The organism is Reichenbachiella agarivorans (genome assembly GCF_025502585.1).
GTDB classification, from domain to species: Bacteria; Bacteroidota; Bacteroidia; order Cytophagales; family Cyclobacteriaceae; genus Reichenbachiella; species Reichenbachiella agarivorans.
The window spans coordinates 1,164,728-1,222,398 of the sequence record NZ_CP106679.1; the positions used below are offsets into that span (position 1 = coordinate 1,164,728).

Sequence of the window (57,671 nt, forward strand, 5' to 3'; positions counted from 1 at the left end):
AGTCGAGCTTAATATCCCTGAAGCTCGCTCAATTTGAATTCGTGAAAGATCATCTCAGCATCACGCCAATTTTGCTTTTAGATGATATTTTTGACAAGCTCGACGATCATCGCATCAAAAAAATGCTAGAGATCATTGCATCTGATCGATTCAAACAAATTTTCATAACAGATGCTAGGGAAGAACGCACCAGAAGTCTACTCCAAAATCAATTCGACCCCTTAAAAATTTTCAAGGTAGAAGATGGTACGATTGGCAACTTGGACTGAACTCACATAGGACGGGAAACAGTGACAACCAATCAGCAGGTAATTGAATCTAACACCCTGGTTACAAACACCTTGTTATGCAACATACAGTCAAGCATGCGCTGTGAGGATATTGGGTTGTGAGAAGAATCTCAATATTACGGAGTTAAAGGAAAATTAAATATGCAACACCAAATATTGCCAACAAACTGTCTAACAGGTAGTTTTCTGAACTTTTACCTATAAAATCCTGCATTAAATGCAATTCATTTCTCTCTAAAGGTTGTGTATTATTAAGTATTTGTATTTATTTGTACGTAGTTATACGTAATTTTATTTTGATATGAGAAATGAGCCTTGCAAAACCTGTCAAAACCTGGAATGTATTATCAAGAGAAACAGTCATGTACCAGAAGTCGAGGAATATCTGGCTTTGAAACACACGATTCAGTGCAAAAAGGGGCAACAGTTCATCCTCGAAGGAGCGCCTGTACATGGTCTATACTTTGTCTACAATGGCAAAGTAAAGGTAGCTAAAACAGGTTTTCAAGGACGTGAGCAGATTGTTCGTTTCGCCAAAGACGGGGAGATCATCGGTCACCGAGGCTTTGGAATTGGTCAATCTTATCAAATCAACGCTGTGGCTATTGAGGATACTGTTTTGTGCAATTTCACCAATGACACTTTGCAAGACATGCTTCACAAATTGCCGAATCTCACTTATGATTTCATGATGTTTTATGCAGAAGAACTGAATCGAAGTGAAACCAAAGTAAGGAAATTTGCACAGATGACCGTCAGAGAAAAAGTCATTGATGCATTTTTGTACATTTTTCGCAAGTTTGGTCAAACCAATGATTACCTCAACATTCAATTGTCTAGAAAAGAGATTGCTGATTTTGCAGGGACCACCGACGAACAAGTAATCCGAGTTATTTCTAGCTTGAAAAAGGAGAACCTGCTCAGGGCAAGTGGCAAAAGGCTGGGAATCGTAGATGTACCAAGACTCAAAAAAGAAATATCCGAGCACAACTTCTTTTTGGACAGCTGAAAATAAACAACATCGCGCATTGGTGATGGGTCTGATTGTAGCTGAGTCCGACTAAAAAACATACAGACAAATTTGGAGGGGAACCTGTTTTTACCTGCCAACTACTCGTGTGTGTAGTACTTATGTACTTGCTGTCTTGGGTGGATGATTTCTATCATTTCTATGCATTATGCAGTTTAGGTTTGGGCTGGCAGGCACTAGTTTTGCCATTGGAATTGTATACAGTTCTCTTTGGTTTCCTAAGCACAAACAAGGTACTGTACTAGGAATATTTGGTGCGGGCAATTCGGGTGCTGCAATCACCACACTGGTAGGCCCCAGTATCCTCAACTACCTCACCGATGACAAGACCAACCTAGACAACTGGAGATTGCTACCACAACTGTACGCAGCGGGCTTTGTTCTAATGGCTCTCGTATTCTTCTTGTCGACAGAAAACAAAAAACCAGCAACCAGCACAAAAATTATTATCAACCTACTGAGTCCACTGAAGAGCATCAGGGTATGGAGATTTGGTCTCTACTACTTTTTGGTATTTGGATGCTTCGTCTCTTTTGCTGGATGGCTGGTTCCCTATTACACCAATGTGTATTCATTCGACTTGGCTACTGCAGGTATTCTTGCCTCATGTTTTAGTTTGCCATCAGGTATAGTCAGGGCATTTGGCGGTTGGTTGTCGGACAAGTTTGGTGCGAGAATGATCATGTATCGCGTCTTAGGCGGCACATTGATACTGTCTGCAGCCCTGATTCTTCCTAAAATGGATGTGTTTGCCACTGGAGAAGGTGTCTCTGCCAAAAAAGCTGGCACGGTCACAGTCGTCTCTCCTGACCATATCATAGTAGATGACCTACGGTATGATGTAGCTCAGAAAACGGACAAACTCAGCAATGTAGAGAATGAATTTCACTTTTGGCCAGTCAAAGAAACCTGGCAAGAACCTGCGGTAAACGTAGGTGATCAAATCCAGAAAAAGCAAATCATCGCTGAAGGAAAAACGCACATATATTTTCAAGCCAATGTATGGGTATTTGCTACTTTGGTTATCATTCTAGGTTCTATCTGGGGTATCGGCAAAGCGGCAGTGTACAAGCACATTCCTGATTATTTCCCCAACGAAGTTGGTGTAGTCGGCGGAATGGTAGGCGTGTTGGGTGGATTAGGTGGATTTGTTTGCCCGATAGTATTTGGATACCTGCTAGAAGCAACGGGTCTATGGTCTAGCTGCTGGATACTGATGATTGTCCTTTCAGTCATTTGTCTTGTTTGGATGCATGCTGTAATACAAAAAATGACGGACAAAGCGGCTCCACAGATCAAAGAAAACTTCGAAACTACGTCTAAATAAAATTTGAAAAAAATAGGAGAATTAATGCCCTGAGAGTTTCTCGTATTGCGAAAGCAATTGGTTGATTTTTTGGATGATCAAAACAACCCTTTGGTTCAAGGTATCTATAGGCAATTCACCTAGGTCAGTGCGCAGTTCATCCCAATCAACACCGATACTTTCTATCATCAAACCCTGTTCAGAAATATTGATCCGCGCCAAACGAATTGCCTCCATGTTTTTTTCAAATTGTTGTATAGTTTCTTCCTTCATTTTGGCATCATCCATCAGTACTGAATTCACCAATTTCATCAACAACATGCGTTGACTTCCTGTCACGTTGATGAGCTTTGAGAGCGCTTCGATTTCATCAATCAACTTGTCCAATTCTTCCAGTTTGGTCATCGATCTATCACTCATGTTTTGTATCTCTCTGGCCAATACCTGAAATGGTGCACCTTCCTTTTGAGATAGCTTCCCCGCATGAATCGCGGCATTGATTGCGACCATATTGGTCTGCCTCGAAAAACCCGAGATACTCCCTATTACTGAATTTAGCTTGTCCTTAATGGTCATATTTACTACGTATTACTACTTATTTATACTGCAATTCTAGCAAAACTTTTTTTCAGAGACGATTTTTTCATCTTTTTCACTCCTCAATTCAAAACCCCTTCAAAAAGAAAGAAAACAGACATATTCTTTCTTTACATGTACTTATATCATTTTTCTATGTGTACATAAAATTTATTTTCTTCTGCATTATCACATTTTATAGAAAAAACCCACCACGTAGGTTTGCTGAAATAACTACTGATTTTGATACGTATCACTACGTAGTTTGATGAAAAAGCAAATTTCTAACTAAAACAATAAGATCAACATGAAAACTTTATACCTCGTATTTGTAGCTCTCCTATTGGGATGCTTTGGAGCCCAAGCTCAGTTCACCTTGTCTGGTGAAGTCAACGCCAGAAGCGAGTACAGAAACGGTTTCAAAACACCCATATTAGAATCGCAAGATCCAGCCTTCTTTGTAGAGCAAAGAGTTCGCTTGTATGCCAATTACAAGATGGAAGATTTGGAAGTTCAGGTCGATCTGCAAGACATCAGAATGTGGGGCGCTGACGGAGTTGTCGACAAAGATTATGGTGGATCATTCGGTATCTCTCAAGCATGGGCTAGGTACTACATGACTCCCAAAATATCGATGAAGATGGGACGTCAAATTATCTCCTACGACAACCAAAGAATGTTCGGCGGTCTTGAGTGGGCGATGCAAGGTTTGAGACATGACGCCTTGCTCTTCATGTATGAAGACACCCTCGGTCTCAAGGTACATGTGGGTGCTGCATACAACCAAAACCCAGCGACGGGCAGTGAGCCAGTGAGATTGACCGGAACTTACTATCCTTCATTCACCGCAAATGGTCCCTACCACGCTACTGGCAACTACAAGCACATGGAATATGCCTACCTCAACAAGAAATTCAGTGCGGCAAGCGTCTCAGCCTACCTGATCAACGATGCAAGACAATATGGTTTGGACGATTCGGTAGCCAACAGACAAACTTATGGGTTGATGGGGATGAAAAAATTAGGTGACTTGGCTTTGAATGCAGAAGCATTCTACCAAGGAGGGAAAATTGCACTTAGTGATCTGAGCGCATACATGTTCTCTCTATCTGGAACGATGAAAACTTCCATCACACCCATCACCATCGGCTATGACTACCTATCTGGTCAAGATCCCAATAGCAGCAAAAACACAGTCTTTGCACCATTGTTTGGTACCAATCACGCATTCTATGGTTTCATGGATTACTTCTATGTAGGCAATGGACACAAAGGAGGTCTGCAAGACATCTATTTGAAAACTAGTTTCAAAATAGGAAAGGGATCGCTGCTAGGACATGTCCATTACTTCTTGACTGCCTCTGAAGTACTAGACGGTGCTGGGTCGGACATCGACAATGGACTAGGCACGGAAGTAGACTTGGTCTATGTCAGAAAACTAGGTACCTCTGGCACGTTCAAATTGGGCTACTCACAAATGTTTGCTACAGACTCAATGGACGCCATCAAAAACATCGCTACTGGCTCATCGTCGGTCAACAACTGGGCTTGGGCACAACTGATCTTCACTCCTAAATTTTTATAAACCATCAAAACAGATAATTCTATGAAAAAGGTATACAACCATTTCCTACTCAGACTCAGTGCCTTTGCCGCACTGATGTTCTTGCTCAGCCAATGTGGTAGCAAGAAATCAGAAACAACTGCTGTAGAAGTCTCTGACGCTACGTCACAGACAGTACAGCTAGACATTGAAAAGCCAGAATTGACTTTTGGCTTCATCAAATTGACTGACATGGCTCCTCTCGCTATAGCTAAGGAATTGGGCTATTTCGAGGATGAAGGGCTCTTCGTTACCATCGAAGCTCAATCCAATTGGAAAAACATATTGGATAGAGTAATCGATGGACAACTAGATGGTGCACACATGCTTGCAGGACAGCCTATCGCTGCTGGAGCTGGATTTGGACGGCAAGCAGAGTTGGTGACAGCATTCTCTATGGATCTCAACGGCAATGGAATCACTGTATCCAACGATGTTTGGTCTAAAATGAAGCCAAATGTGCCTGTAGATGCAGATGGAAAATTGATTCACCCCATCAAAGCAGATGCACTAGCACCTGTGATCGACGAATACAAAAAAAGCGGTAAACCATTCAAAATGGGAATGGTATTCCCAGTATCTACGCACAATTACGAAATCAGATATTGGCTAGCAGCGGCAGGAATCAACCCTGGATATTACACTGCAGACAATATCCAAGGTCAAGTAGATGCAGATGTATTGCTATCAGTCACTCCTCCTCCACAAATGCCCGCCACGCTAGAAGCAGGCACCATCTATGGATACTGTGTCGGAGAACCATGGAATCAACAGGCTGTCTTCAAAGGAATTGGTGTGCCAGTGACGACCAACTATGACATTTGGAAAAACAATCCAGAAAAGGTATTTGTGATGACCAAAGACTTTACCGAAAAGTACCCAAATACGGCGATAGCGATCACCAAAGCATTGATCAGGGCAGGCAAATGGTTGGACACACCAGGCAACCGACCTGAGGCTGTCGGTATATTATCTATGCCAGCCTATGTAGGAGCTGATTCAGTAGTAATTGCCAACTCAATGACGGGCACTTTCGAATTCGAAAAAGGTGACAAACGCTCTATGCCAGATTTCAACGTATTCTTCAGGTACCATGCGACCTACCCATTCTACTCAGATGGCACTTGGTTCTTGACACAAATGAGACGATGGGGACAAATCCCAGAGTCGAAACCAGCCGAATGGTACTCAGAGACTATCAAAGATATCTACAGACCTGACATCTGGGAAAAAGCAGCTAAGCTCTTGTTGGCTGAAGGCTATTTGTCTCAAGATGAAATTCCAGTAACAGATGGCTACAAACCCGCTTCTTCGGATTTCATCGATGGTACCAGCTATGATGGCAAAGACCCAATTGGTTACATCAACAGCTTCGAAATAGGCAACAAAGATTAAATATTGAATAAAAACAGGAACCAAGGGAGAAATCACAAATCTAGATTTCTCCCTTACTGCCCCTACCGAGCCAGAAAATACTAGACAAAACGTACACACATAAATATTAACGAAATGAAAGATAAGATTATAAAAGCAATCCGATTTTGTGGACTTGGCTTCTTAGAACCACTCATTCGCCTAATCAATGGTGAAGAACCTAAAAAAAACACTACCGCATTTGTAAAACGTGCATTGTTTCCTTTATTCTCCGTAATACTCTTCTTGGGTATATGGCACAGTGGTGCCACTTATTTGTTCAACAAAGAAGCGGATAGAAAAATAGAAAAAGCATTGACAGATCAGGGAGAAGAAGCCGCAGTAGCGATGAAGACCTGTATCGAATCCGGTAGCGTAAGCTGCCAGCCCAACACCCTGCCATCTCCCAAACAAGTATGGGGAGCATACCTGGCACTCTTGGCAGATCACAAATTGATCGCACAGAAAAAAGAAGACTTTGCCAAGAAAACGGAGAAAGTCAATGCCAAAAGAGCTGAAAATGGACAAGACCCTATCTCATACACGGGTCGCCCTTCATTTGTAGATCAAATCAAAACCAGCATCAAGACTGTATTTGCAGGGTTTTTATTGGCGGCATTCATCGCCATTCCTATCGGTATTATCATCGGATTGAGTTCTACACTACGCACTTCGTTCAACTGGTTGATTCAGATATTCAAGCCTGTGTCACCCGTAGTTTGGTTGCTATTGGTCTTTATGATCATCAAAACCCTGATCACAGACCCCAACATCGACAAGTCATTCATGATCTCCTTCATCAGTGTCGGTCTCTGCGCCATGTGGGCGACACTAATCAACACCAGCATGGGGGTCTCTACCGTGGACAAAGACTTCATGAATGTCTCGAAAGTCTTAAAACTGTCTGTGGGTAAAAACATATTCAAAGTGATCCTTCCAGCTTCTATCCCGCTGATATTCACTGGCTTGAGAATCACCCTCTCTGTGGCTTGGATGGTATTGATTGCGATAGAATTGCTGGCCCAAAGTCCAGGATTAGGTTCATTTGTTTGGGAGGAATTTCAAAATGGTGCCAACGACTCCAATGCCAAAATCATAGTAGCCATGTTCGTCATTGGGTTCATCGGTTTTGCACTGGATAGAATCATGATGACCATCCAGAAATTCATGTCCTTTGACAAAGCCACAGTGGCATAAATCACAGACAAGTTACTATTAACCAATTAACTACCAAATACATGGCATTTCTAGAATTAAATAATGTAAGCAAGTCCTACGGAACGGGAAAGGACAAAGTTGACGTTCTCAAAAACATCAACCTGCACATCGAAGAAGGTGAGTTTGTAGCGATCGTGGGTTTCACAGGCAGTGGCAAAACCACCCTCGTCAACTTAATCAACGGTCTACTATTTCCTGATTCGGGAGAAGTATTGCTTAACGGCAAACCCATCGAAGGACCAGGTCCAGACCGAGGAGTTGTCTTTCAAAATTACTCCCTACTGCCATGGCTTAGTGTCCGAGACAACGTCAAATTGGCCATTGATGAAGTGTATTCAAAATCCAGCAGCAAGGAAAAGAAAGAGATCATTGAAAAATATGTCGCCATGGTCAATCTGTCTCACGCCATAGACAAAAAGCCTGGTGAACTCTCTGGAGGGATGAGACAAAGAGTCTCTGTAGCACGCGCCTTGGCCATGAATCCAGACATGCTGGTCATGGACGAACCACTATCAGCACTAGATGCATTGACCAGAGGTTCCTTGCAAGAAGAAATTGTAAAAATATGGGGAGAAGACAAAAAAACCTGTCTACTCATCACCAACGACGTGGACGAAGGTATCGTCATGGCAGACAGGATCATTCCTCTCAACCCAGGACCCAATGCTACCTTAGGGCCAGAGTTCAAAGTGGGATTTGAAAGACCTCGCGTCATTACAGAAATCAACAAGGATCCCAACTACAAGCTATTGAGAAACAAGGTGATCGAATACCTGATTGAAGTCGGTTCTTCCAGAAAACAAAGCACGACAAAAGAAATATTGTTGCCAGATCTAAAACCCATCATGCCTGGAAGGATACAATGGGGACGGAAAAAACAAAAAGTAAAATATTTCTAAAAAAAGAATCAATCGCATCTAAATCGTCAAACTAAACTCACGTACACATGGAAGTTTTAGAAAAAGAAATCATACAACAGAAAGCCAACAAAACGGGCATAGATACACGACCTGAAATGTTGGTATGCCAAGACATTACCAAAATCTATCCCGCTCCAAAGGGGGATTATACTGTACTCGCAGACCTACAATTATCGATCAAGCAAGGAGAATTTATCTCTATCATCGGACACTCAGGCTGTGGGAAGTCCACTCTGCTATCCATGATCGCAGGGCTCAACGACATCAGTGGTGGCAAAGTACTCTTAGATGAAGAAGAGATCCGAGGAGCCGGACCAGATAGAGCAGTCGTATTCCAGTCACCTAGTCTTTTTCCATGGCTGACCACACTCCAAAATGTAATGATCGGTGTGAAACAGGTATTCCCTCACGCTGACAAAAAGCAAAAAATGGATATCTGCAAATACTATCTAGATAAGGTAGGATTAGCCAATGATCTACACAAAAGAGCCAATGAGCTATCTCAAGGCATGCAACAGCGCGTAGGAATTGCTCGAGCATTTGCACTTAAACCGAAAGTTTTGTTACTTGACGAACCTTTTGGGATGTTGGATTCTTTAACTAGGGGTGAATTGCAAGATGTGCTGTTAGAAGTATGGCAAAAAGAGCAGATCACCGCCCTCATGGTCACCCATGATGTAGATGAATCCATCTTCTTAGCGGATCGTGTGATCATGATGACCAGTGGTCCATTTGCCAAAATTGGCGATGAGCTAAGAATTCCATTCGAAAGGCCTAGAGATAGAGTCCATGTGTTGGAGCATGAAGACTACTATGACTACAGAAGCTATTTGATGAATTTTCTAAACCACTGATTATGAAAAAACTGTCCCTACAGTACTTACTGTTTCTTGCAATCCTGACAGTAGCCATAGTGACAAGCCAAATTTTAGTTCAAAAAACCATCTCTGACAGCAAATCAGACTCCCGTATCATCAACATATCGGGTAGACAACGGATGCTCAGTCAAAAGATAACCAAGGCCGCACTCAAACTACAGGATAGCAAGACTAGGGAAGAGTATTATTCAACCAAACAAGAATTGAGCAATGCCGCTGAACTATGGACTCAGTCGCATAAGGCGCTGCAATTTGGCAATGAAAACATAGATGTCACGGACATGAACAAGTCCGAGCGTCTTTTGGAGCTATTTGTAGAGATACAACCTTACTATGCGGACATCTTGGCTGCCGTCGAAGACATCAAAAAAATTGGTTTCTCTCGTAGCACCCAAGAGACGCAAATGCAACAACTCAATCAAAGTACCCAGATAATTCTGGACAATGAAGCCAGCTTTTTGAAACTGATGAATGATATCACATTCGAGTATGACCGTCTGGCCTCTCGCAAAGTTGAACAACTATCCATATCAGAATACACCTTGTTGGCAGTGGCATTGATCCTCATTCTTTTGGAGGCATTCTTTATTTTCCGTCCCATGATCAAAAGTGCCAAAAAGAAAGAAACCGAAATCTCAGAACTGCACGAATACGTCCAAAAGTCGATTACTTTCCTAGGACAAACCGAACAAGAAAAACATTATGCCTCATCACAAATCAATGAGGCCAATGAAAAAATCAATGAACTCGTAGCGGCCAATTATGAACTCAAAAGGAAGCTGAACGAACTAGAAAATACCAAAGGAGAAAAGAAGGAGAAAGAAACTCCCGTTAAGCGCAAAAAGAAGGATACAACCAAAAAACAATCCTTGTAAAAAGCATTTGTCACCAACCCACCTAACGAAACACAAATCATTGGTAATTTAATATGTGTACGTTACCTCAGCCACCACTTTGCTCAGCAAAGGGTGGCTGTATTTTTATATCCAAATACTGTAGTAAAAACAGTTTTACACTTGTCATGGGACATTTTTTCGCTTCATTAAATGATCTAATATTGGAATTAGAGAAAATCAGCACTCACCGATAAAAGCAGCTTTGGAAAAACATGTATTCGCAGCATGTCGACTAAGGCGGCAAACAACAGCAGCATAGTCCAAAAATGAGATTGAACTCTAATAATCAACTCATTTTATGAACACATTTTTAACAGGCCTGATAACCCTGATCGCATCCCCACCCGACCCCAATGTAGTAGAAAGTCTAAATTTAATTCAGCTCAATCTTGATGACCTATGGGTGCTAGTAGCGGCAGCCTTGGTATTCTTTATGCAAGCAGGATTCAAGGTTTTGGAGACTGGTCTGGTCAAAAAAGAACACCGATCTGGTATTGGTGCCAAAAATTTGCTCGACTGGGTAGCGGGCAGTATTGCCTTCTTTCTCGTCGGCTTTGCCATCATGTTTGGGGACTCAACCAATGGCATCTTTGGATTTCACTATTTCGCTGGCGACTCCATCGACACTGGCAAAATCCTCATTTTCTTCCTTTTTCAACTTGCATTTGCAGGCACCGCGTTGACTATTGTATCTGGTGCTATGTCAGGTAGGACAGGTGTAGTTGCCTACTTTATAGTCTCATTGATCACGGCCACCATTATCTATCCTGTGTTTGGACACTGGGCTTGGGGCAATCTGTGGGTGACAGACAATGAGCCTTGGCTGGCAAGCCTTGGTTTTATGGATTTTGCAGGGTCAACAGTCGTTCACTCCACGGGAGCCTGGGTGGCTGTAATGGGCATCTACATGGTAGGGCCAAGACTCGGTAGATATGACGCCTACGGTCGTATCCAACCTACCAAAGCCTCTGATTATGCCTACAGTATTCTAGGAGTCATGATACTCTGGCTAGGTTGGTGGGGATTCAATGGAGGCAGTACCTTGGCGTTTAACAATGACGTACCACAAATCATCCTCAATACAAATCTGGCAGGAGCAGGAGCATGTTTTTCAGCATTCTTCCATGCCTATCTTTTTCAGAAAAAAACTGACGTGATCGAAAAGATTGCAGGTGGTAGTTTGACTGGTCTGGTGGCCATAACAGCCTGTTGCAATGTAGTGACTCCTATATCCAGCTTGATCATTGGTCTACTCGCTGGTGTGATACACAACATATTCTATGTGATTATAGCTGAAAAATGGAAGCTAGACGATCCTGTAGGTGCCATAGCAGTACACGGTATTGGAGGTGTATTTGGGACACTCTGTGTAGCCCTTTTTGGACAAGAAGAGCTGCTCGTGCACAGCAGGTGGATACAGCTTGGTACACAATTCATCGGCATAGCCACTTGCTTTATATTCACGACTTTTGTCTCCTACATTGTGTTTTCGATCATCAAAAAAACCATCGGTCTCAGGGTATCTCCTGTAGAGGAAAAAATCGGGTCGTTTGTAGGCAACAGTTCTATGGATGTAGAAATCAATGAAATTGATGATCAAAAAGTAGCACAGGTTTCTATCAGAGTCAGTGACAAAGGCTACAACATCTACTCTGTCATCGAGTACCTCTCAATCAATCAGGAAAGAAGGAAAAAAATGATCTCGGAGGATCGTGTCAGATACATGGACGAAATGGGGAGCATTATCCCACCATTAGTTGCTGTGCGACAAATGGGTCTCATGCTGGATAGTATGAAAGAAAAAGCCACTGCCGAGCGCGATGAACTCCGCAACAAGCAGGAAGAGTACGACAATTCTCTACAGCATATGGGGAGCCTCCAAAATGCACTGTTGGAAGACGAGTCTTCGTTGAAGGATCTCTTTGAGGATTCCTTCCTCATCTTCCAACCGCAAAAAAAGGTATCAGGAGATTTCTATTGGTTCAAACAAATCTCAGAGTACAAAATTGTCATTGTATCCAATTGTACAGGCAAGGGGGTATCTGGTGGATTTTTGGGCATGCTGGGTATTTCTTTGGTCAAAGAAATTTTTAGTTCCAACAAACTCCTGTACCCAGACAAAGTACTAAAACTCCTGGATAAGAAATTTGAGCATTCGCTCAAAACCAGAACACTCAGCGTCAAAATGAAAGATGCGATGGATGTTTCGATCATTATTGTCGATGAGTTGAAACAAAAAATATACTTCTCTGGAGCCAACAATAGTGTCATGCACGTAGCAGGAAACACTATCAATGAATACCAGGGTGCAAAATGGCCTATCGGACAATTCCCAGAAGATGAAAAAGGGAAATTTAGCAGAGAGGTGATCTCTTATCTACCGGGCGAGTCCATCTATCTCTACACGAATGGTTATTATCATCAAACTAACATAAATGAAAAACCATTAGGTTTGGACAGTTTCAAATCACAACTCAAGTTGGTACAAAACATGGAGTCAGAAACACAAAAAACCATCTTGATGGATGACTTCAAGGAATGGAAGGGAAGTGAAGAACAAAAAGATGATGTGTTGGTAATTGGAATAAAACTACGATAAACTACGTAGTTTATGTTTCATCATAAATTAATAACTCAAATGAGCTAAAATTAGCCATTTGAGTTATTTTTATGATAAATAGCATGTTTTATATTGTGCATAAACTAGTTTATATATGGTTTTAAGTCATATTAATAACGAATTAAGCAGCATAATTTTGTAACATCTACGTACATCGACAATACTACGTAGTTTCACATTAAGACTTGAAATTATGCAGACAATCAGAACTTCAACCGAAAAAGCCACTAGAATCAACCTCTTAGATTTTAGATCGGTACAAATGCGAACATTTCATCTCAGCTGGATCGCCTTCTTCTTGTGCTTCTTTGGCTGGTTTGCGCATGCACCATTGATGAACTCAACCATCGGACCTGACATGGGATTGAGTCACGCACAAAAAATCACAGCTTTCATTGCATCAGTGGGTATCACCATCATTGCACGACTAGTCATCGGCAACCTCTGTGACAAAATCGGTCCACGAAAAAGCTACACCTATTTATTGGCGTTTGGTGCGATCGTAGTGGCGGGATCATCACTAGCCTACAATTGGGAAACCTATTTGATCTCTAGAATGGCCATTGGCGTGATCGGTGCATCCTTCGTGATCACACAGTACCACACGACCAAGATGTTTGCGCCGAATGTAGTAGGAATTGCTAACGCCACCACCGCAGGTTGGGGGAATCTCGGTGGAGGCGTGACGCAAGCCATGATGCCACTGATTGCCTCAGGCATGTTGGCGATTGGTTTTGCAGAATCAGAACTATCCAAATGGAGACCTGCCATGGTAGTACCAGCCGTCATCATGCTAGTTGTAGCCTATCTGTACTGGAAGTACACAGAAGACACCCCACAGGGCAACTATGACAGCAATCCCTCCATCAAACCCGTGAGCCAACCAGGCGAATCAGGACTCTTCATGTCAGCTGTCAAGGATCGCAGAGTTTGGATATTGTTTGCTATCTATGGCGCTTGTTTCGGGCTAGAGCTTTTCGTCAACGGACGAGCAGCGACCTATTATCAAACCAAGTTTAGCCTCAATGAAACTACCGCAGGAATAATTGCTGCATTGTTTGGGCTGATGAACCTTTTTGCGCGCTCGATGGGCGGGTGGTTAGGCGACAAGTTCTCTACCACTGGCGGCCTATCAGGCAGAGTAAAATGGCTCGTGATGGTGCTCTTTGCAGAGGGATTGGCATTGATCCTGTTCTCAAGAATGGATATGCTTGGACTTGCCATTGGTACCATGATCGTCTTCTCGCTTTTCGTCCAAATGGCCGAAGGAGCTACTTTCTCAGTGGTGCCATTCATCAACAAAAAATCTCTCGGGGCAGTGGCGGGGATCGTGGGTGCAGGCGGTAACGTCGGAGCTGTGATCTATGCACAATTCCTACTTAGAAGTGGTGCCACACTGGAAAACAGTTTTATGTACTTTGGTATCGCAGTAGTAGCAATCAGTCTCTTAGGACTGGGCATCAAATTCTCAGCGGCAGACGAGCAAGCAGCCCGAGACGAACAGAAAAAACTAGAAGAATTTGAAAAGCAATTGGCCAATAGGGAATTGAAGGCTGCTTGATTTTACTCTTGAGTTACAAAAAAGAGGAGGTCGGACATTTAATCCAGCCTCCTCTTTTCACTCAAACTCCCTCCCATGACTCAATCCAATCAATCGGTTCCTCAACCAAGAATTGGACATCAGACCCACGGCCATTTCTGACAAGATGGGACTACCAAATAGCCTCTGAAATTGTCGGCCTGACCAAAGACGTAAAGAAAATTCGTAATCCCATATTTGTTGATAAGCGGCTTCTAAAGCAGATCTGTCAATCTCACCCTTGTTCCACCGATCTATAATCAACCTACTCAGTAAACTTGCCGAACGAATCGCCATGGCCATCCCATTGCCGCAAAGCGGTGTGATCATCCCTGCAGAGTCCCCAGACATCAGGATGTGATTTTCTACGGCCTTCTTTTTTTCGAATGAAATCTCGTTGATCACCAGTGGTTTATCAAACAGGAAATCCGAGTTGGCCCAGATAGCTTTGAGATGAGGGTTGTTGAACAAAACATCCTCCTCCATTTCTTCAACATTGCGACTTTTGAGATTATCTCTGTGACTCAAATAGCAAAGATTGAACACATCACCACCTACACTACTCAGCCCACAATAACCGTCCTTAAAATTGTGAAGGGCAATCACATCTTTGGCAAAATCCGTTTTGATGTGGTATTTAATCCCAATGTATGGCGACCTATTGGCCATAAATGCCCGCTGCAAGCGTGCGTCCAGTTGGCTTCTTTTCCCGAAAGCTCCTATTACCAACTTAGATTGATATTGCTGATTTGCTGCCTGGACTTCAAAATATCCGTCCTGCCAAATGACATCACTGACTTTGGTGTTTTCCATCAAGTCTACGCCTGATTCTTTGGCCTTCCTAGCCAAGAACAAGTCAAAATTATGGCGACTGATGCCAAAACCACCTAAATCCAGATTTGTATGAATCTTTTTTCCACTGATGGCGCTCAACTGAAATTTACTAATTTCACTAGGCGTCAACTCAGCAGGATACAAGTCATGCTTTCGCAAAAAAGGCTTCACTTCATTGGAAATGTACTCACCACATACACGGTGGAAAGGGTAACTGCCCTTTTCCATCAAGCAAACCCTGAGACCCGCTCTGGACAACAAAATCGAATTGATCAAACCTGCCAATCCACCCCCTACGATGATCACATCTAGCATGCCTAAATATCTGAGAAAATAATTAACTATTACAGGACTCTCCCGTAAAATTGCAGCACATTCAATCTCAAATCATGGCGGAGGAATTAAAAATCGATCAAACTAAAAGTAAGAAAGAGCAATACGAGGCCTTGTTGCCACAAATTGCTGCTTTGCTATCTACCGAAACAGATGCCACCGCCAACTTGGCCAATGTAGCTGCTGCGCTCAAGCAAACCTTCGGCTTTCTATGGGTGGGTTTCTATCTGGTCAAAGGAGATCAATTGGTACTTGGTCCATTTCAGGGACCCATCGCCTGTACCCGCATTGCGCTGGGCAAAGGAGTCTGCGGTACAGCTTGGAAAGAAGGACTGACACTTGTCGTAGACAATGTGGACGAATTCCCTGGCCACATAGCCTGTAGCTCTGATTCTAAATCCGAAATCGTAGTGCCTATTTATAAAAACGGAGAAATCATTGGAGTACTTGACGTGGATAGTGAGGCATTGGCTCATTTCGACGAAATCGATCATGACTATTTAGAAAAACTCATGATCGATCTAGCCAATCATATTTAATCCCTACCAAATTTATCCATCACTCTTTCTTTGATTCCATTGAACTCAAAGTGTAACTCTGTACCACTCTTTGGATCCAATCGAAAAGCCTTGCTTTGAGAGTCATACAACACTTCGTAGTACTGGTCTTTCAATTCACCCGCAATCAAAATATCACTCCGAGTCTCCTTATCGTACAGCGTCAAGCGGCTTGGGTATTCTATTGGCAAATCCAGTTGTATGAAATCATTGATGTACAACAAATGTGTGGCACCATTTAACTCAATCCGTATGCGGTCCTTGGTCTTCTGGTATGGGGTTCGGTAGAGATACACCGTGCTTCTGACTGGCTCCTCGGCAGACAAAGACTGCTCAAAATTGCGCAAGTTGTAGTTTTGGACGGCCTGCCGGATGTCTCCAGGTTTGAATCTAAAATCAGAAGAATTGACGTATGAAAAGGTGGTATCATCATCGGCCAACATTAGGCTAAAATCCAAAAAACGCAGATCACGCGCTCGCCTATTGTCGTGCATATCATACACCTCCTTGACAAGACCTTCCTTTTGCATGAACATAGAGTACCCGCGACGTTGATCAACAAAAAGAGCAATCGCACCTGACTCATAGCGCTCCACAAACAGATACTCTCGCTCTCCCTCTTCGTTGAAGTAAAATATAAGATAGTAAGAAGACTCGCTCAACGATTGTGTATAACCCATGATAGAATCAGGCAAAATATCAACCATCTCTCCTTCTTCATAGTCTTTGACCCTCACCACATCACGAAATTCTAACATCCTCATAAAAGGAATCTTCCGACCACTATGCAGTGTCAGGGTATCCTGTGCGCACAACTGGTCGCCAACCACCAGTAGGGCCATTCCCAAAATCAATCTCAACCAATTAGTTTTCAGCACTCGTATTTGATGTTCTCCCTTGTCCAATCTCAAAAATGAACCATTAAGCAATCGATTCCAACCATTTTTCACAAAACGGCTTCTCTTAATCAAACCTTAATATATCATGAGGGAAATTACATCAAATTTGACGACCAAGGGAATTATAAAACGGTGACTCATATAGTCCGTTTGAGAAATTGAATTCCATTCCCATCATACCAAATAACACTCTTCATTGCTCTGAGTCATAATACTGATGGCATGTTTACCATACTTTGGCTTGAAAATGACTATTTTATCTTGATCCCTGAGTTGTCCATAGAATCCAGAAGGCACTTGTATGGTCTTCCATGTAGTACGTATCGTTCTCTTGGTACTCGATCGATTGGAGGTAATGGTAGATTTGTCTTGTACGACAGCAGCAATTCCAAGCTTTATACCAGCACTTTTGTTTCGGGCATAATGAAAAACGGTATGACAGATTTTAAAGAATTGAAATGCTGGTACAATTACCAAAGGGAACATAAAAATAAGCAGAGCAGCCATGTCAGCAGCTACTAGTCCATAGACAATGAATAAAAATGGAATCATCCAAAATAATCTCGCTTTGATTTGTTGCCTCATCATCCTGTTGAGTACAGTCAAATCCTTGTCAGTCATCACTTGCTCTATGGGTTTTTGATTGACGAAATGACTTAAACGCTGCAAAGTATCTCTGGTTTCTTCCTTGGCAAGATCAGAAGAAACCAAATCAAATTTTAGCGTAAAACCAGACTTAGGCGCCTTTTCCATCACGACCTTATCCCCAACTTTCGCCTGATTGTAGTGTCTATAGTCAATGTTGTATTCCTTGCCATTGACAGTGAGATAATAACTTCTCTTGGTACTTGATTGACCTTTGGATCCCGTGTTTGCTGACGTTCTTATGTCAAGTCTCTTGTCTGATATTTCACCTGATATGAGATACTTCACACCTCCTTTGATATCCATGGCTAAAGCCCATATCATGTATGCAATAATCCCAAAAAAGATCACCCCTACTCCGAATAGAAAGTAAAAGCCAAAGTCTCCATCCATATGAGAGAGCACAAAAACATACATCAAACTCATGATTCCCATCACTACAAATGGAAAGATGAAAGCAGGAATCAGTTGTTTTTTCAGTTTCTTGATATCCTCTGCTGTGAGTGCTATAGTTTCCATAATAATCTATTAATCTGCTAAATCAGCTAGGTTAGACATCCTTTCCATTTTTTCTCTCAGTTCAGCGGCATCTTCATAATATCGATTGACAAGCAACTGTGCTCGTACCAATTCATCTGCTGGCACAGGTATCCGATAGTCGTGGTTACTCTCTCTTTCACCCAGTTTAGAAGATACAGTCAGGTGCATGGTAATCGGGCTGGTAGTAGTATCTATTTCAGATTTGGACACGAACCGTTTGAACCCCGTCAATTCAATCAATTGATCATTGATCAAAATGTGATTTTGAGTGAAAATGATACGACCTACCGATTCATTCAGCAGTTGGATTTGAGCTTTGTTGATCATTCCATAGCACAGCCACACAACTCCTCCTATTGGTAGTGCAATAGCCACCCCATACATTATGCTGATTACCCAACTATTAGATTCATGCAACAGCCAACTGGCTACTGCTAGGATCGCGAGCATTACCCCAACTGGAGCAGTTCTTTGTTTTTTGGTCAACTCTCTCCTTGCATAGGTCATATAGCTGCTCCACATTTCTCCTGTGAGCTCCCATTGGGTAATTATTGCTGCCTTGTTTTGTCGAATTTCTGCTGACACTAGAATACGTCTCTGGTTCATGGCTCTCATCAACAAGTATAGAAAAACGGGTACGCCAACTACTCCAATGATGCACACCACAAATAGCAATCTATTTCGTGCTCCAAAACTAATCGCTAGCCCACTGCCTAGCAAAGCTGCACCTGCCAAGCACAGCAGTATGGTATATAAAATAGTGTATGTGGTAGATACTTTATTTCTCATGATAGGGTATTTAATCTGAGTTATACAATTTAGGATTTAGTCAATAGTCAATCATACACAACAGATCTAAAACACACTGGATTCAAATCAAAGGGCCTGTATGGGTTGGTTGCAAAATCAAAATAAAGAAATTTTCATAGCTGAAATTATACCCTCCAGTGGGTATTTTCACGTACCAGACCTAGGTAATCTGATGAAAGAAAACAGCTCTTCTAACGATATGAATCACCTAAACAATATTACTACCTTGCATCATCCATTATAACTTAGCCAAAACAACAAGCATGGACAAAAGAATTGACAAACATCAAACGATCGGAGAGGAAATATCGAATTCGATCTCACACGGGGTAACAGCTCTGACTGCCATAGGAGGCATGATTGTATTGATCGTGTATGGAGCACGAAGTGACCAAGAGTGGAGCTTGTTTAGTGCCTTGTTTTACGGTGGCAGTTTGGTTCTACTCTACACTTTTTCTACCCTATATCACAGCCTCACCCACAAGAAAGCCAAAAAGGTTTTCAACATTTTGGATCATTGTGGCATCTTCTTACTCATCGCAGGCACATATACCCCTGTCATGCTGATCACTATAGGAGGTGTGACGGGTTGGGTATTTTTTGGGGTGCAGTGGACAATGGCCATCATAGGCATCGTGCTCAAAGTATTTTATACTGGCCGATACAATGCCTTGTCTACGGCTCTGTATGCCGTCATGGGTTGGATCATTGTGATCAAATTGGATCTCATCAAATCAGTGATGCCCGAGTCAGCCTTTTGGCTATTGGCCTCAGGAGGTCTTTGCTATACCGTCGGAATCGCCTTTTATATCGTGGACTATCGCATGAAGTTTTCGCACTTCATTTGGCATCTATTTGTGATGGCTGGCAGTATCCTCCATTTTTTGATGATGGTGATGTATATTTTCAATTAGGCTCTGCTTGAGATTTTCAACTCATGATCATGTTGCGCTTCTTTCAATTGATCAAAATCATCTCCATACTCTTCGAAATACCCTCTTTTTTCCAAATTGGAGGAGATGGCAATGGTCAACTGATTCATTTCATCCAAAGCATCATGAATGAGTGAAAGGAATTCTGGAATCTCCTTATTTTCTTCCATACTTTCTATCAAATTGACCAAGGCCATTGCCCTGCACAATGGGGCTCTTAAAAGGTGTGAATTGATAAAAGACTGCTCTGCCAAAATTCTATTTTGCTCTTCTAAAATAATGGCTCTTTCTTTGACCTCCATCTCCAACATCTCATTGATCTTGGTTACTTTGGTTTGGCGTCTATACAAAGACCTGTTGTGTTTGACAATCTTTCTTTGATACCGTTTGAGCTTCTGATTCAACTTGGATTCTCTTTCTGTCTGATCATAAAACTCTTGTAAAAAAGAATACATCACCAGAAACAACAAGCCCACCCCAAAAGCATAGGTCAGATATTCTAAATAACCACCATTGAAAGCATCGGCACTTGCTTCATTGTCCATTACCACAAAGTTTAACCCTTGCTGACCTACCAAAATGACTATCCCTACGATCGTACAAACAGAAAGCGCCATCTTTTCTCTGTAATCAAACAAAACCCAGGGTATCAGTGCCATCCCAAATTGAGAGAAATACAAAGCAGTCACTACGGGCTGGTCAGGTGTAGCAACAAGGCTATGAAAGCCAGCATTGAGCAACAAAGGTGAAAGAGAAATAATAATACGTGGTGCAAGCGAGTATTGGCGATGAATAAGCCACATCGCCACAACCATCAAAACAGCTGCCAAAAAAGGAAAAACTGCAGCTTCGAGGCTGAGACTAATCAGAGCCAAAAAAGCATACAAAATACCCAAAAAAATAATGGCGTATCCAATGCGAACCGCTATACGTAGGTGTTTGCTAATTTCCATTTACAGGTGTACAGAATACATCTACCTCCAAAACACGATAAATGTACTAGCTACAAGATAGCTTTTTTCTGCTAAAAACCAGATTTAGCGCTTGGTAAGAAGACAATTTTGCTAAATACAATTAACAACAAGCACCCACTATTATTGCTTTTTGGTAAATCCCCAAGATTTGATCAGTACCACCAGACCAATGATGAACATAGGTATGCTGAGCCATTGCCCCATGTTGAGCGGAATACTAGCCTCCCATGCTTCTTGGTTCTCTTTGAAGAATTCCACCACAAATCGCTCTGACCATAGCATCACCATGAACAAGCCAAACAGAAACCCTGTTTTGATCTGTGTCCTGTGATGAAACCATATATGAGCCAATATCAAAAACATGATCACACAAGCAAGGGCTTCATACAACTGCCCTGGATGCCTAGGGATCCCCAAGACCTCTACAGTAGCATGTTGCGCCCCTCTCGACATAAAAGTATCATATTTGATCCCTTGGTTGGAGGAAATAGCGATGTGTTTACCTACCTCGTGGTAGCGGTCTATGGCTCTTGGTATCGTGGATTCAAAAAATAACTTGGCATGATCAGGTGTCAATTCTACGCCACGTTTGTAGGTCAAAGAAATCATCATGGGCACCTTTCCTGATTCTGTGATAGATTGATCTTCCACCTGATCAAAAGACACTTCTTCGATTCTTGGGTCTAGGTTTTTGAACATGTCCTCTACGCTTCTAGCAAACACGATTCCGCTATCGGTGCCTGTTGGCAGTCCTATTATCTCAGAGTTCATCAGGTTACCAAAGCGAATACAAGCACCCACCAATACTGTGACTATAGCGACTCGGTCCAAAATCCACATATAACTTTGATCCGCATGTTTGCGACTGTAGAGATACAGTGCAATCAACATACCGATGGCTCCACCATGACTGGCCAAGCCACCTTCCCATATTTTGAGAATCTCAAAAGGGTTGCTGAGATAATAACCAGGATTGTAAAACAAGCAATGACCCAACCTAGCGCCCACCACAACGGCAATCACCAAATACATCGTCAGTTGATCTACATCTTTGACATTTTTTCCTTCAGATTTGAATATCCAATACATAACCTGCTGAGCTAGGATAAACCCTAAGGCAAATAACAAACCGTACCATCTCACAGGATGATCTAAACCAGGTATTGTAAAAATCTCTGGGCTAGGACTCCAGATAATCATCTCAAATAATGTCATGTTCTTATGTTAAATCCTTCTCCAAAAGTAAGGGGTAAATAAAATCAATACAGTAAAAAGCTCCAATCTACCAAGCAGCATCAGCATACTCAGCAGCCATTTGCCCAGCTCAGGCATATTCCCAAAGTGATCCACTGGCCCTACATCTCCCAAACCAGGACCGATATTGCCTAGACAGGTGGCAACTGAGCTAATGGACGTCATAAAATCCACACCAATGAAAGCCATCATAATTGATCCAAAAGCAAAAATACTGATGTAGATCATGATAAAGGCGAGGATATTGAATGTAATATCTCTATGTATCGCCTTGCCGTTGAGTCGAACGGGAATGATGGCAGAAGGATGCAATTGTCTCTTCAATTCTAGCACACTATTTTTGACTAGAATCAAATGTCTTACAATCTTGACTCCACCAGCCGTACTACCAGCACTTGCTCCCACAAACATCATCACAAACAGCAAAACGATGATTTCATAAGGCCATACCGTATAATCTGCCGTCACATAGCCTGTGGTAGTAATGATCGATACCACTTGAAACAAGGCCTGCCTGATGGACAATTCTAAAGTCGTCCCCATCGTCTGGTACACCCCTATGCTAACCAGTATGGCTACAATGGCAGTGACCACACAATAAAATCTAAATTCCTCATTCCTAAATACCGTCAACATTTTGCCATGCAATGCAAAATAGGTGACTGTAAAATTCGTCCCTGCCAAGAACATGAAAATAATAATTACATACTGAATGAAAGGCGAAGTATAATAGGCCACACTTGCATTTTTGGTGGAGAATCCTCCAGTCGCCATGGTAGTCAAGGCATGGTTGATAGCATCATAAAAATCCATGCCACCTATCCAAAGCAAAACCATCTCGACTACAGTGAGCATCACGTAGATCAACCAAAGCCGTTTAGCAGTCTCGGTGATTCTAGGTTTCAATTTGTCAGGAGAAATACCTGGTGCCTCAGCGACAAACAACTGCATCCCCCCAATCCCCAACAGTGGCAGAATCGCCACCGCCAACACGATGATTCCCATTCCCCCTATCCACTGAGTCAAACTCCTCCAAAACAGGATTCCTTTGTCGATACTTTCGATATCCGACAGTATGGTCGCGCCGGTCGTAGTAAATCCTGAGATGGTCTCAAAAAAAGCGTCTGTAAAATTGGGAATGGCACCACTGAGCATATAAGGCAAAGTGCCAAAAAGAGACATGGCCAACCACCCAAAAGTTACGATCAAATAACCATCTTTCTTTTTCAACTCTTTGCTTTGATTTCTATGACTGAGAGCAAAAGTCAAATACCCAATGATGATGGCAGATAAACCTGATATGAGCAAAGCATTGAAATCTCTGCCACCATAGTAGTAGCTAAATGGCAAACAAGTCATCATAAAGACCCCATTCATCAAGATGAGTAGTCCCAATACTTTGAAGATGACTTTGTAGTTGAATTTCATTTAAAATAACCTTCCACTTTTCGGATGCACTCTGGCTTGGAGAGTACAACGACTCTGTCCTTGGGCTCAAACATAAAATTACCACGGGCGGTAATTCCCTTTCCTCCACGTATCACGCCCCCGATCAAGGCAGAATGAGGAAAATCCAAATTTCTAAGCTCCGCCTCTAGTATCTTTGAGCCTTCTTTGACTTCAAATTCTAAAATCTCAGCATCCACGCCATGTATAGTCGTCATATTCAGTACCTGACCTTTTCGGATGTATCTGAATATGAAACTCGCCGCAATCAGTTTTTTGTTGATCATGGTATCCACACCGATGTTTTGAGACAGGTGGATGTAATCCATGTTTTCGACCAGAGAGATGGTCTTGGGCACTTTGTGATTCTTAGCCACCAATGACGAGATCATATTCGTTTCAGAATTGCCCGTCACGGCGATGAAAGCATCCATTTCATCAATTCCTTCTTCTTTGAGCAATTCAACATCACGACCATCTCCATTGATAATCATGGTGTTTTGCAGCATATCAGCCAGTTCGAAACATTTCTCCCTGTCCTGCTCGATGAGTTTGATGTTGTATTTTTTGCTGAGCTGTCTCGCAGCTTGAATACCTATTTTACTCCCTCCAAGAATCATCACATTTTTGATCGACTCTCGTTGCTTGCCAGCCAGGTCCAACACACGATCTACACCGTCAGGTTGACAGACAAAGTATGCATGGTCATTGATCTGGAACTTGTCCGCTCCATGTGGTATAATGGTTTCCTCTCCACGCAGTATAGCCACAGTGATAAAAGAATGGTCGGGATTCAAATAAGCTGTTTCTACCAAAGATTTGTCCTTCAACTCTGACTCATCATCGATCAAGATTCCCACCAGCGACAATAAGCCCTTTTCAAAATCAAAAGTATCTGTCAGGGCATTTTCTTTGAGCAGGCGTTTGATTTCTTTGGCAGCCAATGACTCTGGGGAAATCACCTCATCAATTCCGATTTCTTTGAGATCCAAAATATCCTTTCTCTGGATGTACTCTGTATTGGTCACCCGAGCAATCGTCTTTTTAGCACCTAGGTGCTTGCCTATGATGGAGGTAGTGATATTGGCAGTCTCGGATTCGGTCACTGCAATCAGCAGGTCTGCTTTAGATACCTGAGCATCTTCCAGCACCTTGTAGGACGTAGAATTACCCTTGGTGGTATGGACATCAAGATGACTCGATATATACTGGAGACGATCGTCATCCATGTCAATGATATTGATGTCATGCGACTCATACGCCAATAGCTTGGCCAAATGAAAGCCGACATCCCCTGCACCTGCAATTATTATTCTCATTGAATTCTAAGAGTATTCATTGATTCGGACAAATATAAACCAAACCAAAGAGCAATGATACTTTTTAACTTTAAGATCAAAGTTAAAATTGTCAAAAAACTACGGCTTCACCGCCCTCGTCATTTCCTTTTTCCCCGGAGGACCAGGCAATTCTTCAGTCTCAAATCCTACAGTTTTCAAATCCCTCTTGAATTGCCCCTGCGCACAATAGGTGACCAAAACACCACCCTTGACCAACGCTGCAAACATGCGTTTCAGTATATCCTGACTCCACATTTCTGGTTGCTTGGATGGTGCAAAGGCGTCAAAATAGATCAAATCAAAATATCCCTCTGCAAGTGGCAGGTTCAATATATCTCCCTCCATCTTGTGCAAGGAAAAGGCCGTGCTAATACGAACCAATTGATCCCAGTCTGCTTGATGCACCTTGTCGTAAAGTTCTTTGGCATCTACCGTACCCATACGATCAGTATAGTTGAGTTGATCGATGATTTCTTTGCTCAAGGGATGCTTTTCTAGCGAGGCAAACTCGACTTCATAACTTTCTCCCTGAACTTTGCAAGCAGTCAACCATGCGTTTAATCCAGTTCCAAATCCAATTTCCAGTATTTTAATCACCTCCTTGTCGGGAAACAATTTCCGACAGTGATCGAGTCCTTTGGACAAGAAAACATACTGAGCCTCGGTCATAGCACCATGAGTGGAATGATAAGTCTCATTCATATCGGTCAGCAGCAATGAATGCGAACCGTCCTTGGTTTCGAAGATTTCTACCTTAGGCATTGTTGTAGATCAGGACAGTGGCATGTGCGGCAATCCCTTCCTCCTTGCCTACAAATCCGAGTTTTTCCGTAGTAGTCGCTTTGATAGACACATCCTCTTCGTCGATACGCATCACCTTGGCGAGTACTCTCTTCATGTCAGGGATGTGAGGGTTGATCTTTGGTCGCTGCAAACATATCGTCGTATCAATATTGCCCACTTCAAAACCTTCCTTCCTGAGCAATTTCATCACATCGGCCAACAAGATTTTGCTGTCTATTCCTTTGAATTGAGGGTCTGTATCTGCAAAATGAAACCCAATATCTCTCATGTTGGCAGCACCCAACAATGCGTCGCATATCACATGTATCAACACGTCCGCATCTGAGTGACCCACAGCACCATGTGTGTGTGGCACCAAAATTCCCCCAAGCCAAAACTCTTCACCTTCTGCTAATTGGTGTACGTCATAGCCATAACCGACTCGTATGTTTGGTTTCATATTCTATCTGTTAACTTCAATCTGTAAATAAAGAAACTCTCTAAGCCAAGACCCATTAAACTGCCTTGTTTTTAAATACCAATTTGAATATTTGATCCCTTCTATTGATAAAAAAATCCTCAACCAGATGGGTTGCCAAAAATGCCAGCACAACTGTCAGTCCCAAATAAACAACGAAACCTACCCATGTATAGCCCCAGTAAAATACGATAGGAATCAAAATAAAATAGTGCCACAAATAGGCGTTGTAACTGTAGTAGGCCAGGATTCTAAAAATCTTTGAAAACTTGAATTGCATCAAATAGATCAGGATCACCGAAAGCAATACAGGCGACGCTGTCCGCAACCACAACTGATGCTCACTTTGATCCAACTGAGTCATGGCCAGCAGCAATATTGCACTCAATGATGCGACAAAAAAATGATGAAAGATTGCTATTCTTTTTATTTGATCCATAAACAAGTAAATCAATGCCCCATAGCCAAAAGCATCCAGTCTGTTGTGTGTATAGGTCGGATACTCTGCAAAAGAGGTGAATTGGGCTTGTGTCTTGGCAGCAACACAAAACACAATCATTGCCAACGAAAAAAACAGTACTGCCTTCCTAAAACTTGATCTCAAACCTGACAGAATGGACAAAAAAAGCAACATGAGATAAAAATGCTCTTCCACGCAGAGCGCCCAGACGTGCTCAAATGCCCATCGGTTTGGCAAGCCCCCATAGTTGCGATAGAAAAAGAAATATTGTTTCCACTCACTGAGGATGGGCAAATCTGTTCCGTAGATTTCGTCAAAAAACAAACTCCCCGCCAAATATGCTATGATCAGAAAGAAAAAATAGGATGGAATGATCTTGGTAAATCGCCCAATGAAATACCTTTGATTGACGGCACTCATGTCTCTACTGAGAAGCTTAACAACCAAAAAGCCCGATAAAACAAAAAAGGCATCTACACCAATGCCATAAGTCTCAATGATCTTGAAATGTGTGAGAATAATAGACAAGGCAGCCATCGTCCGTACAAAATCAAACGCCTCTATTCTATTTGGACTTTTGACAATGTGATTCAGTCTCTGAAACATGCTATAATGTGCAGTAGTCACGATTGAAATGCTAGAGTTTTTTGGCTCTTTCCCAATATTGATCCATCTCCTCGAGTGTCATTTCACCCATTTGTTTACCATCTTTCTGACTTTCTGCCTCTAAGTACTGGAATCGCTTGATGAATTTTTTGTTGGTGCGCTCCAATGCCTCCTCTGGATCAATACCTATGAATCTAGCGTAGTTGACCATCGAAAATAGCACGTCTCCAAACTCGTTTAGCGCTTCTTCTTTGTTTCCTTGGTCGGCTTCCTCCTTGAACTCTCCTATCTCCTCTTGTACCTTGTCCCATACTTGCTCCTTATCGTCCCAGTCAAAACCTACACCACGTGCCTTTTCTTGTATCCTCATGGCTTTGACCATGGCAGGCAAGGATTTTGGTACTCCTCCTAAGACAGAGGTTGCTTTGTTGCCTTTCTCCTTTAGTTTGAGTTTTTCCCAGTTAGCTTTGACCTCTTCTTCATTCTCTACCTGGGTATCGCTATATATATGTGGGTGACGGTAAATTAATTTTTCACAGATTCCATTCAACACATCTGCTACGTCAAAGACGCCCTTTTCCTGCGCAATACGCGAATAAAAAACCAAATGGAGCATAATATCTCCCAATTCCTTTTTGACTTCCATCAAATCGCCTTCCAAAATCGCATCAGACAACTCATAAGTCTCCTCAATAGTCAAATGTCTCAAAGACTCGATGGTTTGTTTTTTGTCCCAAGGGCAATTCTCTCTGAGCTCGTCCATGACCGTCAACAATCGGTCAAAAGCTGCCAATTTTTCAGGTCTATTTTGATCTGGCTTACTTCTTGCGATACCCATAAGGAATGATTTTATTGAAAGGTTTGTTATGATGATGACCAAGATCATTGACACTTTTTCATCTTGGAATCAACAAAGCTATTGGCTTTAATGTATAAATTTGCAGCAAGTATTCGAAATTATGACAACAGTACTTTTAGGAATAGGATTCGTCGGTATATTTTTTATTTTCATGAGCGTCAGATTGCTTCTGCTCAAAAATGGAGAATTCAAAGGAACATGTGCTTCTCAAAATCCCTACCTCAACAAGACGGGTGAGCCATGTGGATATTGTGGAAAGACTATCGCTCCTGGAGCTTCTTGCGGCAATCCTGACAATGAAGTAGACAAAGTCATGAACAAATTCAACTAGCATTTCTTTTTAGACACAACAGGGGTAGGTAGGGTATTCAATCTTAGTTTCACTTTGAGCTTTGACAGCTTTTGATACCTTTGCGCTCCCAAAAAACTATAAGCGTAGATGACATTGATTAAATCTATCTCCGGGATTCGGGGAACAATAGGTGGAAAAGAAGGACATGCCTTGACACCTAATGATGTTGTGAAATATGCTGCTGCTTTTGGACAATGGACCAAAGAAAACAGTGCCAACCACAAAATAGTAATAGGTAGAGATGCCAGACCATCAGGCGAACTGATCGCCAAAATGGTGTCAGGTGTATTGCAAAGTCTAGGCATAGATGTGGTAGACCTAGGTCTATCAACTACGCCTACAGTTGAGATGGCAGTGCCTGCCGAAAATGCCTCTGGTGGCATCATCATCACTGCAAGTCACAATCCAAACGGATGGAATGCTCTCAAATTGCTCAACAGCGATGGAGAGTTCATCTCCGATGCTGAAGGACAAAGAGTTTTGGAACTGGCCGATTCTGGTGAAATCGAATTTGCTCAGTCCAAAGATTTAGGTGAATACAAAACCGACGACAGCTACATCGACTACCACATAGAAGAGATCCTCAAACTACCGCTGGTAGATGTGGAAGCCATCAGTGCAGCCAACCTAAAAATAGGTGTGGACGCTGTAAACTCTACAGGAGGGATCGCCATACCAAAATTGCTCGACAAGCTGGGTGTGAGGGACTACAAGATATTCTTCGGAGAGCCCAACGGACTATTTCCTCACAATCCAGAACCCCTGCCAGAAAATATCACTCATATCTGCAATGAAGTAGAAAGCGGGCGCTACAACCTTGGGATAGTAGTAGATCCAGATGTCGATCGATTGGCTTTCGTCGCGGACAATGGCGAGCCATTTGGAGAAGAATATAGCTTGGTCATGATAGCTGATTATGTCCTCAAGCACACACCAGGCAATACTGTGTCCAACATGTCTTCTACCCGTGCACTCAAAGATGTGACTTTGAAAAACGGAGGAAATTATGAAGCCTCTGCCGTAGGTGAAGTCAACGTCGTGACCAAAATGAAGGCCACCAATGCCATCATCGGCGGGGAGGGCAACGGTGGAATTATCTATCCAGAACTCCACTATGGTAGAGACGCTCTCGTAGGTATTGCGCTGTTTTTGACAGCACTGGCCAAGTTTGGAAAGTCTTCTTCATTTATGAGGGCGACCTATCCCAACTATCATATCTCCAAAAACAAGATAGACCTGACACCAGATATCGATGTAGACCTAGTACTGAGCGAAGTACAAAAAAAGTACAAAAAGCAACCTATCAACACAGAAGATGGAGTCAAAATAGAGTTTGATAGCGAGTGGGTGCATTTGAGAAAATCAAACACCGAGCCCATCATCAGAATCTACTCTGAATCCGAATCGCAAAATACCGCTGAGGTACTCGCCAAAAAAATCATGATGGACATCAAAGAAATCGTGAGTGAAAAGGCAGAAGACTAATAGCAAGAATACAGTGCAATAACAACGAAGGCTCATCAGATGATGAGCCTTCGTTGTTTATCACCTATCGCCAAACAAATAGCGAATACCAATAGTGGATCTTAGATAAATAGATTCGTCATCCAAATCATAACTCACGTCCTCTTCGATATGAATGAATGCATTGTCATTGCTGAACGGAGTAAAACGAAAACCTACAGGCAACATGACGCTATTCAGGCTGTAGAAAGACCCTCCCAGACCCAAATAAATGTCATAAGATTCCGCATTATCTAGGTTGTACAACATTGCTATTTCGGGACTAATATCTTCACCAAATAGTCGAAATTCCCATCTGGTCGTAGATGTGCAGTCCATTGTTACAAAAAGCATGACCCATTTCCTCCTTCAGTCGTAGTATAGAAAGCACTAGGTGTAGCATTCACCGCATTTCTAGGAAAATAGCACTTCATAAATAATGAGTATGGCAGTGGATCAGCCCTACCATTGCATTCACGATCAGGCTCTCACATATCAAACCGCCCAAAACTCACGGTCAATGTCACCTATCTTCTTCTTTTTTCTTGAAAATGAGTGTCTCTGGGGTCGGATATGCTACCAGTGCCGTAAAGTTTTCCTTCCAAATATCAAGATCAAGCAACTTGCCCTCTTGGTCTTTGGTCAGTGACAGTACGACTCTCATCCCATCCGCATCGAGATACTCACATTGCGCTATGTCACCATCGTAAAGATCCGGTCTATCATTGTCAAAATTGATGCTCCCCATGTAGGGTTGTCCATATGCTGCAACCTGCTCAGACATAGGAAAATCCGTCGCATTCAGTCCTGACTGCTCCAGCATAGCCAGCACGATTGCACGTTCCTCTGCTTTGATTTCTCTTGATATACTCATGTCCTCTATTCCACAATTTTTTTAAAAAGCCAGATCAAAACTATGTATTAAAAGTCATTATCCATATTTTGCAAGCCGATGAAGAGAGAGATATGACAAAGATTTCGTTTGAGCTGTGGGGATTGGATTTGTTGGAGCCAATGGGGTTTATACTCAATATGGTCATGTGTTTGATTTGTGTGATACTCTACATGCGTCTTCGCAATCAACAATCGAGTGATTTTACACGGTATTGGATCAACTTCTTTTGGCTCTTTGCTGTATCCACTTTTTTTGGTGGTTTTTCTCATTTGCTGTTCAACTACTTAGGTATGTTGGGCAAGATTCCAGGCTGGCTTGCGGCCGTTTTGGCTATTTCGAGTATAGAAATGGCAGTCGCTACACAGTATCCCGATAGACTAATAACTCTCAAAAACGCAATCAGAGTCAAAGCTGTATTGGCACTCCTTCTTCTTTCGGTAGACCTGCAGTTTACTTGGGTGATGATTCATACTGCCATTGGTCTACTGATCATTTTGGGTGCAGCATCCATTCACTTGATCAAAATGGGTGAAAGTCAGTTTTCATTTTTCCTCTATGGCATTGCTGCGATGATTTTAACATTGCCCTTTAGACTAGGACAGATTGATCCACATTTGTGGTTCAACAGAGATGATGTGAGCCACTTGTTGATGATGCTTACGCTGGTTCTATTTTACAAGGGAGTAAAGTACACCGAACTGACTCTACGTCCTGCTATTTGAACTTAGAGGATCAAATCAATGTTAGCAGTGAGTTAGCAGTGAAAAATCCAGCGCATTCAAAAGATGGTTGGGTTAGCTTCCATACGTGATTTTTAAAAAATTAACAAAATATTGCAATTCTGATAAAATTACAGAGAAACACCTCTGTTTTTCACAAAGAGACGATCTTTTAATAAAAAAGCTAGTTATATTTGAACCCCGATTATGACAAACTCGTTAGTCATAGTCCAGACGACAAAGCAATGAAAATTAACACATTAGATATCTTAGAAATGATGGACTGTTGTCAGTCATGTTGTTGCTGTGGAGAAAACCACAACATAGGAGATATACTTTAAGTGATTTATTAATTAGAAGTTTACAATTAACGATAAAGCATTAGAAGCCTCTCCAACACCATAGGAGAGGCTTTTTTTAGATCAAAACCAGAGCAGAATATGCAAAGTTTCAGAACAGAACTCGAGAATCTTGACAATCCAGTTGTCGAGCAAGACATCATCGATCTCGCTGCAAAAATCGAAAAATTCAGAGGAGGAGATATTGATCCAGACAAATTTAGAAGCCTCAGACTAGCACGAGGTGTATATGGTCAGCGTCAGCCAGGCAACCAAATGGTCAGAATCAAGATACCTTTCGGTAAAATGTCGGTGCAGCAACTCCGAAGAATTGCAGACATCTCTACCGAGTACGGTGGAGGCAATCTACATGCTACGACTAGACAAGATATCCAGATTCACTATGTGAGCTTGGATCGTACCCCTGAGTTGTGGGCCAAACTAGAGCAGGATGATATTACCTTGAGAGAGGCATGTGGCAACACTGTCAGAAACGTAACAGCCTCACCGATCGCAGGTATCGATCCCAACGAGCCATTTGACGTGTCTCCTTATGCTCACGCTACTTTCAAATACTTTTTGAGAAATCCTATTTGCCAAGCAATGGGTAGAAAATTCAAAATTTCCTTCTCATCTAGCGAAAAAGATACAGGGATTTCATTCATCCATGACATTGGTTTCATCCCAAAAATCAAGAAAGTAGACGGCAAAGATGTGCGCGGCTTCAAAGTCATGATTGGTGGCGGATTAGGCGCACAACCTTCTCCAGCGGTCAAAGCTTACGACTTCTTAGAGGAAGATCAAATCATTCCTTTTACAGAAGCCATGCTCCGAGTATTTGACAGATATGGTGAGAGAAAGAGTAGAGTAAAGGCTCGATTCAAGTTTTTGTTGGCGGCCATTGGGATCGACGAAGTGATGAGATTGATCCAAGAAGAATGGAAAGCCCTGAGCACAAAAAGCTACAAAATAGACACCAACGCGATGGAAAGCCCAGTACTTCCAGCGTCGATGGCATTTTCTGATAAAGCACTAATCAATCCTGAGAAATTCCAATTGTGGAAAGAAACCAACGTGCACCCGCAGAAACAAGATGGCTACTACTATGTAGAAGTCAAAGTGCCTAATGGTGACATCAAATCACCTAAAGCACACGCATTTGGTGACATAGTTGCGAAATACGCAGCGGATGACATTCGTGTGACGGTCAACCAAGGATATATATTGAGATATGTTCGTGAGGACAGCTTGAAATCACTGTTTACCGAGCTAGACGATCTTAACTTGGCCAATCCAGGTTTTGACAGTACAGCAGACATCATCGCATGTGCAGGTACTGACACATGTAATTTGGGTATTTCTAACTCTACCAGAGTTGCCTTGGAGCTAGAAAAAGTAATCGAGACAGAATATCCTGATTTGATCAAAAACAATGACATCAAAATCAAAATCAGTGGATGTCCTAACTCATGTGGTCACCATGGGATAGCTTCTATTGGCTTCCATGGTTCATCATTGAGAAACAAAGCAACCAAAAAGGTATTACCTGCTGTGCAAGTATTGCTAGGTGGTGGAATCGACTCAGACGGCAATGGCTTCATCGCCGAGAAAGTCATCAAAGTACCAAGTAAGAAGGCACCAGATGTGTTGAGAGTGTTGTTCAACGACTATGATGACAATGCCAACGAAGGTGAATACTATGCTGCATACTTTCAGAGACAAGGCAAAGACTACTTCTACCAATTGTTGAAATTCCTCGCTGATACAGAAAATGTCGTAGCGTCAGATTACATCGACTGGGGCAAAGAAGAACAGTTTGCAGTAGAGACTGAGGTTGGAGAATGTGCTGGTGTGATCATCGACTTGTTCGCTACCTTGATGTACGAAGCAGAAGAGAAATCAGTTTGGGCAAAACAAGCTTACGATCTTGGCAGCATCGCTGATTCAATCTACCATGCTTACAATGTCTTCATCAACGGAGCAAAAGCGTTATTGGTAGACAAAGGTGTAGTCGTCAATACACAGGCTGGCATCATGAAAAGCTTTGACGAAGAATTTGGCTCTGAGTTCTCTAGTGTAGTAGGATCATCTTTTGAAGAATTCGTATTGAGAATCAATCAAAATGAACCTACCCCTGCATGGGCAGAGCAGTTCATCGCAGAAGCAGATGCATTCTTAGCCAAAGTCAAAGAAGTACAGGTCAAAGAAGCCGAAGCGGTTTAATCCGTTTGTTATAAAATTGATTCACCCTTCTGCATTGTCCTCCATGAGGAAAATTCAGAAGGGTGTTTTGTTTTAAAGTTGATCAATTTTGAATTCAATATTTTACATTTATTATTTAAGATTAACAGGACTCAATCAAAAATGTAAAATGATAAATCTTAAATAAAGTGTCTTCCTATTCAACCAGCCAAACCAATAACTAGAAAAAATGCCTAGAAAAGCCAAATTGACACTCGTAGGTGCAGGACCCGGTGATCCAGAGCTCATCACACTCAAAGGAATCAGAGCCCTCAAAGATGCAGATGTCGTGCTATATGATGCCCTTGCCAACGAAGAGTTACTAGCATATTGCAAGGAATCGGCGATCAAAACTTTTGTTGGCAAACGTGCTGGATTTCACGTCTACCAGCAGGATCAGATCAATGAAGCCATTGTCTCTGAAGCCAAAGCACACGGCCATGTGGTGAGGCTCAAAGGAGGTGATCCCTATGTCTTCGGCAGAGGCCATGAGGAGCTAGAATATGCTGAGGCACATGGCTTGGAAGTGGAATTAATCCCTGGGATTACCAGTGCGATCTCTGTGCCTGCCTTGAACCAAATCCCACTGACACGTCGGGGATACAATGAAAGCTTTTGGGTGCTGACTGCTGTCAAAAGTGACGGTAGCCTAGCCGCAGACCTAGAGCTAGCCACACAATCAACCGCTACGGTAGTGATATTGATGGGAATGAAAAAACTGCCTGCGATTTTGGATGTTTTCATCAAGCATGGCAAAAAAGACACGCCAGCTGCCGTCATACAAAATGGATCCAGACCTGACAAAAAAATCGTGATTGGAAAAGTAGACACACTGGCTCAGCTCGTATTGGACAATGACCTGCAGTCTCCCGCCATCATTGTCATCGGACAGACAGTGCATCTCGGTGAGGCCAAGCTCAAGAAAGAAATGGAAACCCTAGATTTGTCTCAGCGTTAACAATCCCTTATGAGTACTACAGACACAGGCAACAACCTTTTTCCCGTATTCTTCAAACTCGAAGAAATGAATCTGCTGATCGTAGGAGGTGGATACGTGGGTTGGGAAAAGCTCTCCGTCGTGATCAACAACAGTCCGAAAACCAAGATCAAACTAGTAGCCAAAGAAATGGGGCAAGAAGTAATCGATTTGGCAATGGAATACCCCAACATCACCCTACTCGAAAAAGCATTTGAAGAAAGTGACCTGGAGGGCATCAACCTAGTCATCGTAGGCATCAATGATCCAGATGCCAGCAGCAGCATCCAATTGATCTGCCGTCAAAAAAACATTCTAGTTAATGTAGCAGACAAGCCTTCCCTCTGTGATTTTTATCTAGGCTCTGTCGTGAAGAAAGGTGACTTAAAAATCGCCATCTCCACCAACGGAAAATCACCTACGGTGGCCAAACGCATGCGTGAGTTACTCACCGACGTGATCCCAGACACCATCGACGAAGTCCTCCAAAACATGACCGAAATCCGCGACAAGCTCAAGGGAGACTTTGACTACAAGGTGAACAAACTCAATGAAATCACCAAGAGCTGGAAAAATGGTAAAGGATAGGACATCATTCTAAATTCTTAGAAAGTCGTCTGGCACAATTGCGTCTTGGTCGGACTAATTTACTACCACACTTATTCCTCCCGTCCAGTAAGGAATTTTCAAAAAATTCTATGTTGGATTTTGATGATATAATGAGTTAGATTACAAATTGAACCAATTAAAGAAATTACAATGAAAAATTTGTTACTCAGGATATTACCCATTACACTCTTCTTAGGTTTTTTAAATAACATGGCTCCAGCGCAGGAGTTAAAAAGTAAAACAGTAAAAATCACCTATCAGATTTTCCCTGAAAAACCATTACCTAGCTATATTTACCTAGCTATATTAAAACATTCGCAATTGATTTTAGAGGGGCAGATTCTACTTCTATTTTCATAGATAGAATTTCAATACCAAATATCACTAGGATTGCAAATAAGGAAGAAGCAGATTTAATTATTCAATTAACATCTTCTGACCTTCTAGTTAAAGAAAAGAAAGTTTTAAAGGAAGAAAAGGATCTTGATGGAAAGAAAACAACTTACAGATGGTATCAAGTAACCTATAAAAAAAGAGTTGGAATATTGGTATTTAACCAAGGAAAAACAGCCTTCTTTAAGAATACAAATATTCTCGAAGAAGATCAGGTTTTTGAAACATCCAAGGGAATTTATAGCGAAGACGCATTAGCCACTGTTACCACTGATAAAGATATTAAAACAACATGTAAGGGTATTGTAACTAATGCAATACAATCTAGTTTAAAGGAAGACTTTTGGCCAAAGACAGGTTACTTTCAAACAGAGATTTTTATACCAAAGGGCAAGAAGTCTAGTTATCCAGAATTGGACGATGCATTTGGTAGATTTAAGGATTTGTTTGGTAAGGATTTAGAAACTCAACTTACAGAAGAACAAACCACAGAACTTCAGGCAATTGTTTCCATTTGGAAAAACTCATTAGTCAAAGCTAATAGTAGTCCAGGATCTTTGGATATGAATGATCTTACAGAAGAACAAATCAATTATAATCTTGCAGTAGGCTATGCATGGTTAGGGAATTTTAGTGACTCATGGGAATCCCTAAGTAAAACTGAAGGGCTTGATCCAGAAATGATTAAAAATTTCTCAAAGTGGTTAACTAAATACGAGAACAAATACATGATGTCAAATTTCAACTATGATGTTGAAAAAATGCTTCTAGGAAAGTGGGTTATGGCTGATGTGAAATATCAAACCAATTCTTCCAATAAGGGAGAAAAGCCAGAATATAAAAGTTTGATGGATCAAATTGACGGCTGTAATAAAGAATTTAAAATGACCTTCTTTTCAGGAAAAAAGGTGACACTTGATTTTGCAGCAGGTTGTGATTCAAATAATTATTTTTGGAGGGTATATCGCAATAAAAAATCAGAAGAAAAATACCTTATCTGGGATTCTGATATAAATGAGCTTGGTAGAGATGCAAACAGTGTCTATAAATTCAAATCAATTAATTCAAATCAGTTCGAAGTTATAGGTCACTTCAATCCAAGTAAAGGAGAAATGTTTGAGGAAGCAGTAATCTTATTTGAAAAAATTCTTAATTGATTAATGGAAATTGTATCTCTATTTTTTCTATACCTTAAGAATAGTTAGATCTATTTCATTTGTTCTTTGGATATTATTGAAAAAGCTAACCTAGTATATGTTGGCTTTTTCAATAGTATCAACTGCCTCAGATATTTTTCTTACCTACCCTCAAACAAACCAAGATGCTGGAACTATTCCAAACCCATCTCACGTTAAAGGAGTCACAAAGCAATAAAACCCAAAAGCATGAAGTATCTAAGCATCCTTTTCATCCTGATCATCACGGCCTGTAGTTCTCAAGGACAGGATTCCAAACAAAAAAAGACTAGCTATGCCATCAACAAAACTGACGAGCAATGGAAAAGCGAACTCAGCGAGTTGGAATATTCTATCCTAAGAGAAAAAGGAACGGAGCGCCCCTGGACTGGCAAATACAATGATCACAAAGAAGTAGGCCTTTATGTCTGTGCTGCTTGTGGAAATCCATTGTTCGAATCAGACACCAAATTTGATTCACACTGTGGTTGGCCCAGTTATTTTCAATATGCTACTGATAGCAGTGTGGTCGAAACTCCCGATTACTCGCATGGCATGACCCGTATCGAAATTACCTGCGCACGTTGTGGAGGGCATTTAGGTCATGTCTTCAACGATGGCCCTCCCCCGACCGGTCTGCGTTACTGCATCAATTCTGTGTCTTTGGATTTTATGAAAGAAAAGTGAGATGGAAGCCATTAGCAGACCGCTTTACGCAAAATAAATTTTTCCAATCACCAAGGTTTGTCGCTCACAGACCTACCTGACCTAACAACCGATGTCCTCGCTGAGAGCGAAGACATCGGTCTCATTACAAACCTCCTAGAACCTAGGAATCACAGACCATGATAACCATTTAACAAACTACGGTGATCTTCGCTCTTAAAATAGCGTATCAGTCAGCCGTTGCACGATCATCTGTATGATGCGCTTGTTGAATTCTGTATAATGCTGATGATAGATGAGCATTTCTTCTTGAGTCATCATGCCCAACACCAAACCAATGAGTTGATTCTTGGTTTTAGGTCTTTTTTGTAACCAAATTCCGATCTGGTACTGGTATTCATTTTGTGTACGGCTATTCACTACGGCCAATTCGAAGGTCTTTTCCTTGATGACCAAAATGATGATCAGGTCATGCTGTAGCTTGATGATCGGTCGCAAAGTTGCATTTTGAAAAGTCTCCACCGCACCGCTGGCATATGTGCTGGCTTGGGGAATGATAGGTCGGAGCGTAAGAATCTCCTTTTCGGGTCTGTTCATATCTAAACAAAAAACGAGGACTGTTCATCCTCGTTTCACTTTGTTCATATTTTTATTTTACCTCTTCGTAATCTACATAATCGCCACCCTTGAAGTATTTTTCCTCCTTCTCTTTACCCTTCTTAGGGACGTAATCAATATGGACGTTCCCATCTGCAGGCTGTCTTTGCTGGTATTGCTGTGACGATTGTTGTCTGCTCTGATTGGCAACTTTGCCAAGAAACACCCTCATGAAAAATCCTCCCAACTTGAATACAAGCCAAAAGAAGACAAAAAAGATAACTATAAACTTCAACATAGACCTATATGTACTTATCGACTCAAATAAAGGTTTCGTTCACTGTACAATTTTAGGAAGTAATCATCCATCAAGTCGTCAATGAAATAAATTGCTTCCCCTGTAGATTTCATCTCTGGTCCCAACTCCTTGTTGACATTCGGGAATTTGTTGAACGAGAAAACGGGTTCCTTGATCGCATAGCCGTGTTTTTTAGGATTGAAAGTAAAATCCTTCACTTTCTTCTCTCCCAACATCACTTTGGTAGCATAGTTCACATAAGGCTCATCATAAGCTTTGCAAATGAAAGGTACAGTTCTCGACGCTCTAGGATTCGCCTCGATGATATACACTTGATCATCTTTGATGGCAAACTGGATGTTGATCAAACCGACCGTATTGAGAGCCAAAGCAATTTTCTTGGTGTATTCTTCGATCTTTCTGATCACGAGATCTCCCAAGTTGTATGGAGGCAAGACCGCAAATGAATCACCTGAATGAATCCCTGCCGGCTCTATATGCTGCATGATACCGATGATGTACACATCCTCGCCATCACAGATTGCATCTGCCTCAGCTTCTTGTGCATTTTCGAGGAAGTGATCCAATAGCACTCTGTTGCCTGGGATGGTTCTGAAGATTTCCACCACGTGCTCTTCCAGCTCTTCTTCATTGATCACGATTTTCATTCCCTGACCTCCTAGTACATAAGACGGTCTTACCAACATAGGGAAACCAATGGTTTTAGCGAGTTCCAATGCTTCGTCAGCGTTTTCGATCACGCCAAACTCTGGGTAGGGAATGTTGTTTTCTTGTAGCAAGGTAGAGAATGAACCTCTGTCTTCTGCCAAATCTAACGCTTCGAAGCTTGTGCCTATGATTTTGATGCCATACTTAGACAACTTCTCTGCCAGTTTCAAGGCAGTCTGTCCACCCAGCTGTACGATTACCCCCTCTGGCTTCTCTAATTGGATGATTTCATAGATATGTTCCCAGAAAACTGGCTCAAAGTAGAGCTTGTCAGCAATATCAAAGTCTGTAGATACAGTCTCTGGGTTACAGTTGATCATGATCGTTTCATAACCGCACTCTTTGGCAGCTAGGATGCCATGTACACAAGAGTAGTCAAACTCGATACCCTGTCCGATCCTATTGGGTCCTGAGCCCAACACAATGATTTTCTTCTTATCCGAAGGAATCGATTCGTTTTCATCCTCGAATGTAGAGTAATAATAAGGCGTAGCAGCATCAAACTCGGCAGCACAGGTGTCTACCAGTTTGTAAGTACGTCTTATGCCCAATTCCTCCCTCTTGGCGAATACCTCGCTTTCTAAACAACTCATCAGATGACCTAGCTGTCTGTCCGCGTAACCTTTCTTTTTGGCAGTCACTAACAGGTCCTTAGGAATGGTCGCTAATGTATATTTTTCGATCTCCTTTTCTAGGGCGATCAATTCTTCTATTTGGTACAAGAACCAAGGATCAATCTTGGTTAAGTTTCTGATCGTCTTGTAAGGAATCCCTAGTTTGAACGCATCATAGATGTGGAACAATCTGTTCCAGCTAGGGTTTTTCAAACTGTACAACAGTTCGTCATGAGATTTTAATTCACGGCCATCTGCGCCCAATCCATTTCGTTTGATCTCCAAAGACTGACACGCCTTTTGTAGTGCCTCTTGGAAGTTTCTGCCGATACCCATTGCCTCGCCTACAGATTTCATCTGCAGACCCAGGTGTCTATCCGCTCCTTTGAACTTGTCAAAGTTCCATCTTGGCACCTTCACAATCACATAATCAATAGAAGGTTCGAAGAAGGCAGAAGTGTTTTTGGTGATTTGATTCTGCAACTCATCCAAATTGTAGCCAATGGCCAATTTTGCTGCAATTTTAGCAATCGGATAACCTGTGGCCTTAGATGCCAAAGCAGACGATCTTGATACCCGAGGGTTGATCTCAATCGCGATGATGTCATCATTCTCAGGGCTGACAGAGAACTGTACGTTACATCCACCAGCAAACTCTCCGATGGAGCTGATCATTTTGATTGCGTGGTTACGCATCTTCTGATACACCGTATCTGGTAGGGTCATCGCTGGTGCCACAGTGATAGAATCACCTGTGTGTACACCCATTGGATCGAAGTTTTCGATCGAGCAGATGACAATAAAATTGCCAATGCTGTCTCTCATGATCTCCAACTCGTATTCTTTCCATCCCATGATACTTTGCTCGATCAATACCTCATGGATTGGAGATGCGTGCAGACCGTCATTGAGTGCTCTGTCAAAATCTTCTGGTTTTTCCACAAAACCTCCACCAGCTCCACCGAGGGTGTAAGACGATCTGATGATCAATGGAAAACCTATTTCTTGTGCTATTTCTTTTCCTTCCAAAAATGAAGTAGCGGTACGTCCCTTACAGACTCCTACACCTATCTCCTCCATTTTCATTCTAAACTTCTCTCTGTCTTCGGTAGTCTCGATGGCGTCAAAATTGGATCCAATCACACGGACATTGTGCTTTTTCCAGATTCCTGCTTTGTCACAGTCCATCGCTAGGTTGAGTGCTGTCTGGCCACCCATAGTGGGCAGTACCGCATCGATTTTATGCTTTTCGAGGATCTCTCTGATCGATGCTTTGGTCAATGGCTTGAGGTACACATTATCGGCAGTGACTTTGTCAGTCATGATAGTTGCCGGGTTAGAGTTGATCAAGGTAACCTCGATCCCTTCTTCTCTGAGCGATCTAGCAGCTTGTGATCCCGCATAATCGAATTCACATGCCTGGCCTATCACGATGGGTCCACTTCCAATTATTAATACTGATTTGATGCTATTGTCCTTTGGCATTTTGAAATGACTTTTGTTCTTTTGAGGCGTATAAAATTCTGCAAATTTAGACTCTAATGGGCGTAATAAAAAGGATTATCCAGATAGGATAAGGTTTTTTTCGAGTAAACTCTGGATTACCTTACAGCCTACATTTAGCTATCAAAACTTCGAAACCAATGAAAACTGTCTCAAATCATACCCTAGTCAAATTATCATTGATGCTACTCATAGTCGCTGCATGGGCCTGTGAGACCAAAAAGTCAACTGAAAATCAGAATGAAAACAAAAAGGTGGTCGGCAACTGGAATGTACAGTGGGTCACTTACCCAGACAAAAACACGCCTCTGGATCCAAGCATCAATTTGACCATGAATGGAAAAATGGAAATCAAAGGCAATGGTAAAATCACCATCTCTGCTTTTGGGTATGACAACTGCATCTTTGGCAAAGACACGCTGATCCACACGCTCAACTGGGAAGTCCTAGGAGATACCCTCAATGTAAAAAATGACGGAGACGAATTCGGGATGCCCTACCTAATCGTGGACTATGGTGAAGACAAAATGAAATTGCAATTGGTGGAGGATGTATATCTCTTCTTGACCAAAGTATAGAAACTATCTATCTCACCATTTTCTATTCTTCTCTGATTTTGCCATGATTAGTCAGGCTTAAATTTTAAATTTAGATCAACAATTAACAACTCACTTCAATCAGATGAAAAAGCTACTGATCATTTTAGGATCTCTCTTTGCTATTATTATCGCACTACTCGTGCTGATTCCGATTATTTTTAAGGATGACATCAAGCAAGCGGTCGATGACGCCATCGCCGAAAACATCAACGCCAAGGTCTACTACGACGAAGACGGATTCTCACTCTCGTTGATCAAAAACTTCCCCAACTTCACATTGGGTATTGACAACTTTGGGATCGTAGGTAAGGCTCCATTCGAAAAAGACACACTACTCAGTGTGGCAGCATTTGCCTTTGAGATCGATGTGATGTCTGTCATCAAGGGAGAAAAAATTCAAATCAATTCGATCCTACTCGACCAACCCGAAATCACCGTACTCGTGCTGCCTGACGGCACAGCCAACTACGACATTGCTATCGCCAACGACGAGGTGGATACTGTGGCGGAAGACACCACCGCAGCGACTGCCTTTAACATCGCTATCAAGAAATGGGAAATCAAAGACGCTAACATCGTTTACATCGATCAATCGATGCAGATCACCACGACACTCTTGGGTCTCAACCACAGTGGTAGCGGGGATTTCACCCAAGACATCTTTGACCTGACCACCACGACCAACATCATGGCTTGGTCGATGAGTATGGAAGGTGTGGATTACCTCAGTAGCAAATCTTTTGATGCTGACATCACCTTGAGTATGGATTTACCCAATGCTAAATACACCTTCAAGGAAAATAAAATTGCAATCAGTGATTTCGTCATTGGACTGGATGGCTATGTGGCCATGCCAGGAGAAGACATCGATATGGATTTGACTTTCGGGGGACAAGATATTTCGATCAAAAGCATCTTGTCGCTGATCCCAGGAGTATACCAGGAATACTTGACAGGAGTAGAAACCAGTGGCAATATCACTTTTGAAGGGACTGCCAAAGGCATCTACAACGACAAACGACTCCCAGATGTCACTGCCTCGCTCAATGTAGACAACGGCAAAGTGAAATATGCCGACTACCCCATTCCGATCGAAAAATTAACCATCAAAACAAAGCTCAACGTACCTGGCGAAAACATGGACAACATGACTTTTGCTATGCCCGTCTTCTCGATGCTCCTAGATGGTGAGACAGTCACCGCGAAGCTCTTCTTTAGCAACCTCAAAAACTACACGTGGGACTTTGCCATGAATGGCAGCTTGGATTTGGAAAAACTCCTGAAGGTAGTACCGATCGACGGTATGAACCTCAAAGGTCTAGTCACAGCGGATTTTAGCACATCGGGCAACATGAAAATGGTGGATGAAGAACGCTACGATGAGATTCCTGCTGAGGGCTCCTTGGCACTTAAAGGGTTCGAAATGATCAGTGCTGACCTACCACAGGGCTTTAGCATCAACAAAACATCCATGACGTTCTCTCCCAGAAACATTGCCTTGAAAGAGTTTGATGCCAAATTGGGAAGAAGTGACATCCAGATGAATGGTAACCTATCCAATTTCATCGCCTATGCACTGAGCGAAGATGCAGTCTTGCAAGGCAATCTGAACTTCACCTCCAATACCTTTGATCTGGATGAATGGATGACAGAGGAAGAAGAAGTAGTCGTAGACACCACAAGTGCCGCACTAGAGGTAATCAGAATCCCTACAAACTTGGATTTCGTTTTAGTATCCAAAATCAACACGATACTGTATGACAGTATGGTAATCAAAGATCTCGATGGACTGATCACAGTCAGAGAAGGGATCGCCAAACTCAACAACGTGGACTTCAACCTCCTCGATGGTGAATTCACAATGAATGGAACCTACAACTCAGCCAAAGAGCAACCCTATTTCGATTTCGGATTCAATATCAAAGATTTGTCAATCCCAAAATCCTACGAAACCTTCAATACGGTGAAAAAACTTGCGCCTGTGGCTAAAAACATTACAGGCAAGTTCTCTGCTGATCTCACGGTGTCTGGCAACATGGGCAGCGACATGATGCCCATCTATGAACATCTCAATGGCAAAGGCGTCATCCAAATAGGTGATGCTGCACTCAAAGGAGACAATCTGATGAAAGCCGTTTCTGCTGTGTCCAAATTCAGCGGAGATGAAATCGCAATGAAGGACCTCAAGCTAAAGGTAGAAATCAAAGAAGGTAGATTGTATGTCGATCCTTTTGATGTCTCCATGCAAGGTCAAAAAGCAACTGTCTATGGGTCTAATGGTATAGACGGTTCACTGGATTACAATATCAATACCTTGGTGAAGACAGGAGCTGCTGGCGAGGCTGTCAACTCCATGCTGGCACAATACACTGGAGGCAAAAATATAATAGGAGAAACCATGCTCGTCAAACTAAAAGTAGGCGGTACCTATGAAAAACCCAAGGTCAGTATTGCAGGTACAGAATCTGCTGGTGGACAATCCCCTCAGGCCGCACTCAAAGATGCAGCCAAAGCAGAAATAGACAAGCAAATCAAAGCAGCTGAAGAACAGGCCAAAGCCGAGCTCGAAAAACAAAAGAAAATAGCCGAACAAAAAGCAAAAGAGGAAATCGACAAGCAGAAAGCAGCCGCAGAAAAAGCCGCCGAAGAAGCAGCCAAAAAAGCAGCAGAAGACGCTAAGAAGAAAGCGGTCAAATCACTCAAAAAAATGTTCTAAGGATTGAATGACGAGTTGTCTGGAATACCAAAGCCAGACAACTCGTCTAAACAACTAGAAAACTAGATAACCAAACCTAACCATGATCAAAAAACAACTCACCGCGCTCGTCAATCTAGCCAAGAGTGACAACAACATCGACAAAAGAGAGTTGAGCCTGATCTACAGAATAGGTGAAGCGCACCAATTGTCAAGAGAAGAGATTGACGAAATCATCGATCACCCAGGCAAGGTGGAAAAAGTAGACGAATTGAGTGCAGAAGAAAAATTCGAGTTCCTCTACAGCATCATCCAACTGATGAAAATAGACGATGAAATCATCAACAAGGAGGTAGACTACTGCAACATGATTGCTGACAAATTGGGCTACAGCTATGGTGCAGTGATGGAGATGTACCCTATCGTGCATAAAAACCTCGTCATCGCACACGAAAAGAAGAAGCTGCAGAAGAGAATAGCTGCGTTCCTCAAGTAGTGAAACAATCGCATATAAAAAATAATCACCTGCTCAACCACATTTTGGTAGAATATGGTTGCTCTGGGAGGCAACCTTTTATCGTTTGTACACATTATTCCTATTATTACCTTTGTAACGAATTGCCAAAGAAGGTCTGTGGGTCAGAAGGTCGTGGGTCATAGACCTTGGATGAGCGTCTCTTCTCGATAATAATCACCCATTTTCCATTAACCCAAATTAGCCACGGCATAATTCGTGATGAATAAATGAAACGCAGAAATGAATAAAATTGCCCTTACATTATTGTTGTTAGTCTGTGGATGTATGCCTGGTCTGTGTCAAAAAATCCTCGTCAATGGATCGGTCATCGATGGCAATAGTCTAGAGACCCTGCGTGATGTACATGTCTATGTAGAATTGACCTCAGGCACCTATACTGACATAGATGGCAATTTCCGACTGTATGTCATGGCGGGAGACACAATCAGCTTTTCGCTGCTAGGCTATGAAGTGGTCGAGGTTGGTATCAATGACAGCACCGAGACCCAAAACATGATCATTAGTCTCAAGACATCCACCATCATCCTCAATGACGTACAGATCAACAGCATGTATCAGGCGAATACCATGATCCGAAACCCACGGCTCAGTCAGATGCAAGTCAACGGTGTATATGCCAAACCCAAGACAGAAGCCGATGATTATAACTTAGGCGTGGGTGGTGCCATCTTTAGCCCTGCTACTGCAATCTATCGCATGGCCAGCAAAACTTATAAGCAGGAAAAGCGACTTTATAATGAAAATCAAGGCCGTGCAGAAGATGCGCAAACTTACGCCATCGCCAAGGCCAAGATGGATGAAGTGCTAGAGATGATGGGACAGCGACTGGACGAGTACTACTATGTGGATTTCATCAAGTACTCTGGCATGACGATAGAGTCCTTTGCTAGGAGAGAGATATATGATCTGCTACAGCTCATGCCCGAGAGTCTAGATCGCTACTACGACTATCTGGATGAGAAACTCAAAAAGCTACAAGCCGAACAAAGCAACGAAGAGTAATCTATCACACTAAACAGAATAAAATTCTGTACCGAAAACAATTCTTGTGTCCTAACAAATTTTATTTTGTCCCGGGAGATTTTTATGCGTCCCGGGAGACTTTTGACCCTCCCCGGGAGACTTTGACACCTCCCCGGGTGACCCATGACCCTCCCCGGGAGACTTTGGGGGCGTCCCGGGAGACTTTTGACCCTCCCCGGGCAGCGGGAAGCATTGTTGGACTGCAGTGCTAAGAACCGGGAAGCGTCCTAGATAATGTTGACAGTTTATAGATAAATACTGATATGCCTTAGATCACAAGCACAGCCTAAACCCAACTGAGAAGTGTTGTCCTCGATCAGAGCGAGGACAACACTTTAGCCTTTAATATGCTACCGAGAGACATAGTAAACAAGCCGTGGATGCCCTAGCAGACATAAAAAAACCCTGACCGTCTGGCCAGGGTTTTTAATTCTTACTTTCTCAGATTGAGAAAATGTTTCTTATTATGGTTGTACTTTGATTTCGATAGTAATTTTACCATCCACTCCATTTCCTGGAGTCAAAGCTGCTACTCTTATTAACCCCTTCTTTCCATAATTATCAACAAACTCTATGATATCTCCTACAGTAAGCTGATTAATTCTTTGTGATTCTGAAGGAGTTATAATATTCAACTCTGCTGATTTGGTAATCTCATCAAAATTTAAATCAGAAGCAGCGAAATACACTTTATTCAAATCATCTGTAGTATTTGCTATTGTAGCTATGTCAATTACAGAAACCGGGTAATCATCAGTTGAAGCCAAAGAAGCTAATCCAGTTGCACCATAGTAATATCCGAAATCCCAAAACGCAACATATTCCTCTCCTTGATTGATTTTATAAACCTCCCCATCTAGTAGAGAAATGAATGTAGAAGAAGACCCATCTGCTAAAGGTGCTGCTAAAATAGTAGCTTCATACTCCTTCACATCAGTTGCTGGATTAGAACCACCATAGTTCACTACAATCGTACCCACACCCACTGCGAGATTTTTCTCAGAATCTCTGTAGTCACCACGGGCAGTCAATCCTCCAGTTGCCCAAACCTGGTACTCAACTGTACCAGCTGTCAAACCAGATTGTACAGGAAAAGGAATCTCATAAATCACTTCGTTGCCTTGATCTGAATCCAGCTCCAAAGAACCATCACCCTTTTTGGACAACCCTTCTAGTTCCAATTCATAAGGTTCTGCCCCTGCACCTACTAGATTCTGAGTCATGTAGATTCTTTTCATTTTGACATCAGTAGAGGTCATCGTCAACAATACCTCAAACTGAGTAGCTCCTGTTCCTAGGTCAGATACAAATACTGTCTCTGTCACGTCTCCTTCTCCTTCTACCAAGGTAAGTTCTGCGGCATATTCTTTGTCAGGATCCAGCTCATCTGGTAGCAATTCATCATTTGTCTCACATGCAAAGTTGAAAGCCAATAGCCCCAACATCATCAATCTTGTAACATTCTTTAATAAGTTCATTTGTTCTGTTTTAAAAAGTTTAATTAGCACTTAAATGCTTTCGCCTACAACGCAAAAGTCGTTCCGATTCTCATATAGGAATAAAAATTTTAAATATATTTTTACCCTATATGGTGGCTAGGTAACCGATGACTTTTCTTGATTGAGACGCGTTTTATCTATTTGGTCACATGCGATTCCCATCCACTTCTGCTGAAAGCACATTAAACAAAATATAGAGTGTCTATATTAACGAATCACATCATTGATATAGGCTCAACGAAAAATTCTTGCAGAACGAAATATATATTTTGTTTCAATTGATGTTGAGCTACTGAGGGAAGTTTTGCTCGGTCTGTCTAAGGTTCGAGAACCTCACCATGACAGGCAAACTAGGGCCTAAAAAATCTTGCACAACCAGCAAACCATAAAAACGAAAAACCCCGACAGATTCCTCTAGCGGGGTTATCCAACAAATGACTTCCAAGTCTGAGTTGAAGTCCTTTCCAACTACAATATGAGAAAACTACTTTTCATCTTACCCTGGCAAGCCAGAGCAATCATTGTAATTTGGGTAATCTCACGTGCCATGAGTCTATCAACTCACAGCAGCCATGTCCTAATCCGAAAACTTAGGCCATCAAATATTTGTTGACAGAGTAAGCAGCCTTGCGACCTTCACTGATGGCCCAAACCACAAGCGATTGTCCTCTACGGCAGTCTCCTGCTGCAAATATATTTTCCTTATTGGTACGGTACATCTCGTCTTTGATGTTGCCACGCTCGTTGGTTTCTATGCCCAACTGCTCCAGCAATCCCTCTTTCTGCGGATGCATAAATCCGATCGCCAAGTAAGCTCTGCCACATGGCAAAACTCTCTCGGAACCTTCGATTTCCTTGAACTGGAACTTTGACTTGTCCGTCCACTCTACGTCCACTACTTTCAATCCCGTCACCTCGCCCTGGTCGTTACCTAAGAATTCTTTGGTCAAGATAGACCAGTTACGCTCGGCACCTTCTTTTTGCGAGGTTGAGGTTCTCAAGATCAAAGGCCACTCTGGCCAAGGGTTGGTCGCTTCTCTGCCTTCTGATGGCTTGTCCAATAGCTCGATCTGTGTCACGCTATTGGCACCTTGTCTGATGGAGGTACCTACACAGTCAGATCCAGTATCACCACCGCCTATTACGATGACGTCTTTGCCTTTGGCGTTCATTTCATCCACGATCTTGGCATCCTCACCAGATACCACTTTGTTGGAGTTCTTTAGGAATTTCATCGCGAGATGAATCCCTTTCAAATCTCTACCTGGGATCGGCAAGTCTCTAGCGATCGTGCTACCAGTCGTGATGGCTATCGCATCAAATTTTGCTTCGATCTCTTTGGCATCAATGTCCTTGCCGATCTCTACACCACATTCAAATTTTACACCTGATGCTTTCATCAGATTTACCCTGCGCTCTACGACTGTTTTTTCCAATTTGAAATCGGGAATACCAAACCTCAACAAGCCACCAGGCTGTGTGTCACGCTCAAATACGGTGACATCATGCCCTAGTTTGCAAAGCTGCTCAGCAGCTGCCAAACCTGCAGGTCCAGAGCCGATCACAGCTACTGTCTTGCCAGTCTTCACTAATATGTCATGTGGTGTTTCCCATCCCTGAGCAAAGGCCTCTTCGGCAATTGTCTTCTCAATGTGCTCGATGCTCACTGGGTCTTTGTGAATCCCCAATACACATGAGCCTTCGCAAGGAGCCGGGCAAATTCTGCCTGTAAACTCTGGGAAGTTATTCGTACTCTTCAATATACCCCAAGCTTCTTTAAAATCCTTGCGATACACTGCGTCATTGAAATCAGGAATTTTATTGCCTAGTGGACATCCACTGTGACAAAATGGAATCCCGCAATCCATACATCGAGCTGCCTGATGATTTGTTTCTTCATCAGAAACAGGCTTCACGAATTCTTTGTAATGCTTGGTTCTTTTGTCTACCTCTTCGTACTCCAAAGAGTGTCGGTCGTATGTCAAAAACCCATCTACTTGTCCCATTCCTTATGCAATTTCTTTTTTAGATAATTTTTGTTTTTCAAGCACCGCCTTGTATTCTGTAGGGATCACTTTGATGAAGTGAGCCTTTTCGTTTTCCCAGTTATCCAATAGACGGAAGGCCACTTTACTGCCTGTAAATCTGTTGTGCTTGTTGATCATGTCTTGGAGGAATTCAAAATCTTCCACACCTGGTGCTTCCAACTCTACCATTTCCATGTTGCAGCGTGATGCAAAATCAAAGCCTTTGGCATAGATGTAGGCGATACCACCACTCATACCCGCTGCGAAGTTTTTGCCTGTCTCGCCTAGGACGACCACTCTACCGCCAGTCATGTACTCACAACCGTGATCTCCGACACCCTCGGTCAATGCAATCGCTCCAGAGTTTCTTACCGCGAATCTCTCTCCTGCCTTACCGTTGGCATACAACTCACCAGATGTAGCACCGTACAAATTCACGTTACCTATGATGATGTTCTCCTCAGGTACCAAACTAGATTTTTTGTTTGGATGTACAATGATACGTCCACCAGAGAGTCCCTTGCCTACATAGTCATTGGCTTCTCCTTCGAGATTGAATGTAACCCCTGCTGCCAAGAAAGCACCAAAACTCTGTCCCGCTGATCCTGTAAATTTGACCTTGATCGTATCTTCTTTCAATCCAGCTGCGCCATGTAGTCTCGCTACCTGACCTGATAGCATCGCTCCAGTTGTTCTGTTTTGGTTGTTGATACGGTAGTTCAATTTCACCTTTTTCTTCTCTTTCAATGCTGGTGCTGCATCGTCAATGATGTCATTGTCCAGTACATTTTCCAATTGGTGATCTTGATTTTCTGTCTTGCATGACAAGCCATCTTCTGCCGAGTGGAACGGATTCTGAAGTAGTGCTTCCAAATCAATGTTGCCCGCATATTCGGTAGCCAATGATCTATCGAAAGTCAAAAGATCCGTACGACCGATCAACTCATCGACAGTCTTCACACCCAACTCAGCCATCACTTCTCTCAATCCTGTTGCCAAGAACTTGAAGAAATTGACGATATGATCTACCTCACCAGAGAACAACTGTCTCAAACGAGTATCTTGAGTCGCCACACCTACTGGGCATGTATTGAGGTGACACTTTCTCATCATGATACAGCCTTCTACCACCAATACAGCTGTAGAAATACCCCATTCCTCAGCACCTAGTATCGCTGCAATTGCCAAGTCACGAGCCGTTCTCAACTGACCATCTGTCTGCAATTTTACTTTCTTTCTCAGACCATTTTTTTCCAACGTCTGGTGCGTCTCTGCCAAGCCAATCTCCCATGGAATACCTGCATGGTGCACAGAGCTAATCGGTGATGCTCCTGTACCTCCATCATGTCCTGCTATCAGGATATTATCTGCTTTGGCTTTGGCGACACCTGCAGCAATTGTACCTACACCAGACTCGGATACCAACTTGACATTGATATCTGCTTGCTGATTGGCATTTTTCAAATCAAAAATCAATTGTGCCAAATCCTCAATCGAGTAGATATCGTGGTGAGGAGGTGGTGAGATCAAAGTCACACCTGGTGTACTGTGTCTGATTCTACCAATGGTTTCATCAACTTTCTTGCCTGGTAGCTGTCCACCTTCACCAGGTTTCGCTCCTTGTGCTACTTTGATTTGTATTTCATCTGCATTGACCAGATAATGTGCGGTCACGCCAAATCTCGCAGAAGCCACTTGCTTGATCGCTGATCTTGACAAAGTACCGTCTTCATTGGGTTGATACCTGATCGCATCTTCTCCTCCTTCTCCACTGTTAGATTTAGCACCGATCTTGTTCATCGCTTTGGCGATAGTAGTGTGTGCTTCGTGTGAGATAGATCCAAAAGACATGGCACCAGTAGCAAACCTTGGCATGATTGCCTCGATAGGTTCTACTTCGTCCAGGCTAATTGGCTTCTTCGGATTGAATTTGAACATACTTCTCAACGTGACATTCTGCAAAGCCTGATTGTCAATAGCCTTTTGGTATGTTTTGAAAAGCTCATAATCTCCCAGTCTGGTAGATTTCTGCAACGCATGGATTACTTCTGGCGTGAAAAGGTGACGTACACCATCTCTCTTCCACTGATACAATCCACCTGTTTCCAAGGCTGGTGCTTCGTTGACCGTTTTGAAAGCAGTTTTATGCTCTCTAATTACTTCTTTTTCTAGGAGGTTAAATCCTTTACCAGAAATTCTCGATGGCGTTCCTTTGAAGCACATATCAGATACTTCGATATCCAGACCTAGGATTTCAAAAATCTGAGCTGACTCATAAGACTGTATGGTAGAGATACCCATTTTAGAAAGGATCTTTCTCAATCCATAATTCACTGATTTTCGGTACTGATTGAAATAGTGCTCAGGAGACTCTCCCAAGAGATCAGCCTCGTGCATCATGGTCTCGATGGCCATGTATGGATAGATCGCAGTAGCACCAAATCCTATCAAAGTAGCAAAGTGATGCGTCTCGATGATGTCTCCACCATCTATCACCAAACTTGCTTTGGCTCTTAATTTTGTCTGCAACAAGTGATTGTGAACCGCGCCAGTCGCCAATAGGGAAGGGATTCTGATTTTGTTGACAGTCAAAGCTCTGTTAGAGATCACTACAATGCTCGCACCTTCTTTGATTTGCGCTTCTACATCAGTCGACAGATCAATCAAGGCATTTTTCAAATCCTGGGTAGTCGGATCATAGGTAGCGTCCAACACCACAGACTTGAACCCCTTGACATTGATGTTTTTAATGTATTCAAACTCCGCAGTTGATAGAAACGGGCTCTCGATTCTCAACTTATGAGCATGCTCTGGGATGTGATCCAGTACGTTGTGTGACGCCCCCAAATAATTGATCAATGACATCACTGCCTTTTCTCTAATCGGATCAATCGCTGGATTAGATACCTGTGCAAACAGCTGTTTCACATATTGTGAAATGTGTGTCGTGCCTTCTCTAAATACCGCCAAAGCAGTGTCATTTCCCATCGATCCTAGTGGCTCAGTGCCTCCCTGAATCATGGGTTCCAAGATGAACTTGATGTCCTCTCGCGTAAAGCCAAAAGCAATTTGCTTTTGTGTCAACTCATCTACTTTCAAATATTTTTGGAAGGATTGCTGACCTACTTCGTCTTTGACACGAACCATGTTTTTGTCAACCCACTCCTGGTAAGGCTGTGCCTTAGCCAAAAATTCTTTGATTTCCTTGTTGTAAGAGATTTTACCAGTTTTCAAGTCGATCATGACCATTTCTCCTGGTCCTAATCTTTCGTTTTTCGCCACATTCTCTGGAGCAATATCTACTACTCCTACTTCCGAACTCAAAACCAATCTGTCGTCTTTGGTAAATACGATACGAGAAGGTCTCAGTCCGTTTCTATCCAATGATGCACCAATGGTATGTCCATCAGTATAAACCAATGAAGCAGGTCCATCCCAAGGCTCGAATATGGTAGAGTGGAATTCGTAAAATGCTTTTTTCTCTGGGCTGATCACAGTTTCTTCTTGCCACGCCTCTGGGACGAGCATCGCCATGGCATGCTGGATGTTGGTACCACCCATGACCATCAGCTCTAGCATCGCGTCTAAGTTTGCCGAATCCGAAAACCTCGAATTGCAAATAGGTGTCAAGACTTCCAATTCCTGATCGGTAAACTTGGTAGAGGTCAACAATGCTTCTCTCGCTACCATCTTGTTGATGTTGCCTTTGATGGTGTTGATCTCACCATTGTGAGCCAAGAATCTAAATGGCTGAGCCAATCTCCACTCGGGGAAAGTATTGGTCGAAAATCTAGAGTGAACCAAAGCGATGGCAGAGGTGTATCTGCTGTCTCTCAAATCTTTGTAAAACTCTGGTATCTGCCAAGTTCTCAATTCTCCTTTGAACACTATAGTCGTAGCAGAAAACGAAGGGATGTAAAAATCACTTACAGGGTAAGTCGACCTTACTTTGAATTCGATCAGTTTTCTCAACACATAGAGTGCGCGGTTGAGCTCTAGGCCTTTGAGCTTATCTTTAGACACGAAGATGTGGTAGATAGTAGGCTCAGACTGCTTGGCAATGATGCCGAGCTTCTTGTCATTGACTGGCACTTTTCTCAGCCATAGGTTGTCGAATCCTAATTCTGAAATTGCTTCATTGACAATGTCAAGATGACCTTGCTCTTCTTCTACATTCTTTGGCACGAACAATACGCCCACACCATATTTTTCCTTACTCGGTAATTTGATTTTCTTATTCTTGGCAATCGCATCAAAGTACTCGTATGGCACCTGTGTCAGAATCCCCGCGCCATCACCTGTTTCCCCATCTGCTGCAACACCACCTCTATGCTCCATTTTCTCAAGCATAATCAAACCATCAGACACAATCTGATGTGACGGCTTGTTCTTAATATGAGCAATAAATCCAATCCCGCACGAATCTCTCTCAAACTCCGGAGAGTATAATCCTGTATTATTTATATTTTGCTTCATAGACATATCCAAAAAAAGTAAATGTTGCTTGTGCTGCGCCTTGAATTATAGCAGAACTCTTCTAACTTTAGAGTTATTGGTTGGCGCAGATCATTTTTGAGTTTACAAATCTATATTTTTAATTCTCAATTATTTTGGTAGTTTAGCATAGTCATATTACGCCCAAACTCCCCTGTAAAGCAGTTAACTAACTGAAATTCAATTTATTAAATCAATAAAAATAGTACCATCAATATCATGTCCAAAAATTCAAGCGCACAGCCTCTCTTCCAGCTTATTAAGTCCTTGACCAAGTCGGAAAAGAGGAGTTTTAAACTTTATGTCAGTAGAATCAATGATGAAAGCGATGTAAAATTCATCGCACTCTTTGACATCTTAGACAAGTTAGAAGAATATGATGAAAATATCATCATCAAAAAGATGTCAAATATTAGCAAAGCACAATTGGCCAACCTCAAATCACACCTGTACAAGCAGGTGCTCCTCGTCTTGAGAATCAGCCATCTCAAATATGATGTGGACATCCAGTTGCGCGAAAACCTCGATTATGTACGATTGTTGTACAAAAAAGGGCTATATGATGAGAGCATGAAGCTGCTCAAAAAGATAAAAATCACCGCCAACAATTACAAAAAGAACATCTTCAAACTGGCATTGCTCAACTACGAAAAAAACATCGAAAATCAGCAAATGCTGTCTCTGGACATCACTACGACCCTAAAATTGGATAGAGAAACCAAAAGTATTCTCAATAAAATCAACGTTGCACAGTCGTTTTTTTCGGTGGCACTCAGGATGAAAGCCCAATTCCTCAAAGGAGGTATGGCACGCAGCGAGGATGAACTAGAAAAAATCAACAAAATATTCTATTCTAGCCTGCCAGAGTTTGACAAAGCACAAATGTCTTTTAGCGAACAATACAACATGTGCAGGGCTTATTACTGGTATTCATACTTGATTCAAGACTTCGAATCTTGTGTAAAATATACCGAAATCTGGGTGAGCATTTTCAAAGAAAACAACTTGACTCATTTGCGTCATGCGGAATTCCTCAGAGGTCTCAACAGGCTCCTTCAATCCTTGTTTAGAATCAACGACCGTGAGCGGTTCAACATGTACTACGAAGAGCTTCTTGAGTTTGAAAAACTCTACATGAAAGCGATCGATTCTAACAGTAAACAATTATTACTCAGATGTTTGACTGTTCAGACTTTGAACAAATGCTTCATGGATGGGGACTTCAAAAAACACGAACACAGCCTAGGCAGATACCTCCTCAAAATCGAAGATAGCCTTGAGTACATTGATAGAAATAACCAGCTGGTTATTTTCTACAAATCAGCCATCCTGTACTTCAGTTTGCAGCAATATGACAAGTGTATATCCTACCTTGACAGGATCCTCAAAGACCACGATGAGCACTTGAGAGAAGACCTCAAAAGTTTCTCATACATCATCTATGTCATTGCCCTCTATGAGATGCGTGATTATAAAAAATTGGAGAAAATAAGAAAGCGTGCTTTCGTCTATTTGAGACAGCGAAATATTCTCGGGCAGTTTCACCACATTATTTTGCAATTCATCAAGAAGTCAGAACAAATTATGCCTTTGGATCTGAAAGGCGAGTTGAAAAATCTGAGAAGTAGCCTAGAGCCATTGCGTGAGGATAAGTTCGAATCCAAACCACTTTTGTATTTTGACATCATGAGTTGGTTGGAAAGCAAGATATCTGGAAGGCCGTTTTTGGAGGTCGCCAAAGAAGCTGCTGAAAAACAGGAAAAATAATAATTCTTAGAAAAATACAAAAAGAGGCGATGTGCAAAACACATCGCCTCTTTTCATTTAGAAGCTATGGTCTCGTGCAGCAATGTTGAGTCTGAGCGCAACAGAGGTGTAATTGGTCGTCTGATCCAAAGTACGGTCGTCACTCTCTTGGTTGCGATAAATGTGCCTCAAATCAATGAAAAGATTCTGTCTGAGCATGTAGCTCGCCATCAAATCCACAAAGAGGACACGGTTACCAATGCCTTGCCCAATTTCATTGCCGTAATCACTGACTCTAGTAGTATAATCTTTGAGCACATCCCCTCCATAATTGGCTCCTGCGGGATCTGTCCCATACAATGTAGAAATGACTTTTCCACTTAAAAACAGGTATTTTACTGGTTGATAGCGGGCAATCACCACCAGCTCTTTAAAATTTGCACCTAACGGGTGGGCTAAGGGTTGACGATAGTGCGCATAGTTGGTAAAGATCGATTCATGGGCATAGGTAAAGGGTCTCGATAGATTATACTCTGCCTGCAAATCGAGGTTTTTCACTCCCAATACATTGATGTATTTCGCACCCAATTGTAATGAGTATTTGTTGCCCCACCAGCCCTCACCTGACTTCAACTCACCGATCACCATTTCATCCAGCAGTCCCTGTCCGTATAATTGTACACCTCGTATCACGTTCCATTTAAAATCCATTCCGAATAGCGCATTGTCCGGACTCCCTGTGAATTGTTCAATTGACCGATAGAAAATAATTGGGTTTAAATAATTCCACTCAAACGCCGAACTGGTACTATCTCCCCGATGAAACATGATGGCCTCAAATACCCCTACATTGAAATTGTCAGTCAGATTGATGCTCAGATGATGTGCCGTCAAGAACTTTTTTGGAAACACCTCAGTTCCATTTGAACCAAAAGTAGTGTAGGGGGCATCTGCCACCAATTCAGTAAAAAGATTCGTGTATTGGATTTTCCAGATTTTGGTCTGAATCTTCAAAAATGTACTAGGCGCACTGAAATCCGATAGCAGCAGAGACCTATAGCCATTACCCACAAAATTCTTGTCATGTCCAAACTGAATCCCAATGTGTTTGGTCGCTTGAACGGTAAAATAACCTCTCGCTGTAAAAAAATCTACCGCACCATCATCTCCATACTTCTTCCAAAATGCCTCATTGGGCACGACTCCATACGCTGAGGTATAATCCTGCACATATTGTGGAAACAAAGCCTGATTCTCTCCTATGTATGAATAAAAACCAACCTTCTCATCGATGCTACCTCTCAACTCCAATCCCCGTGTATTCACAAAAGGTCTGGCCGCAGCATTGCTATCATTGCCCAAG

The 57,671-nt window shown here is 42.3% G+C and carries 48 protein-coding genes (2 of these 48 running past the window's edge); 26 read left to right on the forward strand and 22 right to left on the reverse strand.

Annotated elements, in window-relative coordinates:
• The 3 genes from recF to N6H18_RS04920 all read left to right on the forward strand — a co-directional run.
• Window positions 1–269 carry the final stretch of a DNA replication/repair protein RecF gene (recF, locus tag N6H18_RS04910; RefSeq protein ID WP_262310718.1) on the forward strand. 838 nt of this gene lie to the left of the window's left edge, so the window shows 269 of its 1,107 coding nt (coding positions 839–1,107); its start codon lies beyond the left edge, outside the window; it ends in the stop codon at window positions 267–269.
• 322 nt (window positions 270–591) lie between these two features.
• Window positions 592–1,299 carry a Crp/Fnr family transcriptional regulator gene (locus N6H18_RS04915; protein WP_262310719.1) on the forward strand — a complete coding sequence of 236 codons (708 nt, stop codon included), beginning with the start codon at window positions 592–594 and terminating at the stop codon, window positions 1,297–1,299.
• Window positions 1,300–1,468: 169 nt separating this feature from the next.
• The gene (locus tag N6H18_RS04920) at window positions 1,469–2,647 is read left to right on the forward strand and encodes an MFS transporter (protein ID WP_262310720.1); all 1,179 of its coding nucleotides are present in this window, start codon (window positions 1,469–1,471) and stop codon (window positions 2,645–2,647) included.
• Window positions 2,648–2,668: 21 nt separating this feature from the next.
• On the opposite strand, the gene N6H18_RS04925 is transcribed toward N6H18_RS04920, so the two are convergent.
• Window positions 2,669–3,202 carry a methyl-accepting chemotaxis protein gene (locus N6H18_RS04925; RefSeq protein ID WP_262310721.1) on the reverse strand — a complete coding sequence of 178 codons (534 nt, stop codon included), beginning with the start codon at window positions 3,200–3,202 and terminating at the stop codon, window positions 2,669–2,671.
• 307 nt (window positions 3,203–3,509) lie between these two features.
• Between N6H18_RS04925 and N6H18_RS04930 the strand changes: the two genes are divergently transcribed.
• From N6H18_RS04930 to N6H18_RS04965, 8 genes are all read left to right on the forward strand, one after another.
• Window positions 3,510–4,787 carry an alginate export family protein gene (locus N6H18_RS04930; RefSeq protein ID WP_262310722.1) on the forward strand — a complete coding sequence of 426 codons (1,278 nt, stop codon included), beginning with the start codon at window positions 3,510–3,512 and terminating at the stop codon, window positions 4,785–4,787.
• Between the two features lie 21 nt (window positions 4,788–4,808).
• Window positions 4,809–6,200 carry a CmpA/NrtA family ABC transporter substrate-binding protein gene (locus N6H18_RS04935; protein WP_262310723.1) on the forward strand — a complete coding sequence of 464 codons (1,392 nt, stop codon included), beginning with the start codon at window positions 4,809–4,811 and terminating at the stop codon, window positions 6,198–6,200.
• Between the two features lie 114 nt (window positions 6,201–6,314).
• Complete coding sequence (locus N6H18_RS04940; protein WP_262310724.1) at window positions 6,315–7,415, forward strand: ABC transporter permease; 1,101 nt, start codon at window positions 6,315–6,317, stop codon at window positions 7,413–7,415.
• 41 nt (window positions 7,416–7,456) lie between these two features.
• On the forward strand, window positions 7,457–8,335 hold the full coding sequence (locus tag N6H18_RS04945; RefSeq protein ID WP_262310725.1) for an ABC transporter ATP-binding protein: 879 nt from the start codon (window positions 7,457–7,459) through the stop codon (window positions 8,333–8,335).
• A gap of 47 nt (window positions 8,336–8,382) precedes the next feature.
• Window positions 8,383–9,210, forward strand: coding sequence for an ABC transporter ATP-binding protein (locus tag N6H18_RS04950; protein WP_262310726.1), 828 nt, complete (start codon window positions 8,383–8,385; stop codon window positions 9,208–9,210).
• A gap of 2 nt (window positions 9,211–9,212) precedes the next feature.
• Window positions 9,213–10,109: a type IV pili methyl-accepting chemotaxis transducer N-terminal domain-containing protein gene (locus tag N6H18_RS04955; RefSeq protein ID WP_262310727.1), complete on the forward strand. Its 897-nt coding sequence runs from the start codon at window positions 9,213–9,215 to the stop codon at window positions 10,107–10,109.
• Between the two features lie 319 nt (window positions 10,110–10,428).
• Window positions 10,429–12,729, forward strand: coding sequence for an ammonium transporter (amt, locus tag N6H18_RS04960; protein WP_262310728.1), 2,301 nt, complete (start codon window positions 10,429–10,431; stop codon window positions 12,727–12,729).
• 283 nt (window positions 12,730–13,012) lie between these two features.
• On the forward strand, window positions 13,013–14,311 hold the full coding sequence (locus N6H18_RS04965; protein ID WP_262310729.1) for an MFS transporter: 1,299 nt from the start codon (window positions 13,013–13,015) through the stop codon (window positions 14,309–14,311).
• Between the two features lie 57 nt (window positions 14,312–14,368).
• On the opposite strand, the gene N6H18_RS04970 is transcribed toward N6H18_RS04965, so the two are convergent.
• On the reverse strand, window positions 14,369–15,478 hold the full coding sequence (locus N6H18_RS04970) for an NAD(P)/FAD-dependent oxidoreductase (protein WP_262310730.1): 1,110 nt from the start codon (window positions 15,476–15,478) through the stop codon (window positions 14,369–14,371).
• Window positions 15,479–15,552: 74 nt separating this feature from the next.
• On the opposite strand from N6H18_RS04970, the gene N6H18_RS04975 reads away from it, so the two are divergent.
• Window positions 15,553–16,035, forward strand: a complete 483-nt coding sequence (locus tag N6H18_RS04975; RefSeq protein WP_262310731.1) for a GAF domain-containing protein — start codon at window positions 15,553–15,555, stop codon at window positions 16,033–16,035.
• Here N6H18_RS04975 and N6H18_RS04980 read toward each other — a convergent pair.
• The 3 genes from N6H18_RS04980 to N6H18_RS04990 form a co-directional block, all read right to left on the reverse strand.
• The gene (locus N6H18_RS04980) at window positions 16,032–16,931 is read right to left on the reverse strand and encodes a hypothetical protein (RefSeq protein WP_262310732.1); all 900 of its coding nucleotides are present in this window, start codon (window positions 16,929–16,931) and stop codon (window positions 16,032–16,034) included. The two genes, N6H18_RS04975 and N6H18_RS04980, sit on opposite strands and share 4 nt — an antisense overlap.
• Before the next feature lie 195 nt (window positions 16,932–17,126).
• Window positions 17,127–18,116, reverse strand: a complete 990-nt coding sequence (locus tag N6H18_RS04985) for a hypothetical protein (RefSeq protein WP_262310733.1) — start codon at window positions 18,114–18,116, stop codon at window positions 17,127–17,129.
• A gap of 9 nt (window positions 18,117–18,125) precedes the next feature.
• Entirely contained in the window at window positions 18,126–18,926 is an 801-nt protein-coding gene (locus tag N6H18_RS04990) for a hypothetical protein (protein ID WP_262310734.1), read from the reverse strand.
• Between the two features lie 284 nt (window positions 18,927–19,210).
• Here N6H18_RS04990 and trhA point away from each other — a divergent pair, with 284 nt between their 5' ends.
• Window positions 19,211–19,861 (forward strand): PAQR family membrane homeostasis protein TrhA, encoded by a 651-nt coding sequence (gene trhA, locus N6H18_RS04995; protein ID WP_262310735.1) that lies wholly within the window; start codon window positions 19,211–19,213, stop codon window positions 19,859–19,861.
• On the opposite strand, the gene N6H18_RS05000 is transcribed toward trhA, so the two are convergent.
• From N6H18_RS05000 to mazG, 8 genes are all read right to left on the reverse strand, one after another.
• Window positions 19,858–20,832, reverse strand: a complete 975-nt coding sequence (locus tag N6H18_RS05000; RefSeq protein ID WP_262310736.1) for a hypothetical protein — start codon at window positions 20,830–20,832, stop codon at window positions 19,858–19,860. The genes trhA and N6H18_RS05000 overlap by 4 nt on opposite strands.
• A gap of 141 nt (window positions 20,833–20,973) precedes the next feature.
• A complete protein-coding gene (locus tag N6H18_RS05005; RefSeq protein WP_262310737.1) occupies window positions 20,974–22,068 on the reverse strand; it encodes a prolipoprotein diacylglyceryl transferase in 1,095 nt (364 codons plus the stop codon).
• A 9-nt stretch (window positions 22,069–22,077) separates the two neighbouring features.
• Window positions 22,078–23,535: a TrkH family potassium uptake protein gene (locus tag N6H18_RS05010; protein ID WP_262310738.1), complete on the reverse strand. Its 1,458-nt coding sequence runs from the start codon at window positions 23,533–23,535 to the stop codon at window positions 22,078–22,080.
• Window positions 23,532–24,872 carry a Trk system potassium transporter TrkA gene (gene trkA, locus N6H18_RS05015; protein ID WP_262310739.1) on the reverse strand — a complete coding sequence of 447 codons (1,341 nt, stop codon included), beginning with the start codon at window positions 24,870–24,872 and terminating at the stop codon, window positions 23,532–23,534. Before trkA ends, N6H18_RS05010 begins: the two co-directional genes overlap by 4 nt.
• A gap of 99 nt (window positions 24,873–24,971) precedes the next feature.
• Window positions 24,972–25,655: a tRNA (5-methylaminomethyl-2-thiouridine)(34)-methyltransferase MnmD gene (mnmD, locus tag N6H18_RS05020; protein ID WP_262310740.1), complete on the reverse strand. Its 684-nt coding sequence runs from the start codon at window positions 25,653–25,655 to the stop codon at window positions 24,972–24,974.
• Window positions 25,648–26,136, reverse strand: a complete 489-nt coding sequence (ispF, locus tag N6H18_RS05025; RefSeq protein WP_262310741.1) for a 2-C-methyl-D-erythritol 2,4-cyclodiphosphate synthase — start codon at window positions 26,134–26,136, stop codon at window positions 25,648–25,650. The genes mnmD and ispF overlap by 8 nt, the downstream gene beginning before the upstream one ends.
• A gap of 55 nt (window positions 26,137–26,191) precedes the next feature.
• Window positions 26,192–27,241, reverse strand: coding sequence for an acyltransferase family protein (locus tag N6H18_RS05030; protein ID WP_262310742.1), 1,050 nt, complete (start codon window positions 27,239–27,241; stop codon window positions 26,192–26,194).
• Window positions 27,242–27,251: 10 nt separating this feature from the next.
• Window positions 27,252–28,058, reverse strand: a complete 807-nt coding sequence (gene mazG / locus N6H18_RS05035; protein WP_262310743.1) for a nucleoside triphosphate pyrophosphohydrolase — start codon at window positions 28,056–28,058, stop codon at window positions 27,252–27,254.
• Window positions 28,059–28,179: 121 nt separating this feature from the next.
• Between mazG and N6H18_RS05040 the strand changes: the two genes are divergently transcribed.
• Both N6H18_RS05040 and glmM read left to right on the forward strand, forming a co-directional pair.
• A complete protein-coding gene (locus N6H18_RS05040) occupies window positions 28,180–28,410 on the forward strand; it encodes a hypothetical protein (RefSeq protein WP_262310744.1) in 231 nt (76 codons plus the stop codon).
• Window positions 28,411–28,518: 108 nt separating this feature from the next.
• Window positions 28,519–29,916 carry a phosphoglucosamine mutase gene (gene glmM, locus N6H18_RS05045; RefSeq protein ID WP_262310745.1) on the forward strand — a complete coding sequence of 466 codons (1,398 nt, stop codon included), beginning with the start codon at window positions 28,519–28,521 and terminating at the stop codon, window positions 29,914–29,916.
• Window positions 29,917–29,976: 60 nt separating this feature from the next.
• Here the strand turns inward: glmM and N6H18_RS05050 are convergent, their stop codons facing one another.
• Window positions 29,977–30,288 (reverse strand): hypothetical protein, encoded by a 312-nt coding sequence (locus tag N6H18_RS05050; protein ID WP_262310746.1) that lies wholly within the window; start codon window positions 30,286–30,288, stop codon window positions 29,977–29,979.
• Window positions 30,289–30,457: 169 nt separating this feature from the next.
• Entirely contained in the window at window positions 30,458–30,808 is a 351-nt protein-coding gene (locus N6H18_RS05055) for a DUF6984 family protein (RefSeq protein WP_262310747.1), read from the reverse strand.
• Window positions 30,809–30,900: 92 nt separating this feature from the next.
• On the opposite strand from N6H18_RS05055, the gene N6H18_RS05060 reads away from it, so the two are divergent.
• From N6H18_RS05060 to msrB, 6 genes are all read left to right on the forward strand, one after another.
• Complete coding sequence (locus N6H18_RS05060; protein ID WP_262310748.1) at window positions 30,901–31,551, forward strand: DUF6962 family protein; 651 nt, start codon at window positions 30,901–30,903, stop codon at window positions 31,549–31,551.
• Window positions 31,552–31,988: 437 nt separating this feature from the next.
• Window positions 31,989–34,109: a nitrite reductase gene (locus tag N6H18_RS05065; protein WP_262310749.1), complete on the forward strand. Its 2,121-nt coding sequence runs from the start codon at window positions 31,989–31,991 to the stop codon at window positions 34,107–34,109.
• A gap of 208 nt (window positions 34,110–34,317) precedes the next feature.
• Window positions 34,318–35,085 carry a uroporphyrinogen-III C-methyltransferase gene (cobA, locus tag N6H18_RS05070; RefSeq protein WP_262310750.1) on the forward strand — a complete coding sequence of 256 codons (768 nt, stop codon included), beginning with the start codon at window positions 34,318–34,320 and terminating at the stop codon, window positions 35,083–35,085.
• Between the two features lie 9 nt (window positions 35,086–35,094).
• Window positions 35,095–35,691, forward strand: coding sequence for a precorrin-2 dehydrogenase/sirohydrochlorin ferrochelatase family protein (locus N6H18_RS05075; protein ID WP_262310751.1), 597 nt, complete (start codon window positions 35,095–35,097; stop codon window positions 35,689–35,691).
• A 566-nt stretch (window positions 35,692–36,257) separates the two neighbouring features.
• Window positions 36,258–37,262, forward strand: coding sequence for a hypothetical protein (locus tag N6H18_RS05080; RefSeq protein WP_262310752.1), 1,005 nt, complete (start codon window positions 36,258–36,260; stop codon window positions 37,260–37,262).
• A gap of 228 nt (window positions 37,263–37,490) precedes the next feature.
• Complete coding sequence (gene msrB, locus N6H18_RS05085; RefSeq protein ID WP_262310753.1) at window positions 37,491–37,967, forward strand: peptide-methionine (R)-S-oxide reductase MsrB; 477 nt, start codon at window positions 37,491–37,493, stop codon at window positions 37,965–37,967.
• 195 nt (window positions 37,968–38,162) lie between these two features.
• Here msrB and N6H18_RS05090 read toward each other — a convergent pair whose 3' ends face one another.
• The 3 genes from N6H18_RS05090 to carB all read right to left on the reverse strand — a co-directional run bounded on the left by N6H18_RS05090 (window position 38,163) and on the right by carB (window position 41,669).
• Entirely contained in the window at window positions 38,163–38,543 is a 381-nt protein-coding gene (locus N6H18_RS05090; RefSeq protein ID WP_262310754.1) for a hypothetical protein, read from the reverse strand.
• Window positions 38,544–38,595: 52 nt separating this feature from the next.
• Window positions 38,596–38,775 carry a DUF4834 family protein gene (locus tag N6H18_RS05095; RefSeq protein ID WP_262310755.1) on the reverse strand — a complete coding sequence of 60 codons (180 nt, stop codon included), beginning with the start codon at window positions 38,773–38,775 and terminating at the stop codon, window positions 38,596–38,598.
• A gap of 80 nt (window positions 38,776–38,855) precedes the next feature.
• The gene (gene carB, locus N6H18_RS05100; RefSeq protein ID WP_262310756.1) at window positions 38,856–41,669 is read right to left on the reverse strand and encodes a carbamoyl-phosphate synthase large subunit; all 2,814 of its coding nucleotides are present in this window, start codon (window positions 41,667–41,669) and stop codon (window positions 38,856–38,858) included.
• 158 nt (window positions 41,670–41,827) lie between these two features.
• On the opposite strand from carB, the gene N6H18_RS05105 reads away from it, so the two are divergent.
• From N6H18_RS05105 to N6H18_RS05120, 4 genes are all read left to right on the forward strand, one after another.
• Window positions 41,828–42,265, forward strand: coding sequence for a hypothetical protein (locus N6H18_RS05105; protein WP_262310757.1), 438 nt, complete (start codon window positions 41,828–41,830; stop codon window positions 42,263–42,265).
• Window positions 42,266–42,368: 103 nt separating this feature from the next.
• A complete protein-coding gene (locus tag N6H18_RS05110; RefSeq protein WP_262310758.1) occupies window positions 42,369–45,002 on the forward strand; it encodes an AsmA family protein in 2,634 nt (877 codons plus the stop codon).
• A gap of 82 nt (window positions 45,003–45,084) precedes the next feature.
• Window positions 45,085–45,477: a hypothetical protein gene (locus N6H18_RS05115; protein ID WP_262310759.1), complete on the forward strand. Its 393-nt coding sequence runs from the start codon at window positions 45,085–45,087 to the stop codon at window positions 45,475–45,477.
• Between the two features lie 261 nt (window positions 45,478–45,738).
• Window positions 45,739–46,521 carry a carboxypeptidase-like regulatory domain-containing protein gene (locus N6H18_RS05120; RefSeq protein WP_262310760.1) on the forward strand — a complete coding sequence of 261 codons (783 nt, stop codon included), beginning with the start codon at window positions 45,739–45,741 and terminating at the stop codon, window positions 46,519–46,521.
• Window positions 46,522–47,006: 485 nt separating this feature from the next.
• Here N6H18_RS05120 and N6H18_RS05125 read toward each other — a convergent pair whose 3' ends face one another.
• The 3 genes from N6H18_RS05125 to gltB all read right to left on the reverse strand — a co-directional run bounded on the left by N6H18_RS05125 (window position 47,007) and on the right by gltB (window position 54,544).
• Window positions 47,007–48,020, reverse strand: a complete 1,014-nt coding sequence (locus N6H18_RS05125; RefSeq protein ID WP_262310761.1) for a hypothetical protein — start codon at window positions 48,018–48,020, stop codon at window positions 47,007–47,009.
• A 611-nt stretch (window positions 48,021–48,631) separates the two neighbouring features.
• Window positions 48,632–50,047, reverse strand: coding sequence for a glutamate synthase subunit beta (locus N6H18_RS05130; protein ID WP_262310762.1), 1,416 nt, complete (start codon window positions 50,045–50,047; stop codon window positions 48,632–48,634).
• Between the two features lie 3 nt (window positions 50,048–50,050).
• Entirely contained in the window at window positions 50,051–54,544 is a 4,494-nt protein-coding gene (gene gltB, locus N6H18_RS05135; RefSeq protein ID WP_262310763.1) for a glutamate synthase large subunit, read from the reverse strand.
• A gap of 237 nt (window positions 54,545–54,781) precedes the next feature.
• On the opposite strand from gltB, the gene N6H18_RS05140 reads away from it, so the two are divergent.
• Window positions 54,782–56,329 (forward strand): hypothetical protein, encoded by a 1,548-nt coding sequence (locus N6H18_RS05140; RefSeq protein ID WP_262310764.1) that lies wholly within the window; start codon window positions 54,782–54,784, stop codon window positions 56,327–56,329.
• A 57-nt stretch (window positions 56,330–56,386) separates the two neighbouring features.
• Here the strand turns inward: N6H18_RS05140 and N6H18_RS05145 are convergent, their stop codons facing one another.
• Window positions 56,387–57,671, reverse strand: partial view of a capsule assembly Wzi family protein gene (locus N6H18_RS05145; protein WP_262310765.1) — the 3' portion only. It continues 386 nt past the right edge of the window; 1,285 of the gene's 1,671 nt are visible here — the last part of the coding sequence; its start codon lies off the right edge, out of view — the gene reads right to left on this strand; its stop codon occupies window positions 56,387–56,389.

Bases quoted from the DNA above. Each gene is read 5' to 3' on its own strand.
- N6H18_RS04915 (WP_262310719.1), top strand. From the start codon at position 592: ATGAGAAATGAGCCTTGCAAAACCTGTCAAAACCTGGAATGTATTATC.
- N6H18_RS04920 (WP_262310720.1), top strand. From the start codon at position 1,469: ATGCAGTTTAGGTTTGGGCTGGCAGGCACTAGTTTTGCCATTGGAATT.
- N6H18_RS04925 (WP_262310721.1), bottom strand. From the start codon at position 3,202: ATGACCATTAAGGACAAGCTAAATTCAGTAATAGGGAGTATCTCGGGT.
- N6H18_RS04930 (WP_262310722.1), top strand. From the start codon at position 3,510: ATGAAAACTTTATACCTCGTATTTGTAGCTCTCCTATTGGGATGCTTT.
- N6H18_RS04935 (WP_262310723.1), top strand. From the start codon at position 4,809: ATGAAAAAGGTATACAACCATTTCCTACTCAGACTCAGTGCCTTTGCC.
- N6H18_RS04940 (WP_262310724.1), top strand. From the start codon at position 6,315: ATGAAAGATAAGATTATAAAAGCAATCCGATTTTGTGGACTTGGCTTC.
- N6H18_RS04945 (WP_262310725.1), top strand. From the start codon at position 7,457: ATGGCATTTCTAGAATTAAATAATGTAAGCAAGTCCTACGGAACGGGA.
- N6H18_RS04950 (WP_262310726.1), top strand. From the start codon at position 8,383: ATGGAAGTTTTAGAAAAAGAAATCATACAACAGAAAGCCAACAAAACG.
- N6H18_RS04955 (WP_262310727.1), top strand. From the start codon at position 9,213: ATGAAAAAACTGTCCCTACAGTACTTACTGTTTCTTGCAATCCTGACA.
- amt (WP_262310728.1), top strand. From the start codon at position 10,429: ATGAACACATTTTTAACAGGCCTGATAACCCTGATCGCATCCCCACCC.
- N6H18_RS04965 (WP_262310729.1), top strand. From the start codon at position 13,013: ATGCGAACATTTCATCTCAGCTGGATCGCCTTCTTCTTGTGCTTCTTT.
- N6H18_RS04970 (WP_262310730.1), bottom strand. From the start codon at position 15,478: ATGCTAGATGTGATCATCGTAGGGGGTGGATTGGCAGGTTTGATCAAT.
- N6H18_RS04975 (WP_262310731.1), top strand. From the start codon at position 15,553: ATGGCGGAGGAATTAAAAATCGATCAAACTAAAAGTAAGAAAGAGCAA.
- N6H18_RS04985 (WP_262310733.1), bottom strand. From the start codon at position 18,116: ATGGAAACTATAGCACTCACAGCAGAGGATATCAAGAAACTGAAAAAA.
- N6H18_RS04990 (WP_262310734.1), bottom strand. From the start codon at position 18,926: ATGAGAAATAAAGTATCTACCACATACACTATTTTATATACCATACTG.
- trhA (WP_262310735.1), top strand. From the start codon at position 19,211: ATGGACAAAAGAATTGACAAACATCAAACGATCGGAGAGGAAATATCG.
- N6H18_RS05000 (WP_262310736.1), bottom strand. From the start codon at position 20,832: ATGGAAATTAGCAAACACCTACGTATAGCGGTTCGCATTGGATACGCC.
- N6H18_RS05005 (WP_262310737.1), bottom strand. From the start codon at position 22,068: ATGACATTATTTGAGATGATTATCTGGAGTCCTAGCCCAGAGATTTTT.
- N6H18_RS05010 (WP_262310738.1), bottom strand. From the start codon at position 23,535: ATGAAATTCAACTACAAAGTCATCTTCAAAGTATTGGGACTACTCATC.
- trkA (WP_262310739.1), bottom strand. From the start codon at position 24,872: ATGAGAATAATAATTGCAGGTGCAGGGGATGTCGGCTTTCATTTGGCC.
- mnmD (WP_262310740.1), bottom strand. From the start codon at position 25,655: ATGCCTAAGGTAGAAATCTTCGAAACCAAGGACGGTTCGCATTCATTG.
- ispF (WP_262310741.1), bottom strand. From the start codon at position 26,136: ATGAAACCAAACATACGAGTCGGTTATGGCTATGACGTACACCAATTA.
- mazG (WP_262310743.1), bottom strand. From the start codon at position 28,058: ATGGGTATCGCAAGAAGTAAGCCAGATCAAAATAGACCTGAAAAATTG.
- N6H18_RS05040 (WP_262310744.1), top strand. From the start codon at position 28,180: ATGACAACAGTACTTTTAGGAATAGGATTCGTCGGTATATTTTTTATT.
- glmM (WP_262310745.1), top strand. From the start codon at position 28,519: ATGACATTGATTAAATCTATCTCCGGGATTCGGGGAACAATAGGTGGA.
- N6H18_RS05050 (WP_262310746.1), bottom strand. From the start codon at position 30,288: ATGCTTTTTGTAACAATGGACTGCACATCTACGACCAGATGGGAATTT.
- N6H18_RS05055 (WP_262310747.1), bottom strand. From the start codon at position 30,808: ATGAGTATATCAAGAGAAATCAAAGCAGAGGAACGTGCAATCGTGCTG.
- N6H18_RS05060 (WP_262310748.1), top strand. From the start codon at position 30,901: ATGACAAAGATTTCGTTTGAGCTGTGGGGATTGGATTTGTTGGAGCCA.
- N6H18_RS05065 (WP_262310749.1), top strand. From the start codon at position 31,989: ATGCAAAGTTTCAGAACAGAACTCGAGAATCTTGACAATCCAGTTGTC.
- cobA (WP_262310750.1), top strand. From the start codon at position 34,318: ATGCCTAGAAAAGCCAAATTGACACTCGTAGGTGCAGGACCCGGTGAT.
- N6H18_RS05075 (WP_262310751.1), top strand. From the start codon at position 35,095: ATGAGTACTACAGACACAGGCAACAACCTTTTTCCCGTATTCTTCAAA.
- msrB (WP_262310753.1), top strand. From the start codon at position 37,491: ATGAAGTATCTAAGCATCCTTTTCATCCTGATCATCACGGCCTGTAGT.
- N6H18_RS05090 (WP_262310754.1), bottom strand. From the start codon at position 38,543: ATGAACAGACCCGAAAAGGAGATTCTTACGCTCCGACCTATCATTCCC.
- N6H18_RS05095 (WP_262310755.1), bottom strand. From the start codon at position 38,775: ATGAGGGTGTTTCTTGGCAAAGTTGCCAATCAGAGCAGACAACAATCG.
- carB (WP_262310756.1), bottom strand. From the start codon at position 41,669: ATGCCAAAGGACAATAGCATCAAATCAGTATTAATAATTGGAAGTGGA.
- N6H18_RS05105 (WP_262310757.1), top strand. From the start codon at position 41,828: ATGAAAACTGTCTCAAATCATACCCTAGTCAAATTATCATTGATGCTA.
- N6H18_RS05110 (WP_262310758.1), top strand. From the start codon at position 42,369: ATGAAAAAGCTACTGATCATTTTAGGATCTCTCTTTGCTATTATTATC.
- N6H18_RS05115 (WP_262310759.1), top strand. From the start codon at position 45,085: ATGATCAAAAAACAACTCACCGCGCTCGTCAATCTAGCCAAGAGTGAC.
- N6H18_RS05120 (WP_262310760.1), top strand. From the start codon at position 45,739: ATGAATAAAATTGCCCTTACATTATTGTTGTTAGTCTGTGGATGTATG.
- N6H18_RS05125 (WP_262310761.1), bottom strand. From the start codon at position 48,020: ATGAACTTATTAAAGAATGTTACAAGATTGATGATGTTGGGGCTATTG.
- N6H18_RS05130 (WP_262310762.1), bottom strand. From the start codon at position 50,047: ATGGGACAAGTAGATGGGTTTTTGACATACGACCGACACTCTTTGGAG.
- gltB (WP_262310763.1), bottom strand. From the start codon at position 54,544: ATGAAGCAAAATATAAATAATACAGGATTATACTCTCCGGAGTTTGAG.
- N6H18_RS05140 (WP_262310764.1), top strand. From the start codon at position 54,782: ATGTCCAAAAATTCAAGCGCACAGCCTCTCTTCCAGCTTATTAAGTCC.